The sequence below is a fragment of the Burkholderiales bacterium genome (genome assembly GCA_035560005.1).
Lineage (GTDB): Bacteria > Pseudomonadota > Gammaproteobacteria > Burkholderiales > Eutrophovitaceae > DASRFY01.
On record DATMAN010000077.1, the window covers coordinates 1 to 57,317 of the forward strand.

53 protein-coding genes and 1 tRNA gene (1 of these 54 running past the window's edge) are annotated in these 57,317 nt (G+C 67.1%); 20 read left to right on the forward strand and 34 right to left on the reverse strand.

Going from position 1 to position 57,317, the window contains the following annotated elements; genetic code table 11:
- The 14 genes from VNM24_11680 to VNM24_11745 form a co-directional block, all read right to left on the reverse strand.
- On the reverse strand, nt 1-519 hold a 519-nt coding region (locus VNM24_11680), incomplete at its 3' end, for a glycine betaine ABC transporter substrate-binding protein (GenBank protein ID HWQ39247.1).
- Nucleotides 520-577: 58 nt separating this feature from the next.
- Nucleotides 578-1,198, reverse strand: coding sequence for a glutathione S-transferase (locus VNM24_11685; protein HWQ39248.1), 621 nt, complete (start codon nt 1,196-1,198; stop codon nt 578-580).
- A gap of 44 nt (nt 1,199-1,242) precedes the next feature.
- Nucleotides 1,243-2,094: an NAD(+) diphosphatase gene (gene nudC / locus VNM24_11690; GenBank protein HWQ39249.1), complete on the reverse strand. Its 852-nt coding sequence runs from the start codon at nt 2,092-2,094 to the stop codon at nt 1,243-1,245.
- A gap of 24 nt (nt 2,095-2,118) precedes the next feature.
- Entirely contained in the window at nt 2,119-3,903 is a 1,785-nt protein-coding gene (gene lpdA, locus VNM24_11695) for a dihydrolipoyl dehydrogenase (protein HWQ39250.1), read from the reverse strand.
- Between the two features lie 19 nt (nt 3,904-3,922).
- Nucleotides 3,923-5,179 (reverse strand): glutamate-5-semialdehyde dehydrogenase, encoded by a 1,257-nt coding sequence (locus tag VNM24_11700; GenBank protein HWQ39251.1) that lies wholly within the window; start codon nt 5,177-5,179, stop codon nt 3,923-3,925.
- A gap of 17 nt (nt 5,180-5,196) precedes the next feature.
- On the reverse strand, nt 5,197-6,234 hold the full coding sequence (holA, locus tag VNM24_11705; GenBank protein ID HWQ39252.1) for a DNA polymerase III subunit delta: 1,038 nt from the start codon (nt 6,232-6,234) through the stop codon (nt 5,197-5,199).
- A gap of 167 nt (nt 6,235-6,401) precedes the next feature.
- Complete coding sequence (gene ptsP, locus VNM24_11710) at nt 6,402-8,123, reverse strand: phosphoenolpyruvate--protein phosphotransferase (GenBank protein ID HWQ39253.1); 1,722 nt, start codon at nt 8,121-8,123, stop codon at nt 6,402-6,404.
- A gap of 83 nt (nt 8,124-8,206) precedes the next feature.
- Entirely contained in the window at nt 8,207-8,476 is a 270-nt protein-coding gene (locus VNM24_11715) for an HPr family phosphocarrier protein (protein HWQ39254.1), read from the reverse strand.
- Nucleotides 8,448-8,927: a PTS fructose transporter subunit IIA gene (locus VNM24_11720; protein HWQ39255.1), complete on the reverse strand. Its 480-nt coding sequence runs from the start codon at nt 8,925-8,927 to the stop codon at nt 8,448-8,450. Before VNM24_11720 ends, VNM24_11715 begins: the two co-directional genes overlap by 29 nt.
- On the reverse strand, nt 8,917-9,879 hold the full coding sequence (gshB, locus tag VNM24_11725; protein HWQ39256.1) for a glutathione synthase: 963 nt from the start codon (nt 9,877-9,879) through the stop codon (nt 8,917-8,919). The genes VNM24_11720 and gshB overlap by 11 nt, the downstream gene beginning before the upstream one ends.
- A gap of 32 nt (nt 9,880-9,911) precedes the next feature.
- Nucleotides 9,912-11,240 (reverse strand): glutamate--cysteine ligase, encoded by a 1,329-nt coding sequence (gshA, locus tag VNM24_11730; protein HWQ39257.1) that lies wholly within the window; start codon nt 11,238-11,240, stop codon nt 9,912-9,914.
- Nucleotides 11,241-11,397: 157 nt separating this feature from the next.
- Nucleotides 11,398-12,867 carry an ammonium transporter gene (locus tag VNM24_11735; GenBank protein ID HWQ39258.1) on the reverse strand — a complete coding sequence of 490 codons (1,470 nt, stop codon included), beginning with the start codon at nt 12,865-12,867 and terminating at the stop codon, nt 11,398-11,400.
- Nucleotides 12,857-13,195, reverse strand: a complete 339-nt coding sequence (glnK, locus tag VNM24_11740; protein ID HWQ39259.1) for a P-II family nitrogen regulator — start codon at nt 13,193-13,195, stop codon at nt 12,857-12,859. Before glnK ends, VNM24_11735 begins: the two co-directional genes overlap by 11 nt.
- Nucleotides 13,196-13,262: 67 nt before the next feature.
- Nucleotides 13,263-14,042, reverse strand: a complete 780-nt coding sequence (locus tag VNM24_11745) for a TorF family putative porin (GenBank protein HWQ39260.1) — start codon at nt 14,040-14,042, stop codon at nt 13,263-13,265.
- Nucleotides 14,043-14,276: 234 nt separating this feature from the next.
- Here VNM24_11745 and VNM24_11750 point away from each other — a divergent pair, with 234 nt between their 5' ends.
- The 13 genes from VNM24_11750 to ald all read left to right on the forward strand — a co-directional run bounded on the left by VNM24_11750 (nt 14,277) and on the right by ald (nt 30,653).
- On the forward strand, nt 14,277-14,546 hold the full coding sequence (locus VNM24_11750) for an accessory factor UbiK family protein (protein ID HWQ39261.1): 270 nt from the start codon (nt 14,277-14,279) through the stop codon (nt 14,544-14,546).
- 163 nt (nt 14,547-14,709) lie between these two features.
- Complete coding sequence (locus tag VNM24_11755; GenBank protein HWQ39262.1) at nt 14,710-16,206, forward strand: YifB family Mg chelatase-like AAA ATPase; 1,497 nt, start codon at nt 14,710-14,712, stop codon at nt 16,204-16,206.
- A gap of 222 nt (nt 16,207-16,428) precedes the next feature.
- Entirely contained in the window at nt 16,429-17,463 is a 1,035-nt protein-coding gene (locus VNM24_11760) for a VIT1/CCC1 transporter family protein (protein HWQ39263.1), read from the forward strand.
- Nucleotides 17,464-17,671: 208 nt separating this feature from the next.
- On the forward strand, nt 17,672-21,376 hold the full coding sequence (metH, locus tag VNM24_11765) for a methionine synthase (GenBank protein HWQ39264.1): 3,705 nt from the start codon (nt 17,672-17,674) through the stop codon (nt 21,374-21,376).
- An 80-nt stretch (nt 21,377-21,456) separates the two neighbouring features.
- Complete coding sequence (locus VNM24_11770) at nt 21,457-22,935, forward strand: hypothetical protein (protein HWQ39265.1); 1,479 nt, start codon at nt 21,457-21,459, stop codon at nt 22,933-22,935.
- Nucleotides 22,925-23,377, forward strand: coding sequence for a DUF2214 family protein (locus tag VNM24_11775; protein ID HWQ39266.1), 453 nt, complete (start codon nt 22,925-22,927; stop codon nt 23,375-23,377). The genes VNM24_11770 and VNM24_11775 overlap by 11 nt, the downstream gene beginning before the upstream one ends.
- 117 nt (nt 23,378-23,494) lie before the next feature.
- Nucleotides 23,495-24,937, forward strand: a complete 1,443-nt coding sequence (locus VNM24_11780) for an amidase (protein ID HWQ39267.1) — start codon at nt 23,495-23,497, stop codon at nt 24,935-24,937.
- A gap of 4 nt (nt 24,938-24,941) precedes the next feature.
- The gene (locus tag VNM24_11785) at nt 24,942-25,727 is read left to right on the forward strand and encodes a hypothetical protein (protein ID HWQ39268.1); all 786 of its coding nucleotides are present in this window, start codon (nt 24,942-24,944) and stop codon (nt 25,725-25,727) included.
- 56 nt (nt 25,728-25,783) lie between these two features.
- Nucleotides 25,784-26,236, forward strand: coding sequence for a nuclear transport factor 2 family protein (locus VNM24_11790; protein HWQ39269.1), 453 nt, complete (start codon nt 25,784-25,786; stop codon nt 26,234-26,236).
- Nucleotides 26,237-26,338: 102 nt separating this feature from the next.
- Nucleotides 26,339-27,781 (forward strand): magnesium transporter, encoded by a 1,443-nt coding sequence (mgtE, locus tag VNM24_11795; protein HWQ39270.1) that lies wholly within the window; start codon nt 26,339-26,341, stop codon nt 27,779-27,781.
- 82 nt (nt 27,782-27,863) lie between these two features.
- The gene (gene msrP / locus VNM24_11800; protein ID HWQ39271.1) at nt 27,864-28,793 is read left to right on the forward strand and encodes a protein-methionine-sulfoxide reductase catalytic subunit MsrP; all 930 of its coding nucleotides are present in this window, start codon (nt 27,864-27,866) and stop codon (nt 28,791-28,793) included.
- 44 nt (nt 28,794-28,837) lie between these two features.
- Nucleotides 28,838-29,482 (forward strand): protein-methionine-sulfoxide reductase heme-binding subunit MsrQ, encoded by a 645-nt coding sequence (locus VNM24_11805; protein HWQ39272.1) that lies wholly within the window; start codon nt 28,838-28,840, stop codon nt 29,480-29,482.
- Between the two features lie 34 nt (nt 29,483-29,516).
- Nucleotides 29,517-30,653 (forward strand): alanine dehydrogenase, encoded by a 1,137-nt coding sequence (gene ald / locus VNM24_11810; protein ID HWQ39273.1) that lies wholly within the window; start codon nt 29,517-29,519, stop codon nt 30,651-30,653.
- Between the two features lie 121 nt (nt 30,654-30,774).
- On the opposite strand, the gene VNM24_11815 is transcribed toward ald, so the two are convergent.
- The 18 genes from VNM24_11815 to VNM24_11900 all read right to left on the reverse strand — a co-directional run bounded on the left by VNM24_11815 (nt 30,775) and on the right by VNM24_11900 (nt 49,604).
- Complete coding sequence (locus VNM24_11815; protein ID HWQ39274.1) at nt 30,775-31,668, reverse strand: DMT family transporter; 894 nt, start codon at nt 31,666-31,668, stop codon at nt 30,775-30,777.
- 36 nt (nt 31,669-31,704) lie between these two features.
- The gene (locus tag VNM24_11820) at nt 31,705-32,142 is read right to left on the reverse strand and encodes a DUF1178 family protein (GenBank protein HWQ39275.1); all 438 of its coding nucleotides are present in this window, start codon (nt 32,140-32,142) and stop codon (nt 31,705-31,707) included.
- A gap of 162 nt (nt 32,143-32,304) precedes the next feature.
- Complete coding sequence (locus tag VNM24_11825; protein HWQ39276.1) at nt 32,305-35,409, reverse strand: efflux RND transporter permease subunit; 3,105 nt, start codon at nt 35,407-35,409, stop codon at nt 32,305-32,307.
- 26 nt (nt 35,410-35,435) lie between these two features.
- Nucleotides 35,436-36,536 carry an efflux RND transporter periplasmic adaptor subunit gene (locus tag VNM24_11830; protein HWQ39277.1) on the reverse strand — a complete coding sequence of 367 codons (1,101 nt, stop codon included), beginning with the start codon at nt 36,534-36,536 and terminating at the stop codon, nt 35,436-35,438.
- A gap of 30 nt (nt 36,537-36,566) precedes the next feature.
- The gene (lysA, locus tag VNM24_11835) at nt 36,567-37,811 is read right to left on the reverse strand and encodes a diaminopimelate decarboxylase (protein HWQ39278.1); all 1,245 of its coding nucleotides are present in this window, start codon (nt 37,809-37,811) and stop codon (nt 36,567-36,569) included.
- Nucleotides 37,808-37,924 carry a lipoprotein gene (locus VNM24_11840; GenBank protein HWQ39279.1) on the reverse strand — a complete coding sequence of 39 codons (117 nt, stop codon included), beginning with the start codon at nt 37,922-37,924 and terminating at the stop codon, nt 37,808-37,810. The genes lysA and VNM24_11840 overlap by 4 nt, the downstream gene beginning before the upstream one ends.
- 54 nt (nt 37,925-37,978) lie before the next feature.
- Nucleotides 37,979-38,707, reverse strand: a complete 729-nt coding sequence (locus VNM24_11845; protein ID HWQ39280.1) for a lysophospholipid acyltransferase family protein — start codon at nt 38,705-38,707, stop codon at nt 37,979-37,981.
- The gene (gene gmhB / locus VNM24_11850) at nt 38,704-39,237 is read right to left on the reverse strand and encodes a D-glycero-beta-D-manno-heptose 1,7-bisphosphate 7-phosphatase (protein HWQ39281.1); all 534 of its coding nucleotides are present in this window, start codon (nt 39,235-39,237) and stop codon (nt 38,704-38,706) included. The genes VNM24_11845 and gmhB overlap by 4 nt, the downstream gene beginning before the upstream one ends.
- A 49-nt stretch (nt 39,238-39,286) precedes the next feature.
- A complete protein-coding gene (gene glyS / locus VNM24_11855; GenBank protein ID HWQ39282.1) occupies nt 39,287-41,377 on the reverse strand; it encodes a glycine--tRNA ligase subunit beta in 2,091 nt (696 codons plus the stop codon).
- Complete coding sequence (locus VNM24_11860; GenBank protein ID HWQ39283.1) at nt 41,374-42,342, reverse strand: glycine--tRNA ligase subunit alpha; 969 nt, start codon at nt 42,340-42,342, stop codon at nt 41,374-41,376. Before VNM24_11860 ends, glyS begins: the two co-directional genes overlap by 4 nt.
- A 236-nt stretch (nt 42,343-42,578) precedes the next feature.
- Nucleotides 42,579-43,589 (reverse strand): sulfurtransferase, encoded by a 1,011-nt coding sequence (locus tag VNM24_11865; GenBank protein HWQ39284.1) that lies wholly within the window; start codon nt 43,587-43,589, stop codon nt 42,579-42,581.
- 67 nt (nt 43,590-43,656) lie between these two features.
- Entirely contained in the window at nt 43,657-45,216 is a 1,560-nt protein-coding gene (gene lnt / locus VNM24_11870; GenBank protein HWQ39285.1) for an apolipoprotein N-acyltransferase, read from the reverse strand.
- 167 nt (nt 45,217-45,383) lie between these two features.
- Entirely contained in the window at nt 45,384-46,208 is an 825-nt protein-coding gene (locus VNM24_11875; protein HWQ39286.1) for a transporter associated domain-containing protein, read from the reverse strand.
- Between the two features lie 98 nt (nt 46,209-46,306).
- On the reverse strand, nt 46,307-46,810 hold the full coding sequence (ybeY, locus tag VNM24_11880; protein ID HWQ39287.1) for an rRNA maturation RNase YbeY: 504 nt from the start codon (nt 46,808-46,810) through the stop codon (nt 46,307-46,309).
- A 13-nt stretch (nt 46,811-46,823) separates the two neighbouring features.
- Nucleotides 46,824-47,780 (reverse strand): PhoH family protein, encoded by a 957-nt coding sequence (locus VNM24_11885; protein HWQ39288.1) that lies wholly within the window; start codon nt 47,778-47,780, stop codon nt 46,824-46,826.
- Entirely contained in the window at nt 47,777-49,114 is a 1,338-nt protein-coding gene (gene miaB / locus VNM24_11890) for a tRNA (N6-isopentenyl adenosine(37)-C2)-methylthiotransferase MiaB (GenBank protein HWQ39289.1), read from the reverse strand. The genes VNM24_11885 and miaB overlap by 4 nt, the downstream gene beginning before the upstream one ends.
- The gene (locus tag VNM24_11895) at nt 49,111-49,428 is read right to left on the reverse strand and encodes a hypothetical protein (protein ID HWQ39290.1); all 318 of its coding nucleotides are present in this window, start codon (nt 49,426-49,428) and stop codon (nt 49,111-49,113) included. Before VNM24_11895 ends, miaB begins: the two co-directional genes overlap by 4 nt.
- Before the next feature lie 100 nt (nt 49,429-49,528).
- Nucleotides 49,529-49,604, reverse strand: a tRNA-Met gene (locus tag VNM24_11900).
- Between the two features lie 106 nt (nt 49,605-49,710).
- Between VNM24_11900 and VNM24_11905 the strand changes: the two genes are divergently transcribed.
- From VNM24_11905 to VNM24_11915, 3 genes are read left to right on the forward strand one after another with little or no spacing between them, the layout of a single operon-like run.
- Nucleotides 49,711-50,883: an FAD-dependent monooxygenase gene (locus VNM24_11905; GenBank protein ID HWQ39291.1), complete on the forward strand. Its 1,173-nt coding sequence runs from the start codon at nt 49,711-49,713 to the stop codon at nt 50,881-50,883.
- Between the two features lie 29 nt (nt 50,884-50,912).
- Nucleotides 50,913-51,650: a DsbC family protein gene (locus VNM24_11910; protein HWQ39292.1), complete on the forward strand. Its 738-nt coding sequence runs from the start codon at nt 50,913-50,915 to the stop codon at nt 51,648-51,650.
- A 50-nt stretch (nt 51,651-51,700) separates the two neighbouring features.
- A complete protein-coding gene (locus VNM24_11915) occupies nt 51,701-52,369 on the forward strand; it encodes a TonB family protein (protein HWQ39293.1) in 669 nt (222 codons plus the stop codon).
- A 29-nt stretch (nt 52,370-52,398) separates the two neighbouring features.
- Here the strand turns inward: VNM24_11915 and VNM24_11920 are convergent, their stop codons facing one another.
- A complete protein-coding gene (locus VNM24_11920) occupies nt 52,399-53,598 on the reverse strand; it encodes a murein transglycosylase A (GenBank protein HWQ39294.1) in 1,200 nt (399 codons plus the stop codon).
- Here VNM24_11920 and VNM24_11925 point away from each other — a divergent pair.
- On the forward strand, nt 53,591-53,869 hold the full coding sequence (locus VNM24_11925) for a hypothetical protein (GenBank protein HWQ39295.1): 279 nt from the start codon (nt 53,591-53,593) through the stop codon (nt 53,867-53,869). The two genes, VNM24_11920 and VNM24_11925, sit on opposite strands and share 8 nt — an antisense overlap.
- Nucleotides 53,870-54,085: 216 nt before the next feature.
- Here VNM24_11925 and apaG read toward each other — a convergent pair whose 3' ends face one another.
- Nucleotides 54,086-54,469: a Co2+/Mg2+ efflux protein ApaG gene (gene apaG / locus VNM24_11930; protein ID HWQ39296.1), complete on the reverse strand. Its 384-nt coding sequence runs from the start codon at nt 54,467-54,469 to the stop codon at nt 54,086-54,088.
- Nucleotides 54,470-54,555: 86 nt separating this feature from the next.
- On the opposite strand from apaG, the gene rpe reads away from it, so the two are divergent.
- The 3 genes from rpe to trpE all read left to right on the forward strand — a co-directional run.
- Nucleotides 54,556-55,227 carry a ribulose-phosphate 3-epimerase gene (rpe, locus tag VNM24_11935; GenBank protein HWQ39297.1) on the forward strand — a complete coding sequence of 224 codons (672 nt, stop codon included), beginning with the start codon at nt 54,556-54,558 and terminating at the stop codon, nt 55,225-55,227.
- A 201-nt stretch (nt 55,228-55,428) separates the two neighbouring features.
- Nucleotides 55,429-56,121, forward strand: coding sequence for a phosphoglycolate phosphatase (locus VNM24_11940; protein HWQ39298.1), 693 nt, complete (start codon nt 55,429-55,431; stop codon nt 56,119-56,121).
- A 134-nt stretch (nt 56,122-56,255) separates the two neighbouring features.
- On the forward strand, nt 56,256-57,317 hold the 5' portion of the coding sequence (gene trpE, locus VNM24_11945) for an anthranilate synthase component I (protein HWQ39299.1). The gene runs 414 nt beyond the window's last position; the window shows 1,062 of its 1,476 coding nt (coding positions 1-1,062); its start codon is at nt 56,256-56,258; its stop codon lies beyond the right edge, outside the window.

Below are 57,317 nucleotides of genomic sequence, written 5' to 3' on the forward strand. Positions count from 1 at the left end.
CGGCACGAGCCGATAGCCGGCCGCGTCCAGACGGTATTCCTCGACGATTTTCTTCGACCCGATCATCAGCCCCGAATCGGCGCCGGGCCCGCGAATGGTCTTGTCCATCCTGGCGGCGACCTCGGGCTTGAGCAGATCGGCGACCGCCCGGACCTCGGAAGCCGGCACGTAGTCGGGTACCGCCCAGAACAGCTTCGCGTCGCCGTACAGACGCGTAATCTTCACCAGGTCGGCCTTGTACTCCTCCCAGTACCTCGCGTGGGCGTGCGGCAGCCAGGCGGCGACGAACAGGTCGATCTCTCCCGCACCCAGTTGCGGATAGATCTGGCTGTGCGTGCCTTTCTTCAGCGCCACGTTGTAGTTCAGCCGCTCCAGAACGAGCTGGATGAGCGCGGCGGTCACTTCGTAGAAGCTCAGATCGACGTGGCCGAGCGCGACATAACGCGCGTGCGCCGGACTCGCAGCCAGCAGCAGCGCGCCCAGCGCTGCGCAAAGCCACCGGCGGAGGTTTTCGATCATTCGGTTCTGCATGGGTGCTCGACTTCTTCGCTGTGTTGGCTTCGGTGTCGGGCGGCGATCAGGTGATCGGCCGCATCACCACTTTCTTGTAGGCGGGGCGTTGCGTGAGCGCGTCGAACCAGCGTCTGAGGTTGGGCTGATCCGGGTGCTCGATCGGCAGCGACATCCAGCGCCAGATGGCGCAGCCCATCGGGATGTCGCCCATGGTAAAAGCTTCGCCCGCGATGAACGCGCGGTTCCTCAGATGCGCGTCCAGATAGCCGAGGATCTCGCCGGTGCGCAGCCGCGACTCCTCCATCGCCTTCTCGTCGCGTTGGTCGACCGGCGTGCGCACCATGTTCCAGAACAACGGGCGGAAGGTCGGCCAGAAGGTCGTGGTCTGCCAGTCCATCCACTTGTCGGCTTCGGCGCGCACCTTCAAATCCTCGGGCCACAGCTTGCCCGCGCTGTGCTTGGCCGCGAGGTAGCGCACGATGGCGTTCGACTCCCACAGCACGAAGCCGTCGTCCTCGATGGTGGGAACCAGACCGTTGGGATTGAGATTACGGTACTGCGGCGTATTGACCACACCGAAGGTGCCGCCGGCGTCGATGCGCTCGTAGGGCAGCGCCATCTCCTCGCATACCCACAGGGCTTTCTGGACGTTCACCGAATTGTCACGGCCCCAGATTCGCAACATGGCTGCTCCCCCTTTCCTTGACGTCCTTGGTGCTGCTTGCGTGTCTAGCGCGCGTTTCTCAGCTCGGCCAGCGTGGCTTCGATCAGCCGCCGCGAGATGCTGATCGGGCTGGGCAGCACCTGCGGGAGCCGCTCGGCGCTGAACCAGTCCGCGGCCTCGATTTCCATCGGGTCCGGGTGCAGTTCGCCCCCGGCGTAGTCGCAGTGAAACGCGATCATCAGCGAATGCGGAAACGGCCACGGCTGGCTGGCGAAATAGCGCAGATTGGATACATGGATGCCGACCTCTTCCTCGACCTCGCGGGTCAGCGTCTGTTCCAGCGTCTCGCCCGGTTCCGAGAACCCGGCCAGCGCCGAGTACATGCCGGGCGGGAAGTGCGGCGAGCGGGCCAGCAGGAAGTCGCGACCCCTGCGCACCAGCGCCATCACCGCCGGCGCGATGCGCGGATAGTGAAGCTGCCCGCAGCGCGGGCATGCACGCGCGCGCTCGCCGGGCTTGAGCTGCGTCGGCGTGCCGCAACGGCCGCAGAACTGGTGCGAGCGGTCCCAGTCCATGATCTGGAAGGCGCGGCCGGCCAGCGCGAACACCGTGTCATCCAGCGCGCCGAACAGCGCGCGCAGTCCGGACCACTTCATGCCCGGCGGCGCCGGTGAGCTCTCTTCCACCTCGGCGGTGAAGCACGGAACGTTGCCGAGTGCGCCCAGATATTGCGAGCGTACCGACGCGAGGCCCAGATCGGCGAGCGAACGCGCCTGAGGTATGCGCACCCCCTGCGGCGCGGCTTGCACCAGAATCTGACTGCCCTGGAACACGAACCAGAGGACAGGCGAGTCCAGCCGCCGCGGCGGCACGCAGGATGCGACGAAGCGTTCCGGAGCGGAGAGGATCATCTGCATGTCGCACCTCCGCGAGGCATGCCGTTATTTCTTCTTGGGCATGTACAGGTCGGTGATCGACCCTTCGGCGATCTCGGCCGCGAAGAACACGGTCTCGGAAAGCGTTGGATGCGGGTGGATGGTAAGCCCGATGTCTTGCGCGTCGGCCCCCATTTCCAGCGCCAGCACCGTTTCGGAAATCAGCTCGCCGGCGTTGGGTCCGACGATGCCCGCGCCGAGCAGGCGCCGGCTGGCGGCATCGAAGATCAGCTTGGTCATGCCTTCGTCGCGCGCGGTGGCCAGCGCGCGCCCGCTCGCCGCCCACGGGAACACGGCCTTCTCGATGGCGATCCCCTGCGTCTTCGCCTGCGTCTCGGTCAGCCCCATCCACGCGACCTCGGGGTCCGTGTAGGCGACCGAGGGCACGGTACGCGCGTCGAACGCCGCCTTGTGGCCGGCGATCACCTCGGCCGCGACTTTGCCTTCGTGAGTGGCCTTGTGCGCGAGCATCGGCTCGCCGCAGACGTCGCCGATCGCGAAGACGTGCGGCACGTTGGTACGCATCTGCTTGTCGACCGGAATGTAACCGCGCTGGTCCACCGTCACGCCCGCCGCCTCGGCGCCGATCGCCTTGCCATTGGGCTGCCGGCCAACGGCGAGCAGGACACGGTCGAAGACCTGCGGCTGCGGCGCGCTCTGTCCTTCGAAGGTGGCTTTCAGTCCGTTGGAAACGGGCTCGAGCCGGACGACCTTGGTCTTGAGGTGGATTGCCTCGTAGCGCTTCTCGATGCGCTTTTGCAGCGGTTTGACCAGGTCGCGGTCGGCGCCCGGCATCAACCCGTCGAGCAGCTCGACCACGGTGATCTTGGAGCCCAGCGCGTCGTAGACGCAGGCCATTTCCAGTCCGATGATGCCGCCGCCGATGACCAGCAGCCGCGGAGGGATGTCGGACAGCTCCAGCGCGCTGGTGGAATCGAGCAGGCGCGGGTCGTCGTAGGGCAAGCCCGGAATGCGCGCGGACTGCGAGCCCGCCGCGATGATGGCGTAGTCGAACGACACTTTCTTGACGCCCTCCGCACCTGTCACTTCGATCATGTGCGGCGAGACGAACTTCCCCACGCCCTGCACGACGGTCACTTTGCGCTGCTTGGCGAGCGAGGACAGTCCCTTCGTCAGCCGGCCCACCACGTTTTCCTTCCAGCCACGCAGCTTGGGCAGCTCGATCGCCGGCTTTCCGAACACGACGCCGTAGTGGCTCATCTCCTCTGCTTCCGCCACAACCCGCGCGGCGTGCAGCAGCGCCTTGGAGGGAATGCAGCCGACGTTCAGGCACACGCCGCCCAGCGTGGGATAGCGCTCGATCAGCGCGACCTGCTTGCCGAGATCGGCGGCGCGGAACGCCGCCGTGTAGCCGCCCGGGCCCGACCCCAGCACCACCACGTCGGCGTGCAGATCGCCTTTGGCGGCGGGACTGTCCGATACGATCGCCGGCGCCGCGGGCGGTGGCGCCGCGGCGGGTCTGGCGGCTTCCGCCTCGGGCGCCTCGGCTTTGGCCGGCGCCGGTGCGGCCGGAGCCTTTGCCTGCGCGTCCACCGCTTCGAGCAGCAGGATGAGGCTGCCCTCGGAGACCTTGTCGCCGAGCTTGACCTTTATCTCCTTGACGACCCCTGCCGCGGGAGAGGGCACGTCCATGGTTGCCTTGTCGGACTCCAGCGTGACGAGCGCAGCCTCCTTCTCGATCCGCTCGCCCGGCTTGACCAGCACGTCGATCACCGGGACGTCCTTGAAGTCACCGATGTCCGGCACTTTCACTTCGATCGGTTGGCTCATCTGTGATTGATTCCGGCCGTCATGTACGCACGTGGCCGTCGCCGAGCACGATCCACTTGAGCGAGGTCAGCCCCTCCAGGCCGACCGGGCCGCGCGCGTGCAGCTTGTCCGTCGAGATGCCGACTTCCGCGCCCAGGCCGTACTCGAACCCGTCGGCGAACCGGGTCGAGGCGTTGACCATGACGGAAGAGGAATCGACCTCGCGCAGAAAACGCCGCGCCCGGGCCACGTCCTCGGTCACGATGGCGTCGGTGTGCTGCGAGCCGTACACGGCGATATGCTCGATCGCCTGATCGAGGTCTTCCACGACGCGCACCGCCAGCACCGGCGCCAGATACTCCGTGTACCAGTCCTGCTCGGTCGCGGGCAGCATCCGTGGAACGATCGCCCGCGCGCGCTCGTCGCCGCGCAGCTCGACGCCCTTCTCGAGGTAGATCCGGCACAGCGGCGGCAGCACCTGCGACGCAATACCCTGATGCACCAGCAGCGTCTCCATGGTGTTGCAGGTCCCGTAGCGCTGGGTCTTGGCGTTGTCGGCGATGCGGATCGCCTTGTCGAGGTCGGCGCGTTCGTCGATGTACACGTGGCACACGCCATCCAGGTGCTTGAGCACCGGGATGCGCGACTCGCTGGCGATGCGTTCGATCAAGCTCTTGCCGCCCCGCGGCACGATGATGTCGACGTAGTCCTTCATCGCGATCAGCTCGCCCACCGCGGCGCGATCGGTCGTCTCGACCACCTGCACCGCATCCTCGGGCAGCCCTGCCTTGCGCAGCCCTTCGTGCACGCAGCGCGCGATGGCCTGGTTGGAATGGATCGCTTCGGAACCGCCGCGCAGGATCGCGGCGTTCCCCGATTTCAGGCATAGTCCGGCCGCGTCGGCGGTCACATTGGGGCGCGACTCGTAGATGATGCCGATCACGCCGAGCGGCACGCGCATGCGGCCGACCTGGATGCCGCTCGGCCGGTAGCGCAGCTCGGTGATCTCCCCCACCGGATCGGGCAGTTGCGCGATCTGGCGCAAGCCCTCGGCCATCGCCGCAATGCTCTTCTCGCCGAGGGTCAGGCGCTCGATCATGGCGGATTCCAGCCCCTCGGCTTTCGCACTGGAGACATCCCGGGCATTGGCTTCGAGCAGACGCGAGGCGTCGCGCTCGATGGCTTCGGCCAGTGCGAGCAGCGCCGCGTCCTTGGCGCGCGTCTCGGCCTTGGCCAGGGCGCGAGCAGCGGCGCGCGCGGCGCGCCCGACGGCGTGCATGTAAGACTGGATATCCATGAGGATCCCGGTGGCGGCTACGCGGAAATTCTACCGCCAATCCCGTCGTTCGCCTCCGGCATCAGAGCAAGACCGAGCCGCAGCAGCGCATCCCACGCGTCGCCTTCGCTCAACCCCTTGATGATCCGGTCCACTTCAGCCGCCGCGGCCAGCGCTTCGAGCAGCGAGGCCTGGTCCAGCCGCTCCAGTGCTTTCGGCATCCATTGTTGGCGCGGTCCCCAGACCCTGGCCTCGCGCATCGCATGGGGCAGCGGCGCGCCGCGCGCCACCAGGCGCTTGATACGCGCCATGACGCGCGCTTCTTCGGCGATCGCCCACAGCACGAGCGGCGGGGCGACGCCCTCGGCGCGCAAGCCATCGAGCATGCGCACGAAGTGCGCGCGTTCGCCGCGCAGGATCGCCGGCCCCAGCTCGAAGACGTCGAAGCGGGCCACGTCGAGCACCGCGTTCTTCACGTCCTCGAATTGCAGTTCTCCGGGGGGAAAGAGCAGGGCAAGCTTCATCACTTCCTGATGCGCGGCCATGAGGTTGCCTTCCACACGCTGGGCGACGAAGTGCAGCGTTTCCTCGGAGGCGTGCTGATCCTGTGCCGCCAGCCTTTGCCCGATCCACTGCGGCAAGCGCTCGCGTGCGACCGCTGCCGCGTGCACGGCGACGCCCGCGCGCTCCAGTGCCTCGAACCAGGCGGATGCCAGCGCCTGACGATCCAGTTCGGGCAGGCCGATCAGGACGATCGTGTCTTCGGGAAGCGATCGTGCGAGCTGCGCCAGCGCCTCGGCGCCTTCCTTGCCGGGCTTGCCGGACGGGATGCGCAGATCGAGGAGTCGCTTGGACGCGAACAGCGACAGATTCGCGCCCGCGGCGAGCGCCTCGTTCCAGTCGAAGCCCGCTTCGGCGATGAGCACCTTGCGTTCTTCGTGACCTGCGGCCGCAGCCGCGGCGCGGATCCGGTCGGCCGCCTCCAGCGCGAGCAGCAGCTCCTCGCCGTAGACCACGTACAGCGGCGCCAGCCCGCGCTTCAGTTGCCGGGGGAGTTGTTCAGAATCGATCCGCATTTACGAACCGACCACGCAGACACGGGGGCGCGGAAGAAGAGCGACACTCGAACACAGGAAGGCACGGAGAAAGACCGGAACGTCTCGGGCGCGGGCACTCGCCTGGCAGGTCTCAACACCGTCTCGGTGCTTCTGTGTCTCCGGGGTCCTTGCGGTGCGCCGCATCATCAACGGTTCATGCGGGCGAGCAGGCTGCTCAGGCGGTCAGGCTCGTCGCTGCGCAGCATCTTCTGCGTGAGCACCAGGATTTCCGGCAGGTCGGTCTTCAACACCACCTGCTTGACAGCCAGCAGATACGCCGGATGCATCGAGAGCTGCCGCAGCCCCAGGCCCAGCAGCAGCCGCACGAGCTTTACATCGCCCGCCATCTCGCCGCAGATCGCAACCGGCTTGCCCGCCCGGTTCGCGCTGCGAATGATGTGCGACAGCAGGTTGAGCACGGCCGGGTGCAGCGGGTCGTAGAGGTGGGAGACCGAATCGTCGCTGCGATCGATCGCCAGCGTGTACTGGATGAGGTCGTTGGTGCCGATCGAGATGAAGTCGAGCCGGCGCATGAACATGTTGAGCGAGAGCGCCGCCGCCGGCACCTCGATCATGCCTCCCACCTGGACCTTGCGGTCGTAGGGGATGCCGTCGCGCTCGAGGCTGGCCTTGGCTTCCTGTACCAGATGCAGCGTCTGGTTCAGCTCGGCGATCGACGACAGCATCGGGATCAGCAACTTGACCTTGCCGTAGTGGGACGCGCGCAGGATGGCGCGCAACTGTCGATGGAACATGTGCGGCTCGGCGAGGCACAGCCGGATCGCGCGCAGTCCCAGCGCCGGGTTGGGCGTCACCCGGCCGCCTGCGTCGAGCTGCTTGTCGGCACCCAGATCGAAGGTGCGGATGGTGACCGGCATCCCGTCCATCTCGGTGACGACCCTGCGGTAGGCGTCGAACTGTTCGTCTTCGCTCGGCAGATCGCGCCGGTTCAGGAACAGGAACTCGGTTCTGAACAAGCCGATGCCTTCCGCGCCGTTCTCCTTGGCGTCCGCCACGTCTTCCGGCAACTCGATGTTGGCCTGCAGCTCGATCGGCGTGCCGTCGAGCGTCGTGGTGCGGGTGCGCTTGAGGCGCTTGAGCTTCTGGCGCTCGATCTCCCACTGTTCCTGGCGCAGCTTGTATTCCCCGAGCACCGTCTTGTCGGGGTTGACGATGACCACGCCGTTGCTGCCGTCCACGATCAACAGCTCGTTCTCGCGGATCAGGGTGCGCGCGTGGTGCAGCGCCACCACCGAGGGGATGTTGAGGCTGCGCGCGACGATCGCCGTATGCGAGGTCGCACCGCCCAGATCGGTGATGAAGCTCGCGAACTGGTGCTGCTTGAAGAGGATGACGTCGGCCGGCGACAGATCGTGGGCCACGAGGATCGCGTTGCCCCCGGGCAGCGCACGCACCGCGCGTCCGGGCTGGCCCATCAGCGCCTTCAACACCTGCTCGACTACCTGGATGATGTCGTTGCGGCGCTCGCGCAGGTAGCCGTCCTCGATGCTCGCGAACTGATCGAGCAGTTCCTCCATCTGCAGCTTCAGCGCCCACTCGGCGTTGCACGACTGGCTCTCGATCAGCGTCTTGGGCGCTTCCGACAGGGTCGGATCGTCGAGGATCATGCGGTGCAGATTGAGAAACGCCGCGAATTCCGGCGGGGCGCCGGCGGGCACATGCTGCGAGAGTGCGGCGAATTCACTGCGCACCTGAGTCACCGCCGCGTCGAATCGCGCCTTTTCTTGCGCCACCCGCGACTTCGGAATGTCGTAGTGGGCGACTTCGAGCTGGGCGTGAGACACGAGCTGCGCGCGCCCGATCGCGACGCCGCCCGAGATGCCGATGCCGTGGATGGTGAAGCTCATTGCCGCGGGACGGTGACCGCCGACCGTTAACGGGTGAGGTACCTGCAGGAGACCTGGCTCGTCACGCATCGCTCGTCACGCGCTCATTCTCCTTCGTCGAACTTGCTTTCGATCAGGCGCACCAGCGCGTCGATGGCCTCGTTTTCGTCGGGGCCGTCGGTTTCCAGGGTCACCGTCGCTCCTTTGGCGGCGGCGAGCATCATGACGCCCATGATGCTCTTGGCGTTCACCCGGCGGCCGTCGCGCGAGATCCACACTTCGCTGCGGTACTTGCCCGCGAGCTGCGTGAGCTTGGCCGAGGCGCGGGCGTGCAGCCCCAGCTTGTTAGCGATTTCGACTTGCCGCTGTTGCATTCTCGTACTGGGGCAAGGGCAGCCGCACGATGCCTTCCATGCCGCCGGAAACGGCTTTGCCGACGACCGTCGCCAGCGGTGCGTCGCGATAGGTCAGCGCTCTCACCAGCATCGGCAGGTTCACGCCGGCCACCCCCTCGACCTTGCCGGGCGCGAGCAGCGTGAGCGCGATGTTGCAGGGCGTGGCGCCGTAGATGTCGGAGAGCACCAGCACGCCCTGGCCCTGGTCCAGCGTCTTGATGAGCCGGATGGCCTGCGGCTGGATCTGCTGCGGATCGTCGTGCGGCGTGACGCCGATCTGCATCAGCAGCGGGGGACGACTGCCCATGACGTGGCTTGCGCAATGGATCAGGCTCTCGCCGAGCGTGCCGTGGGTGATCAGCAGGATTCCGACCATGGATACAAGTATGAAGGAGGAAGGAGGAAGGATGAAGGCGCCCTCATCCTTCATCTCCTTGCGCCTTCGTCCTCGCTCTTTCCAGCGCGTCGATCATCATGCCGGCGACGTTGAACCCGGTCTGATCCTCGATCTCGCGCATGCAGGTCGGGCTGGTGACGTTGACTTCGGTCAGCCAGCCGCCGATCACGTCCAGCCCCACCAGCATCAGGCCATGCTTGTTCAGTTCCGGCCCGAGTGCGAGCGCGATTTCCTTCTCGCGCGCAGTGAGCGGCTGCGCCACGCCGCGGCCACCCGCCGCGAGGTTGCCGCGGGTCTCGCCCGGCTTCGGGATTCGCGCCAGCGCGTACGGCACCGGCTCGCCGCCGATCACCAGCACGCGCCGGTCGCCTTCGCTGATCTCGGGGATGAAGCGCTGGGCCATGATCGTGCGCCGCCCATAGTGCGTGAGCGTTTCGATGACCACGCCGACGTTGTGGTCCTGGCGATGCAACCGGAAGACCGAGCTGCCCCCCATGCCGTCCAGCGGCTTGAGCACGATGTCGCCGTGCTCGGCGAGAAAGGCGCGGATCAGCGCTTCGTCGCGCGCGACCAGGGTCGGCACGGTGAACTGCGGGAATCGGGTGATGGCCAGCTTTTCGTTGAAGTCGCGCAGGGCGCGCGGGTCGTTCACCACGCGCGCCCCCTGCGCCTGCGCCAGCTCGAGCAGATAGGTGCTGTAGACGTATTCCATGTCGAAAGGAGGATCCTTTCGCATGAGCACGAAGTCGAACGACTCGGGCGCGGTTGCCGTCCGCTCCCCGGTGTCGTACCAGTGGTGCGCGTCGCCGGTAATGCGCAGCGCACGCGTGAAGGCCACGACCCGCCGATCCTTCCAGACCAGGTCCTCCTGGTGCAGGACTGCGAGCGAATGCCCGCGCCTGGCCGCCTCGCGCATCATCGCGTAGGAGGAGTCCTTGTAGGTCTTGATCGACTCGAGCGGGTCGAGAACGAACGCGAGCTTCATGGAGGCGGTGACGCCCGGTCGCTCGTCACTGTCTACGCGCGGGCGACGCGCGGGGCCGCAACGGCGGGGTCGTTCGGGATTTCCCGGGCCTGCTCCATGCGCTCCAGCTCGACCGCGGCAGCGAGCAGCGCCAGGCGGGCGATGACCCCGTAGGCATAGAAGCGGTTCGGCGGACAGTCCGGATTGGCGTCGATCTCCGGCTGCATGCAGCTGATGTCGAATGGCAGGGGCTCGAAGTGCATGCCTGGGGCGTTCAGGTTTTCATCGACGCCGCGTTGGGTGTGCACCCGGTAGAAGCCGCCGACCACGAAGTGATCGATCATGTAGATCACCGGTTCGGCCACGCCGCCGTTGATGGTCTCGAAGGTGTGCACGCCTTCCTGCACGATCACGTGGGTGACTTGCAGTCCTTCCTTGACCACCGCCATCTTGTTGCGCTGCCTGCGGTTCAGGCCCTGCACTTCCGAGGGGTCCTTCACGCTCATCACGCCCATCCCGTAGGTGCCGGCGTCGGCCTTGACGATGACGAAGGGCACATGGTCGATGCCGTACTCGCGGTACTTCTCGCGGGTCCTGGCCAGTATGTGATCGACCCAGCTCGCCAGGCATTCCTCGCCCACGCGCTCCTGGAAATCGATCTCGCCGCAGGTGGCGAAATAGGGCGTGATCAGCCAGGGGTCGATGCCGATGAGCTTTGCGAACTCGCCCGCGACTTCCTCATAGGCGGTGAAGTGGTTGGACTTGAGCCGCGTCGACCAGCCGGCGTACAGCGGCGGGATGACCGGCTGTTCCAGGTTCTTCAGGATCTCCGGAACTCCCGCCGAGAGGTCGTTGTTCAGCAGGATCGTGCAGGGGTCGAAATCGGCCAGCCCGAGCCGGTTGCCGCGGCGCACGAGCGGCTCGAGCGTGAGCTTGTCCCCGCTGGGCAGATCGAAGGTGGTCGGCGCGCTGATTTCGGGCAGCAGGGTGCCCACGCGCACCTTCAAACCCGCGAGCTGAAGGATGCCTTTGAGCGCCACGACATTGTGCAGGTAGTGGATATTGCGCGTGTGGTTCTCCGGAACGATCAGGAAGCCGCGCGCATCCGGGCACACTTTCTCGACCGCGCTCATCACGGCCTGAACGCACAGCGGAAGAAACGCCTTGTTCAGATTGTTGAATCCGCCGGGAAAGAGATTGGTATCCACCGGCGCGAGCTTGAATCCCGCGTTGCGCAGATCGGTGGAGGCATAGAACGGCGCGGCGTGGTCCTGCCACTGGCCGCGGAACCAGTGCTCGATCGCCGGCATGGCATCCAGAAACTGCTTCTCCAGCGACAGCAGCGGTCCCGTCAGCGTGGTGGACAGGGAAGGAAGGGTCATGGGGATTCCGGCAAGGGGGTCGAAGGATTGTATCAAAGCACCCTTCCCGGCCCCCGCACCTTCGCGCAGGCCGGCCGGTGCCAAAGCTCTGGAAACAAGACGGGCGCCCGAAGGCGCCCGTCGCTGTTGCCCGCGCTGCTCGCGCGCGAACGACGCGCTAGCTGTGGTAGGCCATTTCCCCGTGCTGGGTGGAGTCCAGGCCCTCGCGCTCCTGGTCTTCGGGCACGCGCAGCCCCACGATCAGGTCGGTCACCTTGAAGGCGATCGCGGCCACGACGCCGGACCAGATCAGCGAGGTGAGCACCGCCCAGCCCTGTGACGTGAGCTGTCCCGCGATCGAGAACTCGCCCGCGGCGTTGGCCACGTAGTCATACCACGAAGTGCCGCCGAGCGAGGGCGAAGCGAAGATGCCGGTCCCCAGGGCGCCGATGATCCCGCCCACGCCGTGCACGCCGAACACGTCGAGGGCGTCGTCGTAGCCGAGCTTGGCTTTCAGCCAGATCACCGCCCAGAGGCAGACCACGCCGGCGACGATGCCGAGCACCAGCGCGCCCATCGGCCCGACGAAGCCGCAGGCCGGCGTGATCGCCACCAGGCCGGCGATGGCGCCGGAAGCGATGCCGAGCATGGTGGGCTTGCCGCGCACCATCCACTCGACGAACATCCACGACAGGGCCGCCGCGGCGGTGGCGAGCAGCGTGTTGACCATCACCATCGCGGCCAGACCGGTCGCCTCGAGGTTCGAGCCCACGTTGAAACCGAACCAGCCCACCCACAGCAGCGAAGCGCCGGCCATGGTCAGTCCCAGGTTGTTGGGCGGCATGGCTTCCTTGCCATAGCCGATGCGCTTGCCGACCAACAGCGCACCGACCAGCCCGGCGATGCCGGCGTTGATATGCACCACGGTTCCGCCCGCGAAGTCCAGCGCGCCTTTCTGGAACAGGAAGCCCGCGGTCGCGCCTGCGGCCTCGGCCGCCGCCGCATCGGTGTAGGCGTCGGGGCCGGCCCAGTACCACACCATGTGCGCGATCGGCAGGTAGGAGAAGGTGAACCAGATCACCATGAACACGAGCACCGCCGAGAACTTCATGCGTTCGGCGAAGGCTCCCACGATCAGCGCGGGCGTGATCGCGGCGAAGGTGAGCTGGAACACGATGTAGACGTATTCGGGGATATACACGCCCTTGCTGAAGGTCGCCGCCAGCGACTCGCCGTTCACGCCCTTCAGGAACATCTTGCTCAAGCCCCCGAAGAAGGCGTTGCCCTCCGTGAAGGCCACGCTGTATCCGTAGATCGCCCACAGCACCGCGATCAGGCAGAAGATCGTGAACACTTGCATCAACACCGAGAGCATGTTCTTGGCGCGCACCAGCCCGCCGTAGAACAGCGCCAGTCCCGGAATCGTCATCAGGATGACCAGCACGGTGGCGACCAGCATCCAGGACGTGTCGCCCTTGTTGACCGTCGGGGCGGGCGCGGCAGCCGCCGGGGCTTGCGCCGCCGCCTGGGCGGCGGGTGAGGGCGCCGCGTCCTGCGCAAGGACCGGTGCCGTCGCGCCGCACAAGGCGGCACACAGCGCCAGCAGCGTCAGAATTCTCTTGATCATGTTGGTCTCCCTATAGGGCATCGGCGCCGGTTTCGCCGGTGCGGATGCGAACGACCTGCTCAAGGTCGAAGACGAAGATCTTTCCATCGCCGATCTTGCCGGTGCTGGCCGATTTCTCGATCGCTTCGATCACTTGCTCGAGCATGTCGTCCTTGATCGCGGCCTCGATCTTGACCTTGGGCAGGAAATCGACGACGTACTCGGCGCCACGGTAGAGCTCGGTATGCCCCTTCTGCCTGCCGAAACCCTTGACTTCGGTCACTGTGATCCCCTGCACGCCGACGGCGGACAAGGCCTCACGCACCTCGTCAAGCTTGAACGGCTTGATGATCGCGGTTACCAGTTTCATGCTGCCTCCCTGGTCTTGTGTGAAGAAAAAGGGCCCGGCTGGCCCCGGGCCCGGTTGCGTGAATCCATCAGAAAGTCCGGGTCACCGACAGGATGACGGTGCCATCGCCGAGAAACACCTGCTCGCCGTTGGCCTTCGTCACCGTGTAGTTCGCTTCCTCGGCGTCGGTGTCCTTGTAGGCGAGCCCGAAGTTGAAGCCCTCCCACAGGTAGTTGGCGCCGATCCTGTAGTCGGTGTAGTCCAGATCGATAATGCTTCCCTCCACGGTCTGCTTGCCCACGTGAGCCGTGACCGAGAACGCATCCGTCACCGGATAGGTGGCCGACAGGTCGAAATAGATGGAGCCTTTGCTGTCGTCGTTGAATGCCGAAGGGCAGCTGGTGGCGTTGCAGCCGAAGAAGTCGGTCACGGCGTAGTACACCCTGGCGCTCAGCCACTTCCAGGAACCGCCGAGCACGAGTTCCAGCGTGTCGTAGGACTCGCCGGTCCCGGTGATCTCGGCGCCGGGATAGTAGTAGTACACGGCGCCGCCGTTGATGCCGAAATCGCCGAAGGCCTTGCTCCAGCCGCCGTAGAAATCCCACTCCAGCGAGCCGTCCGCGAACTGGATTCCGCTGATGTTCGAGCCCCAAGTGCCGAGGTACAGCCCGCTCGAATGCACGTAGTCGAACCCGCCCTGGACTGCGGGTTCCTCCATCGTCTGCGTCAGCCCGCGAAACGAATAGTCGGAAAAGAATCCGATGTTCGCGGTGAGGGTGTGAGGCGAAGCCGCGTCCTGCGCGAGCGACATTCCCGGCAGAGCGAACACCGCGGCCACGGCCGTCGCGATGAGTTTCTTCTTGAACATGATCCTGGTTCCTTGTGCAGTAAGACGACGCGAAAACAAGCGGGCTGTGCTGTCTGCATACCGCGTGCCAGTCCTGTTCTTCATGGAACTCAATCGCTTATCGTGCATGCCTGGGTGTGGCCAGACTCCGGTGCACCAATCAGAAGCGCCGCGGCCGTCACGGGCACCCCGATGGTGCGAACGCTTTCGGCCGCAGCGGTTTGCTACACTGGGGCCGGCGAGGAGGCTTTTTGCGTGGATCGCAGGTTCATCGATGAGATCAGTCGCCGTGCCGCGGAGGTGATCGCCAGTACTCCGGTCGGCGATATGCAGAAGAACCTGCGCGCGCTGTTCACCGCATGGCTGGAGCGGCTCGACCTGGTGACGCGCGAAGAACTCGACGCGCAGATGCAGGTCCTGCGGCGCACGCGCGAAAAGCTGGAACAGCTGGAGGCGCGGGTGGCGCAACTGGAAGCGAGGGGCAAGGCCGAGGGCATGAAGCGAGAGACGAGAGACGCGCAATGACGGTGCCGGCCTGAAAGACCTCACCGCCCCCAAAGGACACCGAGAAATCGAAAACGGGGAGGTCGTGTCAGCGGTCCCGCGCAGCGCGCGGCGCCGCAGCACGCGCGCCGCATGCGCTTCTGCGCCGCATCCTTGATCTTTCCGCCTGCATCCCGGTCTTTCCATGTCCCTCGCGGTCCTCTTTAGTCGCGCGCTGGCCGGAATGGACGCGCCGGAGGTCACGGTCGAAGTGCACCTGGCCAACGGACTTCCCAGCTTCACCATCGTGGGCTTGCCGGAAATCGAGGTGAAGGAGGCGCGCGACCGGGTCCGCTCGGCGCTCGTCAACTGCCGCTTCGAGTTTCCAGCGAGGCGCATCACCGTCAATCTCGCGCCTGCCGATCTTCCCAAGGAAAGCGGCCGTTTCGACCTGCCCATCGCGCTCGGCATCCTCGCCGCTTCGGGCCAGTTGCCGCGCGAGGCGCTGTCGCGCTACGAGTTCGCCGGCGAACTGGCCCTGACCGGAGCGTTGCGCCCGATCCGCGGCGCGCTGGCCATGACCTATCGCGCGCATCGCTCCGGACGCTGTTTCGTATTGCCGGAAGCGAGCGCCGAAGAGGCCGCGCTGGTCCCGCAGGCGACCGTACTGCCCGCCGGTTCGCTGCTGGAGGTCTTCGCCCATTTGTGCGGCAAGCAGGTGCTCCAGCCCCGCCCACCGGCGGCGGTCGCGGCCCCGCCGGATGGTCCGGATATGGCGGAGGTGAAGGGCCAGTTGCAGGCCAAGCGCGCGCTGGAGATTGCGGCGGCCGGCGGACACAGCGTGCTCATGGTGGGGCCGCCCGGTACCGGCAAGACCATGTTGGCCGAACGGCTGGCCGGAATCCTTCCGCCGATGAGCGACGAGGAGGCGCTGGAATCGGCCGCCATCCAGTCGCTCGGCTCCCAGGGCTTCAACGTGCGCGACTGGAAACGGCGGCCTTACCGCGCGCCTCACCACACGGCCTCGGCGGTCGCGCTGGTGGGCGGCGGCAGTCATCCGCGCCCCGGAGAGATCTCGCTCGCCATGAACGGCGTGCTGTTTCTGGACGAACTGCCCGAATTCGGCCGCGAGGTGCTGGAAGTGCTGCGCGAGCCCCTGGAGTCCGGCCGCATCGTCGTTTCGCGCGCCGCACAGCAGGCCCAGTTCCCGGCCCGCTTCCAGCTCGTGGCCGCGATGAATCCCTGCCCGTGCGGCTATCTCGGGCACTACAGCGGGCGCTGCCGCTGCACCCCGGAGCAGGTGGCGCGCTACCGCAACCGCATTTCCGGGCCGCTGATGGATCGCATCGATCTGCACATCGAGGTGCCCGCCGTGCCCGAGTCCGACCTCGCGTCGCGGCAGAGCGGTGAATCGAGCGCACAGATTCGCGAGCGCGTCGCCGCCGCGCGCGAGCGCCAGATGCGGCGCCAGGACAAGCCGAACGCGCTGCTGGGCGTCAAGCAGATCGAAGCGCTGTGCGCGCCGGACGCCGAAGGCGAAAGACTCGCGCGCTCCGCGCTCACCCGCCTCGGGCTGTCGGCCCGCGCGTATCATCGGGTGCTCAAGGTCGCGCGCACGATCGCCGACCTCGCCGGCGCTGAAGGCGTGAGGGCTGCGCACGTCGCCGAGGCGATCCAGTACCGCCGCTTCGAACGCTCCTGAGTCGAAACCGAAGCTCTCACCGCGCAGGACGCTGCGGACGCGGATGAATCCGAGAAAAAGAGCGAGCTACGAAGACACGAAGATACACAAGGAAGAACTGGATGTGCTGTCCTCGTGCTCCTTTGTGTCTTTGTGCCTTGGTGGTGTGCTTTGCAGGGTTCCGTCTTCCGTTTGCCTCGCGCCCTCCGCGGTGAGAGTCTGGTTTCTTTCTCTTGCACGCCCATGCATGCACTGGATAGTTGGATAGAGGAAAAGCGCTCGGCGTATCTGTACCGCGTGGTCGCGGAGTGCGAGCGCGGCACCGCGCGCGAGGCGCTGTTCCGGGAGCTGGCCGCCGAGGCGGACAAGCAGGCGCAGATCTGGGCCGGGGAGATCCGGCGCCAGGGCGGCGCAGTCCCGCAGGACTACGAGCCCGATCTGCGCACGCGGATCGTCGCGCGGCTCACCCGCTCGCTCGGGCCGCGGGCCACGCGTGGCGTGCTCGCGGCGATGAAGGTGCGCGGCATGTCGCTGTACGCCACGGTGGACCCGCGCCACTACGTTCCCGGCGCCGCTTCCGGTGCCGAGGGGCGGCATCGCGGGCTCGCCGGCGGAGGCAACCTGCGCGCCGCGGTCTTCGGCGTCAACGACGGGCTGGTGTCCAACGCGAGCCTCATCCTGGGCGTGGCGGGCGCGACCTCGCACAACGAAGTGATCCTGCTGTCTGGAGTCGCCGGGCTGCTGGCGGGCGCCTTTTCCATGGCGGCGGGCGAGTACGTCTCGGTGCGCTCGCAGCGCGAGATGTTCGAATACCAGATCGGCCTCGAGGCCGAAGAGCTCAAACAGTACCCGAAGGAAGAGGCCGGCGAGCTGGCGCTGATCTACGAAGCCCGCGGAGTGCCGCGCGCGCACGCGCAGCGCATGGCGGACGACATCGTCGCCGATCCCGGCAAGGCGCTCGATGCGCTCGCGCGCGAAGAGCTGGGACTCAATCCGGATGCTCTGGGTTCGCCCTGGGGCGCGGCCGGTTTCTCGTTCGCTTCGTTCGCGGCGGGCGCGCTGATCCCCTTGCTGCCTTTCCTGTTCTCCGCCGGAGGCGGCGCGCTCGCGGTGTCGATCGCCTTGACCGCGGCCGCATTGTTCGCGGTCGGCAGTGCGCTCAGCCTGTTCACCGGCCGCCAGGCTTTCGCCGGCGGACTGAGGATGCTCGCGATCGGCGGCGCAGCCGGGGCACTGACTTTCCTGATCGGCAAATGGCTGGGGGTGACGCTCGGGTGAAAACTGCGAGCCCGTGAGGTGACCGGCTGGTCACGGTTGGCTTGATCGGTCGATCACCGGCCCGCTCACGTTGACAGCCCAGCGCCAAACGGCTACCTTTCGCCCATCCGCGCCGATTTGAGCCGCAGCTTGCGGGCGCGTAACAAATGCCGCTAAAGCGTGGGACCGGAAGAACCCGACCGCGCCTGCGGCCGGGTTTTTTGTTTTCATGGCGGACAAACGACATCAACTGCTCGCGCAACTGTGCGAAGAGCGCATCCTGATCCTGGACGGCGCCATGGGCACCATGATCCAGGGGCACAAGCTCGGGCGCGATCACTATCACGGCGATCGCTTCCACCACCATCACTGCGATCAGACCGGCAACAACGACCTGCTCACGCTCACCCAGCCGGCGGTGATTCGCGGCATCCATGAGGCGTACCTGGAAGCGGGCGCCGACATCGTGGAGACCAACACCTTCAATTCCAACTCGGTTTCGATGACCGACTACGGCCTGCAGCACCTGGTCTACGAGCTGAACAGCGCGGGCGCCCGGATCGCCTCCGAGGCCGCACAGGCCTGGAGCCGGCGCACGCCCGGGCGCCCGCGCTTCGTGGCTGGAGTGCTCGGCCCCACCAACCGCACCGCCTCGATCTCCCCCGACGTCAACGATCCGGGCCGGCGCAACGTCAGCTTCGACGAGCTGGTCGCAGCCTATACCGAGTGCGTGCGCGGCCTGACCGACGGCGGTGTGGACCTGCTGCTGGTGGAGACGGTGTTCGACACCCTGAACTGCAAGGCGGCGCTGTTCGCGATCGAAGCCTTTTTCGACAAGCGCGGCATGCGCCTGCCGGTCATGATTTCGGCCACCATCACCGACGCGAGCGGGCGCACGCTCTCGGGCCAGACGCCCGAGGCGTTCTGGAACTCGGTGGCGCATGCGCGGCCGTTCTCGATCGGACTGAACTGCGCGCTGGGTGCCAAGGACCTGCGCCCCCACATCGAAGAGCTGTCGCGCGTGGCCGACGTGCGCACGAGCCTGCACCCGAATGCGGGACTGCCCAACGCCTTCGGCGAATACGACGAGACGCCGGAGTACACCGCCTCCTTCCTGCGCGAGTTCGCCCGGGCGGGGTTTCTGAACATCGCCGGCGGGTGCTGCGGCACGACGCCGGCCCACATCCGCGCGATCGCTCAGGCGCTGCAGGGTGTGCCCCCGCGGCGCGTCCCGGCGATCGAGAAGAAGCTGCGGCTCTCCGGGCTCGAGCCGCTGAACATCGGCGACGACTCGCTGTTCGTGAACGTCGGCGAGCGCACCAACGTCACCGGCTCGCGCGCCTTCGCCCGCATGATCCTCGCCGGGGACTTCGCCCAGGCCCTGTCGGTCGCCCGCCAGCAGGTGGACAACGGCGCGCAGATCATCGACGTCAACATGGACGAGGCGATGCTCGACTCCAAAGCGGCGATGACGCGCTTCCTGAACCTGATCGGCTCCGAGCCGGACATCGCGCGCGTGCCGATCATGATCGACTCCTCGAAGTGGGAGGTGATCGAGGCGGGGCTGAAGTGCATCCAGGGCAAGGGCATCGTCAATTCCATCAGCCTGAAGGAGGGCGAGGCGCAGTTCCTCAGGCACGCGAGGCTCGTGCGCCGCTACGGTGCGGCGGCGGTGGTGATGGCGTTCGACGAGCAGGGCCAGGCCGACACCCTGGCGCGCCGCATCGAGATCTGCACGCGCGCCTATCACCTGCTGGTGAAGGAGGCGGGTTTCCCGCCCGAGGACATCATCTTCGATCCGAACATCTTCGCGGTGGCGACCGGGATCGAGGAACACGCCACCTACGCCATCGACTACATCGAGGCCGTGCGCGCGATCCGCAAGGCGCTGCCCCACGCCAAGGTCTCCGGCGGGGTGTCGAACATCTCGTTCTCCTTCCGCGGCAACGATCCGGTGCGCGAAGCCATCCACACGGCATTCCTGTACCACGCGATCAGGGCCGGCATGACCATGGGCATCGTCAACGCCGGGCAGCTCGGCGTCTACGAGGAGATCCAGAAGGACCTCCTGGAGCGCGTGGAAGACGTGCTGTTCAACCGCAGGCCGGATGCTACCGAGCGCCTGGTGGAATTCGCGGAAGGCTACAAGGCGCAGACCAAGACCGCGGTCGAGGACCTGCAGTGGCGCAAGGGCAGCGTCGCGCAGCGGCTCACCCACGCGCTGGTCAAAGGCATCGACGCCTATATCGTCGAGGATACCGAAGAGGCGCGCCGGCAGTTCGAGCATCCGATCCAGGTGATCGAAGGCCCGTTGATGGACGGCATGAACGTGGTGGGCGATCTGTTCGGCGCGGGCAAGATGTTCCTGCCGCAGGTCGTGAAGTCGGCGCGCGTGATGAAGGAAGCGGTTGCCTACCTCCTGCCGTTCATCGAAGCGCAGAAGGAGAAAACCGGCTCCAAGCCCAAGGGCAGGATCGTGATCGCCACGGTCAAGGGCGACGTGCACGACATCGGCAAGAACATCGTCGGCGTGGTGCTCCAGTGCAACAATTTCGAGGTCGTCAACCTGGGCGTGATGGTGCCGGCGGACAGGATCCTGAAGACGGCGCGCGAGCACAACGCTGACATCATCGGGCTGTCGGGGCTGATCACGCCCTCGCTGGAGGAAATGGCCCATGTCGCCAGGGAGATGGAACGCGAGGGCTTTCGCATTCCCCTGCTGATCGGCGGGGCCACGACTTCGCGGGTGCACACCGCGGTGAAGATCGAGCCGAATTATTCCGGCCCGACGGTCTGGGTCCCGGACGCCTCGCGCTCGGTGGGCGTGTGCACCAGCCTGCTCTCCGAAGAACTGCGCGCAGACTACGTGCGCAAGGTCAAGGAGGAGGCGGCGAAGACCCGCAGCCAGCACTTGGGCAAGAAGGGCCAGGGCCCGCACCACCCGATCGCGGAAGCGCGCCGCCACGGTTTCCGGACCGACTGGCGGCAGTACACCCCGCCGGTGGCGCGGCACCCGGGAATACACGTGTTCCGCGACTATCCGCTCGCCGAGATCGCCAAGGTCATCGACTGGACGCCGTTCTTCCTGACCTGGGAGCTGTCCGGCCGCTATCCCCAGATCCTGCAGGACGAGATCGTGGGCGAGGCGGCGCGCAACCTGTTCGACGACGCACAGAAGATGCTCGCGCGCATCATCGAAGAGAAGTGGCTCACCGCCAACGCGGTGGTCGGGCTTTTCCCGGCCAACAGCGTGGGCGACGACATCGAGGTGTACGCGGACGAGTCGCGCCGGGAGCCGCTGACGACTTTCCATTTCCTGCGCCAGCAGATGGTCAAGCCCGCCGACCGCTTCAACCACTGCCTCGCCGACTATGTGGCGCCCAGGGACAGCGGCGTGCGCGATTATCTCGGCGCTTTTGCGGTGACCAGCGGCATCGGCATCGACGAGCGCGTGGCCGACTACGAAGCGCGCCACGACGACTACAACGCCATCATGCTCAAGGCCCTGGCCGATCGCCTGGCCGAAGGATTCGCGGAGCTGATGCATCTGCGCGTGCGGCGCGAGCTGTGGGCCTACGCCCCGGAGGAGGACCTCACGCTCGAGGAACTGATCGCGGAGAAGTACCGCGGCATCCGTCCCGCGCCGGGGTATCCGGCCTGTCCGGACCACACGGAAAAGGGACCGCTGTTCTCGCTGCTGGACGCGCCCGCAAACGCGGCCATCGTGCTCACCGAGTCCTATGCCATGCTGCCGGCCGCCGCGGTCAGCGGCTTCTATTTCTCGCATCCCGACTCGCATTATTTCGCGGTGGCCCGGATCGACCGCGATCAGGTGGAGGACTACGCGCGCCGCAAGAATCTGCCGCTGGAAGCGGTGGAGAAGTGGCTCGCGCCCAACCTCTCGTACGAACCGGCCGCGGCGCAGGTAGCCTGAGGCACGCGCCGGCCCCCGAGCGGCGCGGATGCGGTAGCATCCCGCGCTGCGGGCGCGCGTGGCGCGCGCCCTCGCTCGCCATGCCGCGCCTTTCCGTCCGTCTGGCTTGTCTTGCAATCAGCCTGCTTCTTGCCGCGCCGGCCTGGGCGCAGGCCCCGCGGCTGCACCGCTTCGCGGTGTCGATCGACACCGAACTCACGGTCATCTCGGTGCGAGCCTGTTTCGCCGGCCCGCCGCCCGAAGCGCTGGTCGCGGAATCGCTCGATGCGCCGCTCGCGCTGATCGAGGCGCGAGTGGAGGGCTCCGGCAAGCCGCTCGTGCCGAGCGGGGCGCTGTCGCTGAAGAGCGTGCCCGACGGGGGCTGCGTGCTCTATCGCGTGGACGTTTCGCGCCCGATCAAGCGCCACGACCGCACGGGCGGCAAGGTGGCCCGGGTGGGGCGCGACCTGCTGACTTCGGTCGGGCTTTGGCTGTGGCGGCCGCAGCAGCTCTCCTCCGACGAGGACGTCGAGATCCGTTTCGTGCTGCCGGAGGGGATTGCGGTGTCCGCGCCCTGGCGGGCGGTGTCCGCCGCGCAGCCGCCCGCCTTCGTGCTCGACCGCGCGCCCTTCGACTGGCCCGCGAGTGTGGCCTTCGGCCGGTTTCGCGAACGCGAGATCGCGGTGGGCGATGCGCAACTGCGGCTCGCGGTGCTCGACGGCCATCCGCAGGTGGATACGGATTCGATGCAGGCTTGGCTTACCGACGCCGCGCGGATGGTGGCCGGAGTGTACGGGTGCTTCCCGGTGCCGCGCCTGCAGTTGCTCGTCGTGCCCAACGCGCGCGGCAACGAACCGGTTCCGGGCGCGTACGTCGCGCGCGGCGGCGGCCCTTCGGTGCACTTTTTCATCAATCAGCGCCGCCCGATCGAGGAGTTCTTCGCGGACTGGACGGCGACGCACGAGCTCGCGCACCTGCTGCTGCCCCTGGTGGAGGACCGCGACGCCTGGCTGTCCGAGGGCCTCGCCACCTATTATCAGAACGTCCTGCGCGCGCGCGCCGGCAGGATCAGCGAACAGGAAGCCTGGTCGATGCTGCACGCCGGCTTCGTGCGCGGACGCAACAACGCTGCGGACCTGACCCTGGCGCAGGCCACGCAAGCCATGTATCGGGGCAATACCCACCTGCGCGTGTACTGGGGAGGCGCGGCGCTGATCCTGCTCGCCGACGTGGGCCTGCGCCAGCAGACCGGCGGCAGGCAGTCGATGGACCGCGCGCTGGAGGCGCTGCACGCGTGCTGCCTCGAAGCCGGCAAGATCTGGAGCGCGGCCGAGCTGCTGGCCAAGCTCGACGAACTGACCGGTACCTCGATCTTCAGCGCCTTGTACTCGGCGCACGTGGCTTCGCGCGAGTTTCCCGATCTTTCCGCGGTGTACCGGCAGCTCGGCTTGCGGGCGAACGGTTCGAGCGTGCAACTGCTCGACGATGGGCCGCAGCGGCAGTTGCGCGCCAGCATCATGAGGCGCGAGGCCCCCGGGGAGATCGCGGCGGAACAGGTGTCGTGCCGGCATGGTGGCTGAACTGGCGGTCGCTTATCTGCACTTCGCCGGAATCGTGACGTTCGGCGCATTGCTGTTCGCCGAATGGCTGCTGCTCGCCCGGGTCGATGCGCGCGAGCTCGCGAGGATCGCGCTGCTCGACCTCGGGTATCTCGGCGCCGCCATCGTCGTGCTGGCTTCGGGACTCGCGCGGGTGATCTGGTTCGGCAAGCCGTTGGCCTTCTATCTGCACAACCCGGTGTTCTGGATCAAGCTCGCCCTGTTCGTGGCGGTCGGCCTGATCTCCATTCCGCCCACCCGCTGCTTTTTGCGCTGGCGCCGCGGCGCCGGGAGGGGATCGTTCGTCGCGCCCGCGCACGAAGCCGCGTACGCGCGGCGTTATGTCGCCATCGAACTCGTCCTGCTTGCCCTGATTGCGCTCGCCGCGGTGCTCATGGCGCGCGGCGTAGGTCTGCAGAACTGAGTTTTCCGGCGGGCCCGCAGGCTGCCTTGCGGCGCTTGCGTCGCGGCGGCCCTTGCGGTTCTGCGGGCCTCGGCGCCGGCGCGGTGGAGCGGACAACTTCGGTTACCATGCCGGCGCATGTCATCGGCCGATCTTTGTTTCCTTCCCGCCGTCGAGCTGGCGCGTCTGATCCGCGAGCGCGAAGTCTGCGCCGTGGAAGTGATGCAGGCACATCTGGAAACGATCGAGCGCGTCAATCCCCGGGTCAACGCCATCGTCACCTTGCTGCCTGAACGCGCGCTCGCCGGCGCGCGCGAGATCGACGCACGCCTGGCCCGCGGCGAGGTGATCGGGCCGCTGGCCGGGTTGCCGGTGGCGCACAAGGACCTGGTCCCGACCAAAGGCATCCGCACCACCTTCGGCTCGCCGATCTACCGCGCTTTCGTCCCCGATGTGGACGCGATCATCGTCGAGCGGCTGCGCGCGGCCGGCGCGGTGACGATCGGCAAGACCAACACGCCGGAGTTTGGCGCCGGGTCGCAGACCTTCAACCCGGTCTTCGGCGCCACCCGCAATCCCTACGACCTGGAGCGCACCTGCGGGGGCTCCAGCGGCGGGGCCGCGGTGGCGCTCGCCTGCGGCATGATGCCGATCGCCGACGGCTCCGATCTGGGCGGATCGCTGCGCAATCCGGCGAGCTTCTGCAATGTCTTCGGCCTGCGGCCCAGCGCCGGGCGCGTGCCGCACTGGCCGGCACTCTCGGCCTGGTTCCCGCTGTCGGTGCTCGGCCCGATGGCGCGCACGGCGCAGGATGCGGCGCTCATGCTCAGCGCGATCGCCGGACCCGATCCGCGCTCGCCCATCTGTATCGAGGAGCCCGGCGAGCGGTTCGCGGCCGCGCTGGAACGCGATTTCCGGGGCGTGCGCATCGCCTGGTGCCGCGACTTCGGCGGGTTGCCGTTCGAACCCGAGGTGTTGCGCGTGACCGAATCGGGGCTCGGTGTCCTCGAGAGCCTGGGCTGCGTGGTGGAAGAAGCCACGCCGGATTTTCGCGACGCCGACGAGATCTTCCGGGTGATGCGCGCCTGGCATTTCGAGCTCTGTTATGGCGAGCTGCTCGACACCGGGCGCGCGCTGATGAAGGACACCGTGGTCTGGAACATCGAACAGGGCCGCAAGCTGAGCGGCGCGCAGGTGGCGGCGGCCGAGCGCGCCCGCACCCAGCTTTTCCATCGCATGCGCCGATTCATGGACAATTGCGCCTTCCTGGTGGCGCCGGTGTCGCAAGTGCTGCCGTTCGACCTGTCCCTGCCCTACGTCTCGCAAATCGGCGGGGTGAGGCTCGAAACTTATATCGACTGGATGAAGTCCTGCTACTGGGTGAGCGTCACGGGACAGCCCGCGGCTTCCGTGCCGTGCGGGTTCAGCGCGGGAGGATTGCCGGTCGGCATCCAGATCGTGGGCCGCTACCGCGACGATTTCGGCGTGCTGCAGCTCGCGCACGCCTTCGAGCAGGCCACCGGATTCTGGAAACAAAAGCCGCCGCTGGCGGCCGGGTCAACGCCAACTTCACGGGTCTGAAAAAGTGCGGAAAACGATCGGATTGTGGTCTCTGCTGGCGGCGAGTGTGCTCGTGCCGCCGCCCTCGGCGGCACAGGCGCAGCGCGAGCGTGCCGACCGCCTCTATGTGCGCGAGCTGGAAGGCATCTGGATACACCGAAAATATCTCGAGACGCTGGCCAGGAGCCGGATGCCGCATGAGACCGCGCGCAAAGTCCAGCCGGTGGTGATCGGCATTCAGCGTCAGGGACGCTCTTATCCGATCGTAGTGACCAACTTCGACAAGGCCTCGGTACAGGCGGTGCTGGATGTCGAACCGGGCGGCAAGCCCGGGCTCTACCGGCTGGTGCTCGGCCCCGAGGACCGGCCGATCTCCGCCAGCGAGGTGCGGTATCTCTGGCTGCGCGGGAGCCGCAATTCCGAGGGCAGGTTCGATCGACTGGAGATGGCCGAACTGACCTTCATGAAAGGCCAGTGGGCCGAGTATGTCTTCTCGGGCAAGGAGCTGGCCTCGCGCGTGAACCGCCTCGTGCTGGCCGGCAAGTACCGGGACGAGAAGGGTCGCAACTGGGAGTTTTCGGAAGGCGGCGAGGCCTACTGGCCGGACAAGACTTTCGCCTATGAACTCTCCCTCAACGATCCGAAGGCGGGATGCGAGTATCTGGAAGCGGAGGACCTGAAGGCGCCGGACGGCAAGCAGCGCTACGGATTCGCCTGGCGCCAGGGCAGGCTCCAGCTCTACCCGGCACGTCTGGTCAACAAGAAGGTGCGCTGCGAGCCCAGGCCATTCGCCGTGCTGACCCCGCAATAACGAGCTGCCGGCGCTCGCCGGCTTCCACAACCAGGCAAAAAGGAGGAGGAACGAAAATGACAGCCGGACGGATCATCGCGGCCGCGCTCGGGCTCTGCGCCTTTGCGACGGCGGCGCTCGCGGCCGATTGCAGGCCGATCGACGAAACCGAGGTGGTGCAGGCCGAGCTGCAGCGCTACGAGGCGCAGACCGGGGATGACTTCATCGCGATGGAACGCATCATCGGCGACGACCTGGTGTATATCCATTCCAGCTCGGCGGTGGACGACAAGCGGGCCTACATCGGATCGATGCGCGACGGCACGGTGAAGTACCGCACCATGCGGATGCTCGACTACAAGGTCCGGATCTACGATTGCATCGCCCTCATGACCGGCACGGCGCGCTTCGAGGTCACGGTCAAGGGTTCGGACCTGACGGTCGACCTGCGCTTCACCGAGGCGTGGGCCCGGCGCGGCGACGCGCTGCAGTTCATTTCCTGGCAGGCCACCCGCATTGCGCAGCCGTAGGCGGCAGGCGCGCAGGAACGGCGCCCATGTGGCGCCGTTTTTTTATTGTTAGACGGCCGCGAAGCGCGGCTTCTACAATGGCGCCGCATCGCGAATCCCGACATGACCGAAACTCAGACCCGGCGCCGGCTGGACAGCGTCAACGAAATCGTGGCGCAGATCCGTGCCCTCCTGCACAAGCACAAGCTCGTCGAGGAGCTGGTGCACAAGCAGGAGATGCCGCGCCACGAGCTGGTCGAGTCGCTGGTGCACAAGCAGAACCTGGCCGAGCTGCAGAACAAGCTCGACCGACTGCACGCCGCCGACATCGCCGCGATTCTCGAGCAGTTGCCGCTCGACGAACGCTTGGTGGTATGGAATCTGGTCAAGGGCGAGCGCGACGGGGAGATCCTCCTGGAAGTCTCGGACGCGGTGCGCGAGACCCTGATCGCCGACATGGACAAGGCCGAGCTGGTCGCGGCGACCGAGCAGCTCGACACCGACGAGATCGCCGACCTCGCCCCCGACCTTCCCCAGGAGGTCATCGCCGACGTCTTCCGCTCGCTGTCGGTCGAGGAACGCGAGCAGTTGCGCGCCGCGCTGTCTTTCCCGGAAGGGACGGTGGGCGCGATCATGGATTTCGAGATGGTCACGGTGCGCGAGGACGTGACCCTGGAAGTCGTGCTGCGCTACCTGCGGCGCATGGACGAGCTGCCCGACCACACCGACCAGCTCTTCGTGGTGGACCGTCAGGAGGTGTTTCGCGGCGTGCTGCCGATCAACCGGCTGATCGTGACCGACCCCGACAAGCTGGTGGCCGACGTCATGACCGCGCCGGTGGCGACCTTCGCTCCGGAGGACAAGGCGCATGCCGCCGCGCAGGCCTTCGAACGCTACGACCTGGTTTCGGCACCGGTGCTCGACGCGCGCAACCGCGTGGTCGGCCGCGTCACGGTGGCCGCGGTGGTGGACTTCATCCGCGAGGAATCGGAGAGCGAGCTGCTGGGCAAGGCCGGCCTGCTGGAGGAAGAGGACATCTTTTCCTCGGTTTGGAAGAGCGCGCAGAACCGCTGGCTGTGGCTGGCGGTGAACTTGTGCACCGCGTTCTTCGCCTCGCGCGTGATCGGGCTGTTCGAAGGCACGATCGAGAAACTGGTGGCGCTCGCCACGCTCATGCCCATCGTGGCCGGCATCGCCGGCAACTCGGGCAACCAGACCACGACGCTGATCGTGCGCACGCTGGCCCTCGGCCAGCAAAACGCCATCAACATCAAGCGCCTGGTCCTCAAGGAGCTCGCGATCAGCGTGCTCAACGGCCTGGTGTGGGGCGGGGTCGCCGGACTGTTCGCCTGGTGGCTCTACGACAGCGTGCCGCTCGGCGTGGTCATGACCGGTGCGATGCTGCTGAACCTGCTGGTGGGGGCGGCGGTCGGAATGTTCATTCCGTTGACGCTGCAGAAGCTGGGGCGCGACCCGGCCATCGGGTCGAGCGTGCTGCTCACCTTCACCACCGACAGCATGGGTTTTTTCATCTTTCTGGGCCTGGCCACCGTCTTCCTGCTGTAGCGCAACCGGCGCCCGGCGCGGGCCGTACAAATGCTGTAATTTCCACGCTTGCGCGCCGACCAAGAACTGCAGGAGAGCCGCCATGCTGATTCGCAAGCCCGCCGACGTGCTGCCTTCGGAGATCACGCCACGCTCGGTCTATGCCCGGCGCCGTGAATTCATGAAGTCCGCCGTCGCACTCGGACTCGCGGCGCTCGCGCCCGCCGTGCCGGCCGCGGCCAGGCTCGCGCCGCTCAAGCCCAGCCCGTTCTCGACGACGGAGAAGCTCACGCCGTACGAGGCGGTGACCACCTACAACAACTTCTACGAATTCGGTACCGACAAGGACGATCCGTCGCGCCATGCCGGCAGCCTCAGAACCCGCCCGTGGACCGTGCTGGTGCAAGGCGAGGTCAAGCGGGCGCGGGCCTTCGATATCGAGGAGCTGCTCAAGCTCGCGCCGCTCGAAGAGCGCATCTACCGCATGCGCTGCGTGGAGGGCTGGTCGATGGTCATTCCCTGGGTCGGCTACCCGTTCTCGGAACTCATCAAACGCGTCGAGCCGACCGCCAACGCCAAGTTCGTCGAGTTCACCACTTTGCTCGATCCGGGGCAGATGCCCGGACAGAAGGTGCCGGTGCTCGACTGGCCTTATGTGGAAGGCCTGCGGCTGGACGAGGCCATGCATCCGCTCACCTTGCTCACGGTGGGCCTTTACGGCGAGGTCTTGCCCAACCAGAACGGCGCCCCGGTGCGCGTGGTGGTGCCGTGGAAGTACGGATTCAAGAGCGCCAAGTCGATCGTGCGCATCCGCTTCACTGCCGAGATGCCCAGGACCTCGTGGATGATCGCCGTACCGCGCGAGTACGGCTTCTATTCCAACGTCAATCCGCAGGTCGATCATCCGCGCTGGAGCCAGGCGAAGGAGCGGCGCATCGGAGAGCTGCTCAAGCGCGAAACGCTGATGTTCAACGGCTACGGCGAGCAGGTCGCGGGCCTGTATGCCGGCATGGACTTGAAGAAGTTCTTCTGACGCTTCCTGACCAGCGAGGCATGGGGCACAGACGAAGTATTGCAATGCCCGGATACCAGCCGAAACCGGAACAGATCCGGTGGATCAAGGCCGCGGCGTTCGCGCTGTGCCTGCTTCCCTTCCTGCGGCTCGCCTGGCGCGCGTTCGCCGGCACGCTGGGCGTCAATCCGATCGAAACGATCACCCACTCGACCGGGTGGTGGGCGCTGGCGTTCCTGCTGATCACCCTGGCGGTGACCCCGCTGCGCCGGCTGCTGCAGTGGCCTTGGCTGCTGCGGCTGCGGCGCATGTTCGGGCTGTTCGCGTTCTTCTACGCCTGCGTGCATTTCAGCATCTGGCTGGTATTCGATCATTTCTTCGACTGGCCCGCGATCCTGGCCGATATCGTGAAGCGGCCCTACATCACCGTCGGATTCACCGCCTTCGTGCTCATGATCCCGCTCGCGGCCACTTCCACCAATGCCATGGTTCGCCGGCTCGGCGCCACGCAGTGGCAGCGGCTGCATCGCTTCGTCTATCCGATCGCGCTGCTCGGCGTGCTGCACTTTCTGTGGCTGGTGAAGAAGGACATCCGCGAGCCGATGGTCTTCGTCGCGATTCTCGCCACCTTGCTGGGCGCGCGCGTGGCGCACAGGCTGTGGCAGAAGCGCGCCGCCCCGGCGGCCACAGCCCGTTCCCCGGCCGCATAGGGCGATCCTGTTGCTTCCGGCTTCGGCGCCGGTTATGTTGCGCCGCATGCGGGTCGGCGTGCCCAGGGAAATCAAGGATCACGAATACCGCGTCGGCCTCACGCCGGCCGGCGTTCACGCGCTGGCCGAGCGCGGTCACGAGGTGCTGGTACAGTGCGGGGCCGGCGCGCGGGTGGGATTCGACGACGCCCAGTACGCCGCGGCCGGCGCGCGTATCGTGCCCGGTGCGGCCGAGGCGTTCTCCGCCGAGCTGGTCGTCAAAGTCAAGGAGCTGCAGCCCTCCGAGCGCAAGCTGGTGCGCCGCGGCCAGATCCTGTTCGCCTATCTGCACCTCGCCCCCGATCCGGAATTGCTCGACGCGCTGCTCACCGCAGGCGTCACCGGAATCGCCTACGAGACCGTGGCCGATCGCGCAGGCCGGTTACCGCTGCTCGCGCCGATGTCGCGCATCGCCGGCCGGCTGGCGATCCAGTTCGGCGCCTGGGCGCTCACCATGGCGAACGGCGGCTCCGGCGTGCTGCTCGGCGGCGTGCCCGGCGTGCTGCCCGGCCGGGTCGTGGTGATCGGCGCCGGGGAAGCCGGATCGAACGCGGTGCAGATGGCGCTCGGCGCGGGCGCCGAGGTGACCGTGATGGACGTGAACATCGACCGCCTCGCGCAGCTCGACCACACCTATTGCGGGCGCGTGAAGACCGCATTCTCCGAACCGCTGGCGATCGCCGAGCAGGTCGCTCAGGCCGACCTGGTGGTGGGTGCGTTGCTCATTCCCGGCAAGCTCGCGCCCAAGCTCATCTCGCGGGCGCTGCTGCGGCGCATGCGGCGCGGCTCGGTGCTGGTCGATATTTCGATCGACCAGGGCGGCATCGCGGAAACCTCGCGTCCCACTTCGCACTCGCAACCGCTCTTCGTCGAAGAGGGCGTGGTGCATTACTGCGTGCCGAACATGCCTTCGGCGGTCGCGCGGACCGCCACGCTGGCGCTCACGCAGGCCACCTATCCGTACGTGCTGCGGCTGGCGGAACGCGGTCTCGACGCGCTGCTCGACGACCCGGGCTTCGGCCAGGGGCTGCAGATTCACGCCGGGCAGGTGACCCATCGCGGGCTGGCGGACGACACCGGGCGGCCGTTTCGCGCCTACGGCGATCTCGCGCGCGAGTTCAAGCGGATCTGAGGTGCTTCGTGCGGGGCGAGGCGGCCGCGCTCCGGAGGCGATCGAACCGGTCGCTTCCTGCGCAAAGCGGGGCGGTCGATCATTCGCGCGGGCCGCCGCGCAGCCGGCGCCCGGCTCGTGCTCAGACAGGCTTTTCGCCGCGCGCGGCGACGAAGATCCCGCACAGCAGGAGCACGAACCCCGCGAGCTGCAGCGCGGCGAAGCGTTCATCCAGGAGCATCCAGGCGAGCAGGGCCGAGCCCACCGGCTCGCCGAGAATCGCGACCGCGACAAAGGTCGCGGACAGCCTGCGCAGCGCCCAGTTGAACGCGGTATGGCCGAGCAGTTGCGGGCCGAGCGCCAGCGCCGCGATGAACCACCAGGCTGCGGCGCTCGCCGGCGCCCCCGGGCCCTCGCGCACGAGCAGCGCCACCCACAGCGCGACCGCTGCCGCGGCATAGGCGAGCCACACGTAGCTCGTCAGGCTGACCGTCGCCCTCAGCGATCGTCCGATCAAGAGATACCCGGAAGCGGCGATGGCGCCCAGGAGCGCGAGGCTGTTGCCGAGCACCGGCGCGGCTCCGGCGCGGGCATCGCCCGTGTCCGAGGCGAAGATCGCCGCGCTTCCCGCGACCGTCAGCGCGATTCCCGCCAGCGTCGCCATCGTCGGCCGCTCGCGCAGCAGCCAGGCCGAGGCGAGCGCCACCCACAACGGATTGGTCGTCACCAGCACCGTGCTGCTCGCCACCGACGTGTATTCGAGCGAGGCGATCCAGGTCCAGAAGTGTGCCGCGAGAAACAGGCCGGATGCCGCACACAGCGAAAACGAGCGCAGGCTCAATGCAGGCCATTCGCGCAGGAGTTTCGGCAGCGCGAAGGGCGCGAGCACGGCAGCGGCGATGCCCAGGCGCCCGGCCGCGATCGCCAGTGAGGAAGCGCCCTCGGCCTGCGCGTAGCGGATGAGGATGGACGCGGTGCAGACGACGGCCACGGCGCCGCCGAGCACCAGGAAAGTCGGTGCGGCTCCGCGCGCCACGTCGGACCTCCGACTCCCGGCGGCCGCGGCCGGAGTCTAATGGAGCTGGTCGGGAGGAACCGGCACGCCGGGGATCAGGTGCACGTCGATCCCTTCGTCGCGCAGATCCTGCACCTCGCTGCGCGAAGCCTGACCGCGAATCGAGCGCAGCGGCGCTTCCCGGTAGTGAATGCGACGCGCTTCGTCGGGGAAGCGCTCTCCGACGTCCTCGGTGTGCTCGAAGATGTACTGGAGATATTTTCTGCGCACGATCTCGAGCGCTTCCGCAGCGGTGGGTGCGCTCGGATTCCGATCCTCTCCGGCCGACGCCCGCCCGTTCAGGTAAGGTGCAGAAGGCCGGCGTGCGATGTCGGCCGAGCGGCACACCGGACAGGAGATTTTCCCCTCTTGCAGCTGCCGATCGAAGTCCTCCGCCGAGGAGAACCAGCCCTCGAAGCGGTGGGCGTTATCACAGGCCAGGTTGTAGACGATCATCTGATCCAGCCGCTATCGATCCTACGAAACAGGGCGGAGTTTAACGGATTTCGGCGCGCGGGCAGCTTCGCCGGCATCGCGCGCCGGACCGCTCGGCTCACGTCCACGAGGGCGCAAACTTCGTGCCGAGCGGCAGCGGAAGGCCGCGGCCTGCCGCGCGGCTCAGCGGCCGGCTCCGGTCAGCCCGCGGTCGGCTCGGGCGCGCCCGGCGAACCAGGTCTTGAACGCCTCCAGATAGACGTAGATCACCGGCGTGATGTAGAGCGTGAGAATCTGCGAGACGAGCAGGCCGCCGACCACCGCGAGCCCGAGCGGACGCCGCGCGTCCGCGCCCGCTCCCCATCCCAGTGCGATCGGCAGCGTGCCCATGAGCGCCGCCATGGTGGTCATCATGATCGGGCGGAAACGCACCAGCGCGGCCTCGAAGATCGCTTGCGCCGGCGGTGGTCTGGCCGCGCCGCGCTGCGCCTCGATCGCGAAGTCGATCATCATGATCGCGTTCTTCTTGACGATGCCGATCAGCATGATCAGCCCCACGAAGCCGTACATGTTCAGCTCGCCGTGGAACGCCTGCAGCGTGACCAGTGCGCCCAGGCCGGCCGTGGGCAGACCGGAAAGGATCGTGATGGGGTGCACGAAGCTCTCGTACAGAATCCCGAGGATCAGGTAGATGACGAACACGGCCATCACGAGCAGCAGGCCCATGTTGGCGAGCGAGGCCTGGAATGCCTGCGCGGTGCCCTGGAAGGCCGTGTTCAACGTGGCCGGCGGCTTGAGTTCTTCGATCGCCCGGTTCACCTGTTCCACGGCCTGGGAGAGCGCCATGCCCGGCCGCAGGTTGAACGAGATGTTGACCGCGGGGAGCTGTCCCAGATGGTTCACCGTCAGCGGGCCGACCGAGCTGGTGATCTCGGCGACCGATCCCAGTGGCACCAGCGCGCCGGTGGCGCTGCGAATGTGCAGCGCCGAGAGCGCTGAAGGATCCTGCTGGTATTGCGGATCCAGCTCCAGGATCACCCAGTATTCGTTGGTCGGGGTGAAGATGGTCGAGACCTGCTTGGAGCCGAAGGCACTGTAGAGCGCGCTCTGGATCTGCTCCGGCGTCACGTTGAGCGCCGAAGCCTTGTCGCGATCGATGTCGACGTTGACCTGCGGATTGCGGATCTGCAGGTCGGAAGTCACGTCCCGGAAGCCGGGAATCCGGCGCAGGCGTTCCTCCACCACGGGCGCCCAGCGATACAGCTCGTCCAGATCGGCATCCGTGAGCGTGAACTGGAACTGGCTCTTGGTGATGACACCGCCCAGGCGGATGGTGGGCAGGTTCTGCAGGAACACTTTCATTCCGGGCAGGCTCGCGAGGGTGGGCCGCAGCTCCTGCATCACCTGCTCGGCGTGCGGACGCTGCGATCGCGGCGTCAGGCGGATGAACACCCGCCCGACGTTCATCTGCTGGCTCGAGCCTCCCACGCCGATGAACGACATCGTCGCGGCCACGTGCGGGTTGGCGCGGATCAGGCGCACCGCCTCCTGCTGCATGTGATACATGCTTTCGAAAGACACGTCCTGGGAAGCCTCGGTGAAACCGAACAGAGAACCCACGTCCTCGCTGGGCAGAAACCCCTTCGGCATGATCACGAACAGATAGACGGTCGCGCCGGTGACCGCGGCGAACAGCAGCATCGTGGTGCGCGGAAACGCCATGGTCAGGCGCAGCGAGCGCTCGTAAGCGTCGCGCATGCGGTTGAACGCCCGCTCGGTGGTGCGGTACAGCCGGCCGTGGCGGCGCTCGCGCTCGGGCCGCAGCCAGCGCCCGCACAGCATCGGAGTGAGCGACAGGCTGACGAAGCCGGACACCAGGATGGCGCTGATGATGGTGATCGCGAACTCGTGCAGCAGCCTGCCCAGCACCCCGCCCATGAAGAGCACCGGGATGAAGACGCAGGCGAGCGACAGCGTCATCGACACGATGGTGAAGGCGATTTCCCGCGAGCCGTCCAGGGTGGCGCGCAGCGGGCTCTTGCCCATCTCCAGGTGGCGCGAGATGTTCTCCAGCATCACGATGGCATCGTCGACCACGAAGCCCACGCACAGGGTCAGCGCCATCAGCGACAGGTTGTCCAGGCTGAAGCCCATCAGATACATCACCGAGAAGGTGCCGACGATGGACAGCGGGAGCGCGGCGGCAGGAATCACCGTCGCCGACAGATTGCGCAGGAACAGGAAGATCACCATCACGACCAGGGACAGCGCGAGCAGCAGATGCCACTGGACGTCTTCGACCGACTCGAGGATCGACTCGGAGCGGTCGTAGAGCACGTCGATGGCGATTCCGGCCGGGACCTGCTGCCGGAACTGCGGCAGCAGCTCGCGTATCTTCCGGACCACCTCGACCGTATTGGTGCCGGGCTGGCGCTGGATCGCGAGCAGCACCGATCGCTGGTCGTTGTACCACGCCGCCACCTTGTTGTTCTGCACGCCGTCGATCGCCCGTCCGATGTCGCGGATGCGCACCGCAGCGCCGTTGCGGTACGCCACCACGATCTCGTTGAAGGCGGCGGCATCGCTCAACTGGCCGTTCGACATCACCGCCAGCGCGCGGCTGGGGCCGGAAAGCGTCCCGGTGGGCAGGTTGACGTTGTTGGTGGCGAGCGCCCGTTCCACCTCGTCGATGCCGATGCCGCGCGCGGCCAGGGCCTTGGGATCGACCTGCACGCGCACCGCGTACTGCTGCGCGCCGTACACCAGCACCTGCGCCACGCCGGAAATGGTCGACAGGCGCTGTGCGATCAGCGTTTCGGCGTACTCGTTGACCGTCGACAACGGCAGCGTTTCGGAGGTGAGCGCCAGGTAGAAAACCGGCTGATCCGCCGGATTGACCTTGCGGTAGGTCGGCGGCACCGGCATGTCGGGCAACTGCCGCCGCGCCAGCGTGATCGCCGTCTGCACGTCCTGCGCCGCGGCGTCGATGTCGCGCTCCAGGACGAACTGCAGGGTGATCTGCGTGTTGCCCTGGCTGCTCGACGAGGTCATCTGCTCCAGGCCGGCGATGGTCGAGAACTGTTTCTCCAGCGGTGTGGCGACCGCGGAGGCCATCGTCTCCGGGCTGGCCCCCGGCAGCGAGGCGGTGACCTGGATCGTGGGGAAATCGACGTTCGGCAGCTGCGCCACCGGCAGCAGCCGGTAGGAAATGATCCCGAAGATCAGAATGCCCAGCATGACCAGCACGGTCATGACCGGGCGCCGGACGAAGACCTCGGAGAGGTTCATCGATGGTCTGGGTTCGCCTCGCCGCTTCAGCCGGTTCGCGGCGCGACCCTGGCGCCGGGCGACACGCGCAACTGGCCGCTCACGATCACCGTTTCGCCCTCCTGCAATCCCGCTGTGACCACGGTGTCCCGGCCCTCGGTGCGATCGATCTGCACGTCGCGTACCTCGGCGGTCATGTCGGGTTTGACGACGAACACGTATTGGCCGCGCGGGCCGTTCTGTACCGCCTCGGGCGGGACCACCAGCGCGTTTTCCTGTTGCTCCAGCGTGAGCGCCACCGTCACGAACTGGCCCGGCCAGAGTTCATGCCTCGTGTTGTCGAAGGTCGCGCGCAGCTTGATCGTGCCGGTCTGGGGATCGACCGCGTTGTCGATGAACGAGAGCCGGCCGGTCGCGATCAGGTCGGGTTCGCCCTGCGGCGCGGCGCGCACGTCCAGTTTTCCCTTGCCGTAGTAGCCGCGAATCTCGGCCAGGTGCCGTTCGGGCACGGCGAAGCTCACGTAGATCGGCGCCAGCTGATTGATCACCACCAGGGTGGTGTCGTTGGCCTTGACCGTGTTGCCCGCCGGCAGCATGACTCTGCCGGCGCGACCCGAGATCGGCGCGCGAATCCTGGTGTAGCCGAGCTGGATGCGGGCGCTGTCCGCCGCGGCGCGATCGGCTTGCACCGTGGCCTGCGCGGCATCACGATTCGCCTTGGCCTGGGTGTAGGCTTCCTGCGAGATGAAGCCCTGCGCCAGCAGTTCGGCGTAGCGCTTCTCGGTCGACTGCGCGTTGGCGAGCAGCGCCTGGTTCCTGGCGAGCGTCGCTTCGAGTTGCCGCAGTTGCGCCGACAGGTAGCGCGAATCGAGTTCGAACAGCAGCTCGCCCTTGCGCACATCCTGCCCGTCGCGCACGTGCACGCCCACGATCTCCCCGTCGACGCGCGACTTGATGGCGACGCTGTCGATCGGCTCCACGTTGCCGATCGCGCGCACCGTGAGCGGGACGGTCTTGCGCTGCGCGACCGCGACCACCACCGGAGCCGGCGGCGGGGTGGCCGCGACTCCGCCCTGCGCGCTGTCGCCCTTGCCGCAGCCCGCCAGCGTGCCGATCGCGAGGGTGAGCGTCAGCGCGGTTCGCAGCATGGTCGGGACGCAATCGGTGAGCGCGCCGGGTCAGGGAACGAGCCGCTCTGCGGCGTAGAGATCGTCCACGCGCTCCCGGGCGCGGATCAGGTGCGCGGCCGTCCGGTCCACCATCACCTCCGCGCACCGCGGCCTGGAGTTGTAGTTCGAACTCATGCTCATCCCGTACGCGCCGGCGGACATGATCGCAAGCAGATCGCCCTCCCTGACCGCCAGCCGCCGCCCGCGCGCCAGAAAGTCCCCGGTCTCGCATACCGGCCCGACGACATCGTACTCCTCCGGGGTCCCGGTTCCGCGCCGAACGGGAAGAATCTCGTGATAGGCGTCGTAGAGCGCCGGGCGCATCAGGTCGTTCATCGCGGCGTCCACGACGGCGAAATGTTTGACTTCGCCGCGCTTCAGGAATTCGACGCGGGTCAGCAGCAATCCGGCCGGCCCGGCCACCGAGCGGCCGGGCTCGATCAGCAGCGCCTGCGGACGCGAGCCGACCGCCTGGAGCAGCGCCTGCACCCACTCATCCGGCGGCGGGGGCGATTCCTCGCGGTAGCGAATGCCCAGTCCGCCGCCGAAGTCCAGGTGCTCGATGCGGATTCCCTCGCCGGCAAGCCGGTCCGCCAGATCGAGCAGCTTGCGCGCCGCATCGATCATCGGGCCGGTGTCGGTCAACTGCGAGCCGATGTGGCAGTCGATTCCCACGACCTGAAGGTTCGGTGATTTCGCGGCCCGCCGGTACAGGCGCAGCGCGTCCCCGTAGGCCACGCCGAACTTGTTCTGCTTCAGCCCGGTGGAGATGTAGGGATGGGTGCGCGCGTCGACGTCCGGATTGACGCGCAGGCTCACCGGTGCGCGGCGCCCGAGGGCGGCGGCAACGCGCTCCAGGCGCGCCAGTTCGGATTCGGATTCGACGTTGAAGCAGAGCACGCCCGCTTGCAGCGCCTCGTGCATCTCGGTCTCGCTCTTGCCGATGCCCGAGAACACGGTCTTGCGCGCTTCGCCGCCCGCCGCCAGCACGCGCCTGAGTTCGCCGCCCGAGACGATATCGAACCCGCTGCCGAGCCGCGCCAGGACGTTCAGGATCGCGAGATTGGAATTGGCCTTGACCGAGTAACAGATCAGGTGGGCGCGCGTGCCGAACGCCTTGTCGTAGGCGAGGAAGGCGTCGGTCAGCGCGGCGCGCGAATAGACGTAGCAGGGCGTGCCGAAGCGCTGGGCGACGTCGGCCAGCGCGACGCCTTCGGCGAACAGCGTGTCGCCGGCGTAGTGAAACGGATTCACGGGCGAACCCGGTCCTTCTTCGGCTGCTCCTGATCGGGCAGGTACAGCGGTCCCTTCTGCCCGCAGGCGGACAGCACCAGGGCGAGAAGCAACAACAGGCAGAATTTGCGCATGGCCGCGAGCTGGGCGAGTCTAGCACGCGTGACGCCCTCGGAGATCGGCGCCGCTCAGCCCCGCGCGCTGCCCAGCCGGGCGACTTCCCCTTCGATCCAGCGTTCGACTCGGCTGTTGAGTTCCTCGGGCTCCAGCCCCTTGGGGTCGATTGCAGGGCCGACGCTCACCGTGATCTCGCCCGGGTACTTCACGAAACGATTGCGGCCCCACACGGTACCGGCGTTGTGAGCCACGGGGACGACCTTGGCTCCGGTCTGACAGGCAAGCCAGGCGCCACCCACGTGGTAGCGTCCGCGCGCACCGGGCGCGGTGCGCGTACCTTCCGGGAAGATCACGATCCACCACCCGTCGGCCAGACGCTGGCGTCCCTGCTCCAGCGTCTGCTTCAACGCGCGCGCGCCCGATCCGCGATCGATGGCGATCGGATTCATCATCGCCAGTCCCCAGCCGAAGAAGGGCACGCGCAGCAGGCTGCGCTTGAGCACCCAGACCTGCGGGGGGAACAGCACCTGGTAGGCGAGCGTCTCCCACGCCGACTGGTGCTTGGAGAGGATGATCGAGGGCGATGCGGGCAGATTCTCCAGGCCGACGACCCGATAGCGGATGCCGCAGACCGCGCTGGCCAGGCCGATGATGAGGCGCGACCAGGTGGTGATGATGCGGTAGCGCACCAGGGGCGGGAACGGAAAGGTCAGCAGCGCGATCAGCGCAAAGATCACGGTGAGCACGGCGCGCGCCAGCTCGAAGATCACGGAGCGAAGCGCGGCCGCGACGCCGTTCATCGCACGATATGACGCACCGCTTCGGCGAGATCGGCGAACACGCGGGTGCGCGGCGGCAGGCCGCCCGCGGCCTGCGTCTTGCGGCCCTTGCCCGTGAGCACGAGCACGGGCTGCGCGCCAGCCGCCGCCGCGGCCTGCAGGTCGCGCAGCGAATCGCCGATCGCGGGCACCTCCCCCAGATCCGCGTTGAAACGCTGTCCGATCTCGAGCAGCATGCCGGGCTTGGGTTTTCTGCAGCCGCAGTTGTCGTCGGCCGCGTGCGGACAATAGAACACCGCGTCGATCCGGCCGCCGACGTTGGCGAGCGCGCGGTGCATCTTGTCGTTGATCGCATTCAGCGTCCCCATGTCGAAGAGCCCGCGCCCGATTCCCGACTGGTTGGAGGCTATGACCACACGATAGCCGGCGTGATTGAGGCTGGCGATGGCTTCCAGGCTGCCGGGAATGGGCTTCCACTCCTCGGGGCTCTTGATGAACTGCTCGCTGTCGAAGTTGATTACCCCGTCGCGATCGAGAATGACGAGCTTCATCGGCGGCAGGCTGGGAGCGCGGGGGCGCAGGACGGATCGCGCACGTCGTTCAGGCCGCGAGCTTGGAGATGTCCGCCACGCGGTTCATGAGCTGTTCGAGCTGGGCGAGCAGGGCCAGGCGGTTGTCGCGAATCAGCGGTTCGTCGGTCATGACCATCACTTCGTCGAAGAAGGTGTCCACTTCGCCGCGCACGCCGGCGAGCAGCCTGAGCGCCTCGGCGTAATCCTCGTTCTGCACCAGAGACTCGACCTTGGGCAGCAGCCGCGAAACGGCGCCGAACAGATTCTTCTCGGCGTCTTCCTGCAGCAGCGCGACGTCCAGCGTGGCGCGCGCGCCCGGCGCCTTCTTCAGGATGTTGCGAATCCGCTTGTTGGCCGCGGCCAGGCTTTCGGCTTCCGGCAGCTTGCGGAAGCTGCGCACGGCTTCGAGCCGCGGGAGGACCAGGTCGATGCGCGTGGGCGACTGGCTGATCACCGCTTCGATCTCGTCGGGGGCGAAGCCGCGTTCCCGCAGATAGCCGCGCAGGCGATCGAGCATGAAGGCATGCACGTCCGCCGCGACGCTGTCGGCCAGGACTTCGCGCGGATAGTAGCTGCGCGCGACCTGCAGCAGGTGCAGCAGGTCGAGCGCAAGCTGTTTCTCGGCCAGGATGCGCAGCACGCCCAGCGCCTGGCGGCGCAGTCCGAAGGGATCCTTTTCCCCGGTGGGGACTTGTCCGATGCCGAAGAAACCCACCAGCGTGTCGAGCTTGTCGGCCAGCGCCACGGCGGCACCCACGTTATCCTCGGGCAGGGCGTCGTTGGCGAAACGCGGCCGGTAATGCTGTTCGATCGCGTCGGCCACCAGCCGGGGTTCTCCGTCGTGCAGCGCGTAGTGGCGGCCCATGATGCCTTGCAGCTCGGGGAACTCGCCCACCATGCCGCTCGCCAGATCGGCCTTGCACAGCCAGGCGGCACGTTCCGCCGCCGCGACGTCGGTGCGCAACTGCTGCGCGATGTGACCGGCCAGCTTGCGGATCCGCTGCACCCGTTCGAGCTGGCTGCCGAGCCTGTTGTGGAACACCACCTCCGCCAGCCGCGCCACTCTGGCTTCCAGCCGCTGCTTGCGATCCTGCTCGAAGAAGAACCGCGCATCGGCGAGCCGCGGCCGGACCACCCGTTGATTGCCTTCGATGATGTGGCTCGGATCCGCAACCTCCATGTTGCTCACCACCAGGAAGCGCTCGGTGAGTTTTCCGCGGGCATCGAACAGGGGGAAGTACCTCTGATTGGTGCGCATGGTGAGGATCAGGCATTCCTGCGGCACCGAAAGGAACTCCCGCTCGAAACCGGCGGCATAGACCACGGGCCACTCCACCAGCGCGGTCACCTCGTCGAGCAGATCCTCGTAGTCGCCCAGCGAAGCGCCGAGCGAGGCGGCCTTCGCTTTGAGTTGCGCGTCGACCGTCGCGCGCCGCTCGTCGAAGCCGGCGATGACCTTGCCCTCGCCGAGCAGGCGCGCTTCGTATTCGTCGGCATGGCGCAGCGCGATGTCTCTCGCTCCGAGGAAGCGATGGCCGTGCGTGGTCGACCCGGCGTTCAGGCCGAGCGCCGTGACGGCGACCACGCGGGCTCCGTGCAACGCGACCAGGCCGTGGGCCGGCCGCACGAACCTCACCGTGGTCAGGCCGTCGGGCTGATAACTCATCAGCTTCGGGATCGGCAGCCGCTCGATCGTCTCGTCGAGCGCCGCCTGCAGCCCGGCTTGCAGCGACTGCCCGCTGGCCACCCGCGAGAGGTACAGCATCTCGATCTTGCCGTCGGCTACCTTGCGCACCGCGCCTGCGGCCGACGGGTCCAGGCCGAGCGCCGAGAGCTTCCTGAGCAGCGCCGCGGTGGGTTTGCCTGCGGCGTCGAGCCCCACGCCGGCCGGAAGCAGCTTTTCCTCGAATGGCTTGTCCGGCGAACGGCTGCGCACCTGCGTGATCTTCGCGGCGAGCCTTCGCGGGGTGGCGAACCAGGCGAGACGGCTGCGCGATTCGAGGAATTCGCGCTGCGCAAGCGCCTCGCGCAGCGTTCCGCCGAAGGCCTCGCCCAGCCGCCGCAGGGCCTTCGGCGGCAGCTCTTCGGTGAACAGTTCGACGAGCAGGGTCGCGCTCATTGCGGCGCCGGCCGGGCGCTGCCGCCGCGGCGACTCGCGCGAATCGCCAGCACCTCTTCCAGCTCGTCGGCGGACAGGAAGGCCTTAACCGCCGCGTCTTCGGCGCGCTCGAAGCCGCGCGCCTTGCGCGCATCGTAGTACGTCTGCGCCGCCAGGCGGGCCAGCGCGCGCACCCGGCCGATGTAGCTGGCGCGCTCGGCCACCGAGATGGCGCCGCGCGCGTCGAGCAGATTGAAGGTGTGGGAGCACTTCATGACCATCTCGTAGCCGGGCAGCGCAAGCCTGGCCTCGAACAGACGCTTGGCTTCCGCTTCGAACTGGACGAAATGCTGGAACAGTACTTCGGTGTTGGCGAGTTCGAAGTTGTAGGCGGATTGCTCCACTTCGTTCTGATGGTAGACGTCGCCGTAGGTGGTCCCCGGCGTCCAGGTGAGGTCGAACACGCTTTCGCGGCGCTGCAGGTACATCGCCAGACGCTCCAGGCCGTAGGTGATCTCGCCCATGACCGGCTTGCAGGCGATGCCGCCCACCTCCTGGAAGTAGGTGAACTGCGTAATTTCCATTCCGTTCAGCCACACCTCCCAGCCCAGTCCCCAGGCGCCGAGGGTCGGCGACTCCCAGTCGTCTTCCACGAAACGGACATCGTGCTGCGCGGGATCGATGCCGATGGCCGCAAGCGAGTCCAGGTACAGATCCAGGATGTCGCGCGGCGAGGGCTTGAGGACCACCTGGAACTGGTAGTAATGCTGCAGGCGGTTCGGGTTCTCGCCGTAGCGCCCGTCCTTGGGCCGGCGCGATGGCTGCACATACGCCGCGCGCCACGGCTCGGGCCCCAGCGCACGCAGGAAGGTGGCGGTGTGAAAGGTGCCGGCGCCGACTTCCATGTCATACGGCTGCAGGATGGCGCAGCCGCGATCACCCCAGTAGCGCTGCAGCGCGAGGATGAGGTCCTGGAATGTCTGCATCCGGGAAAAACGCCGAAGAATCAGGGCTTGCGAGAGCCCCGCATTCTACCGGGTTTTGCTGCTGGCGCGCTCGACCGAAGTCACGCCCGACAGCGGAATAGCGAAACGCGAACACACGACCCGTCCAGCCGCCAAAGCGGCGTTACTGGAAAAGTCTTGTTTTCTCTTCGCGTCTTCGTGTTTCGCTCTGTCTTCTTGCCTTTCTGGGTGTCTTGGTGCCTGGGTGGTTCACGTGATCAGGGCTTCTTTTCCCGGGAGGCCTTGAGCTGCTCGAGTTCGGCCTCCAGCTCTTCCACGCGCGCCTGCAGCGCATTGAGCTGGTTGGTGACGCGCGCCACGTTGAAATAGGTGACGTTCTCCGCCGGCGCGTCGAAAGCGTTGCCGTAGCCCAGCCAGGAAGCGTCGTACACCCGCACGTTGCGGAAGCCGAGGTCTGCGAGGATCGTGGCGGTTTGCGCGGCGCGAACCCCGCTCTGGCAATAGACGATGGTCTCCTTTTCGGGATCCAGCGCGCCGTAGAGCCGGACCAGCTCCTGCCGCGGTTTGAGGCTCATCCCGTCCTTGGTGGTGACCAGCCGGCGCGCCAGCTTGCGCGGGGTATCCGGATCGACCCAGTTGAACTCGTAGGGGATGTTGCGCGCCCCGGGCACGTGCCCGCCGCGCAGCGCGCGAATGTCTTCGCCCTTGTACTCGCGCGGGCTGCGCACGTCGATGATCTGCACGTTCGGATCCCCCAGCTTCGCCAGCAGCTCGCGCGTGGACACCAGCAGCGCGGGATTGATCTTGGCCTTGAAGGCGACCGGCGGCAGCCGGACCGCGTCCGTGGACAACGCCTTGCCGGCGGCTTTCCAGTCGTCGATGCCGCCGTGATACACGTGCGCATTTTCGGCGCCCAGCCAGCGCAGGGTGACATGGGCGAAATACGGACCGGTGTGCGCCTTGGCACCGTAGAGGACGATCTCGCGCGCCGGATCGATGCCCGCTTCGCCCAGAAGGCGCTCGATCTCTTCCAGCGCGATGTAGTCCTCGGTGGCGGGCTCGCGCAGCACCGCCTGCACGTCGTCGATGTTCACCGCGCCGGGAAGATGGCCGCGGCGATATTCGTCCTGACTGCGCACGTCCCACAGGATGGCGCCGCGGTCGAGCGCCGCGGCGACGAAATCGGTGTCGACCAGGGCGGGGCCGGCGGCGCTGCCCGGTCCGGGAATCAGCAGCAATGCAAAGAACAGTCCGATCAGTCGTGTCATGAAGCGTCCTCCTTGCGCACCGCTCGTGGAGCCTATCGCCTGCGCGCCGCCTTTGGTCTGATCTGGATCAAACCGCCTTGCGCCGCCAGCGCAGCGCCGCGGCGGCCAAGGCCAGCGCGCCGGCCGGCAGCAGCGCGAGCGCGTTGCCCCAGCGCACGTAGGGGGTGGCTCCGGTGTAGCCGCGCACTTCGCCTTCGAGCACCGCCACCTCGAATTCCGGTGCGGCCTTCACGATCCGGCCGCGAGGGTCGATGATCGCGGTGACTCCGGTGTTGGTCGCCCGCACCATGAAGCGCCCCGTTTCCGCGGAACGCATCTGCGCGATCTGCAGGTGCTGCTTCGAGCCCAGCGAACGGCCCCACCAGGCATCGTTGGTGAAGTTGGCGAGCAGCGTGGCCTGCGGCAACTGGCGGATGATCTCTTCTCCGAACACGTCTTCGTAGCAGATGTTCGCCGCCACCTTTTGCCCGCCCACTGCCAGCGGCGCCTGATCCGGCGAGCCGCGCGAGAAGTCCGACATCGGGATCTGCAGCAGGTTCATGAACCAGCCGAACAGCCCGGTGAGCGGGAAATAATCGCCGAACGGCACCAGATGCACCTTGCGGTAGGTCTGCGCGGGCGAGATTCCGACGCTGATCACGCTGTTGTAGTAGCGGCCGGGGCCGGCATACTCGGCGATGCCCGTGAGCAGGTCCCCGCCCTGGCCGCGCGCGTGGGCCGCGAGCCGCTCGAGATAGCCCGGCGGCAGATCGACGTTGAACATCGGCAGCGCCGTTTCCGGCAGCAGGATGAGTCTGGCGCGCGAGGCGAGCGCGAGTTCGCGATAAAGATCCAGGGTCTGGCGCGCGCGATCGGGGCGCCACTTCAGTTCCTGCGGCACGTTGCCCTGCACCAGGGCGACCGACGTGGGTTCGCCCTGCGGCCGGGTCCAGGCGCGCGTCTGCAGCGCCAGCCCGGCGGCGAGCACGGCCACGCCCAACCAGATTGCGCGCTCGGTCAGAATCGCCCGCGGCCATTCCCTGAGCGGCAGATGCTGCTCCCGGACGCAATGAACCGCGAGGGCGGTGATGCCGGCCAGCAGCGCCGTGGCGAGCGATACGCCGTATCCGCCGAGCAGCGGCGCATAACCAGCCAGCGGACTGAGCGGAACTTGCGAATAACCGATCGCGAGCCAGGGAAATCCGGTAAGGATCCATCCCCGCAGCCACTCGGCGAGCGTCCAGGTCGCCGGCAGCAGCAGGAGCAGCGCGGGCGCCGCCGGGAGCCGGCTCCAGCGCAGGCACGCCGCGGCAGCCGCGGGGTAGAGCGCGAGATACGCACAGAACGCGGCCGTGCATCCTGCGGCCACGAGCGCGGGCATGCCCCCGAAATCGTGCAGGCTTACATAGACCCAGCTGACTCCGGCGCCGAACAACCCGAGGCCGAAGCTCAGTCCCAGAAGCCCGGCCGTGCGCGGCCGCGGCGCTTGCAGCCAGAGCAGCGCCGCCGCGGCCAGCGCCAGCACCGGAACCGGATAGAGGTGGAAGGGCGCGTAGCCCAGAACCGATAGCGCCCCGAGCAGGAACGAGGCGACTGCCGGCTTGAGGGTCGCCGCTCTGCCCGCCGGGGAGCTCGAGCCGGCAGTCACGGAGGACACGGAGGAAAGGAAAAGGTGAAACGCTCTCGCGTGCAAGAACCCGGCACCGGCGCCTGTTTCAGCACACTGAGCCTCTGTGGATTCCCATATCGCCTTTTCCCGCTCCCGGGTTTCCTGCGTCTCCTCGGTTGTTCAAAACGCAGGATCTACGCGTCGCTTCATTCCTTGACCTTCTCGATCAGGAGCGAATGCAGACGCCGGCTGTCGGCGCGCAGCACCTTGACGCTGAGGTTGCCGATGCGGAACTGCTCGCCGCGCTTGGGCAGCCGTCCCAGGTGGGCGAGCACCAGCCCGCCGACGGTGTCGAAATCCTCGTCGCTGAACTCGGTGCCGAACGCGGCATTGAAGTCCGCGATCTCGGTCTGGGCCTTGACGCGGTACTGTCCCTGGCGGTCGCGGATGATGTTGGCTTCGGTCTCGTCGAAATCGTATTCGTCCTCGATGTCGCCGACGATCTGCTCCAGCACGTCTTCGATCGTGACCAGCCCGGCGACGCCTCCATACTCGTCCACGACGATCGCGATGTGGTTGCGGTTGCTGCGAAAGTCCTTCAGCAGCACGTTCAGGCGCTTGGACTCCGGAATGAACACCGCTGGACGCAGCATCTCGCGCAGGTCGAAATCCTTGTCGGTGTAATAGCGCAGCAGATCCTTGGCGAGCAGGATGCCGATCACGTCGTCCTTGTTCTCGTCGATGACCGGGAAGCGGGAGTGCGCGGTTTCGATTGCCTGCGCGATGATCTTCTCGATCGGCTCGTTCACGTCGATCACGTCCATCTGCGCGCGTGGAACCATGATGTCGCGCGCCTGCATCTCCGAAACCTGCATCACGCCTTCGATCATGGCCAGCGCGTCGGCATCCAGAAGGTTGCGCTCGTAGGAGCGCTGCAACAGCTCGACGAGCTGCTCGCGGTCCTCGGGTTCGCGCATCAGCAACGCGCCCAGTCGTTCCAGCCACGAAGGTTTACCGTGAGGTTCGTCCATGTCTGTCCGGTGGACGGTCGGTGAGGGGCTCCGGAAAGGTTCGATCGATCGAAGAACCGGGAGATCGGGTGGAAAGCGGGCTCGCAGGTAACCGGGTGTTACCTCGTCCCCCGATTGCCCGATCGCCGAGTCGCCCCGCCGCTGAGGTTCGCCGACTGCCGTTGACCACCGTAGGGATCAGCATACCCCAGCTTGCCGAGGATTTCCGTCTCGATGCCTTCCATCAGTTCCGCATCCAGCGCCCGCTCGTGATCGAAGCCCTGCAGGTGAAGAACGCCGTGGACCACGAGGTGCGCAAGATGCGCGTCCAGGCTCTTGCGCTGCTGCGCGGCTTCGCGCGCCGCGACGGGAATGCAGATCGCGATGTCGCCGGTGAGCGGAGTCGTGTCCGGATAGGCGAATGTGAGCACGTTGGTGGCGTAGTCACGGTCGCGGTACCGGCGATTGAGCGCCCGGCCCTCCGGCTCGTCGAGCAGCCGCAGCGTCACGCGCAGGTCTTCCAGTGCTGCGGCGCCGGCCCACTTCCGGAACTGCCGCTCGTCCGGCAGACCCGCGCCGCCGCACGCGTACTGCACCACGAGATTCATTTTGGGGCGCGCCATCGTCCGGCGCCGGTCAGTCGCCGCCGCGGGACTGGTGTTGCTCGTAGGCGTGCACGATGCGCTGCACTAGCGGATGCCGCACCACGTCCTCTCCGAGGAACTGAGTGAACGCGATGCCGCGCACCTCGGCGAGCACGGTGCGCGCCTCGATCAGGCCGCTCTTCTGTCCCTTCGGCAGATCGATCTGCGTCACGTCGCCGGTCACCACCGCGCGGCTGCCGAAGCCGATCCGGGTGAGAAACATCTTCATCTGTTCGGGCGTGGTGTTCTGCGCCTCGTCCAGGATGATGAACGAATGGTTCAGCGTGCGCCCGCGCATGTACGCGAGCGGCGCGATTTCGATCGCGCCGCGCTCGAACAGCTTGCCGACCTTCTCGAACCCCATGAGATCGTAGAGCGCGTCGTACAGCGGTCGCAGATAGGGATCGACCTTCTGGGCGAGGTCGCCGGGCAGGAAGCCGAGTCGCTCTCCCGCTTCCACCGCCGGGCGCACCAGCACGATGCGCTTGACGGCATCGCGCTCGAACGCGTCCACCGCGCAGGCCACCGCGAGATAGGTCTTCCCGGTGCCCGCCGGGCCGATTCCGAACGTCACGTCATAGGCCTGAATCTGCTGAATGTACTGAACCTGACGCGGCGTGCGCCCGTGCAGGTCGCGCCGGCGCGTGTGCAAAACGGGAGCGTCCTGCGGCGCTGCTTCCAGGCTGCTGCCGCGCGCCACCTCGATCAGGCCGAGCTGGATGTCTTCGAGGCTCAGGTGTTGTGTGGCCTGATGGTAGAAGCGGTTGAGCGCCTCGGCCGCGAGCCGGGTCTGCTCGGCACCGCCGCCCACCGTGAAGTTCGCGCCGCGGCGGGAGATCGACACGTCGAACGCGCTTTCGATCTGCTTGAGGTTTTCGTCGAGCGCGCCGCAGAGGTTCGCCAGGCGCTCGTTGTCGACCGGAAGGAAGGAAATCTCGACGGGTTTCAACTGACCGTTTCGCGAACCACGACCTCGCCGCGCAGGCTGTGGGGCAAGGCTTCGACAATGCGCACGTCGACCATGCGGCCGATCAGCCGCGAGGCGCCCGGGAAATTCACCACCCGGTTGTTCTCCGTGCGTCCGGCGAGTTCGCCGGGATTCTTCCTGGACGGTCCTTCGACCAGAATCCGCTGCACGCTGCCGACCATCGCCCGGCTGATGGCCTGTGCGTGAGCTTCCAGGCGCGCTTGCAGCCGCGCCAGACGCGACTGCTTGACCGGCAGGGGAATCTGATCGGGCGCTGCGGCGGCCGGCGTTCCGGGACGCGGGCTGTACATGAAGCTGAAGCTCGTGTCGAAGCCGATGTCGTCCACCAGCTTCAGCGTCTGTTCGAAGTCGGCCTCGGTTTCGCCCGGAAAGCCGACGATGAAGTCCGAGGCGATCGAAATCCCGGGGCGGGCGGCGCGCAGGCGGCGCACGATCGACTTGTATTCGATGGCGGTATAGCCGCGCTTCATCGCTGCGAGCACGCGGTCCGAGCCCGACTGCACCGGCAGGTGTACGTGGCCGGCGAGCTGCGCAATCGTGGCGTGAGCGTCGATCAACCGCGCGGTGAATTCCTTCGGATGAGAAGTGGTGTAACGGATGCGTTCGATGCCCGGAACTTCGGCCAGGTACTCCAGCAGCAGCGCGAAATCGGCGGGTTCGCCGTCCGGCATCGCCCCGCGGTAGGCGTTCACGTTCTGCCCGAGCAGGGTGACTTCCTTGACCCCCCGGTCCGCAAGATCGGCCACCTCGGTGAGCACGTCCTCGAAGGGACGCGACACCTCCTCGCCGCGCGTGTAAGGCACCACGCAGAAGCTGCAGTACTTGCTGCAACCTTCCATGACGGACACGAACGCGGTCGGACCTTCCACGCGCGGTGGCGGCAGGTGGTCGAACTTCTCGATCTCCGGAAACGAGATGTCGACCTGGGGCCGGCCGGTTTCGCGCCGCTGCCGGATCAACTGCGGCAGGCGATGCAGGGTCTGCGGGCCGAACACCACGTCGACGTAAGGCGCGCGTTCCACGATCGCCGCGCCTTCCTGGCTCGCCACGCAGCCGCCCACGCCGATGACCAGATCGGGCTTGCGCCGCTTGAGCGCGCGCACGCGCCCCAGGTCGCTGAACACCTTTTCCTGCGCCTTTTCGCGCACCGAGCAGGTATTGAACAGGATCACGTCCGCCTGCTCGGGGTCTTCCGTCCTGACGTATTCCTCGGTGCAGCCGAGCACGTCGGCCATTCTGGCCGAGTCGTACTCGTTCATCTGACAGCCGAAGGTGCGGATGTAGAGCTTCTTCACGTGTTCGCGCCGGCGCCCGGCTTCGACCGCCGGTACTTCGCCGCCTCGGCCGGCGTCAGCAGCCAGATGGCGGCGAGTTCGCCGTTGGCGTCGAGCAGGTACATGACTTGCAGCTTTTGGGTCTGCACCGCGGCCGGCATGACGATCATGTTGTGCTCGTTGTAGATCTTGCCCCCCACCGCCAGCCTGCGGACCTGCTTGTCGATGGTGTAGTAGGGATAGCGGTGCGCGCTGATCTCCCCGCGCTGGGCCTTGGCCGGGAAGTTGCGATCGGCGCCCGCTTCCAGCGCGGTCAGAACGGCCGCCGCGAGCAAGGCGCTCGCCCACGCCAGGATCCGGCTTGCACGGTGCGTGCGCCGGAACTGCCCGAGGGGGCGGACGTCAAACCTTGCGCAGCCAGACACGATAGGGAACTGGTGGCGAATCAGGGATTTGAACCCCGGACCAACGGATTATGATTCCGCTGCTCTAACCGCTGAGCTAATTCGCCACATGCCGTTTTCGACAGGGAGGCGAAGGTTACCGATGCCGGGGTTCCCTTGTCAAGGCAAAATGCTCGCGGAAACAGCAGCTTCGATCACTCTTCGCCCGCTCGGATGAACGCTGAAATCGCCATCGTCGGCGGCGGCTTGGTGGGCGCCAGCCTGGCCGCCGCGCTGGCCGGTTGCGGCGTCTCCGTCGTCGTGATCGACCCGCGCGGCCCCACCGCGGTTCCCGCGAACGGCTTCGATCCGCGCGTCTACGCGCTGCGCCCGGCGAGCGTGTCCTTTCTCGAGCGCTGTGCGATCTGGGGCCGTGTCGACTCGACGCGCGTATGCTCGGTGCTGGAAATGCGGGTCAGCGGCGACGATGGCCGATCGGTGTTGACGTTCGACGCCTATCGCGCCGGCCTTGCGTACCTGGCCGTGATCGCCGAAGACGCGAACCTGCAGCGCGCCGCTCGCGCCACACTGGATGCCCTGCCGCTCGTCTCCGTCATTACGGGCCGCAGCGTGGTCGCTGCACAGTGGGCGCAGGACCGGGTGTCTCTGACGCTCGACGATGGAGTGACGCTGAGCGCGGCGCTGGCGGTTGCCGCCGACGGAGCCGATTCCAGGCTGCGCGCTCTGGCCGGGATTGAAGTCGACGCGCACGATTATGGCCAGCGCGCCGTGGTGGCCAACTTCCGCGCGGCCAGAGCGCACCGCCAGACCGCCTTCCAGTGGTTCCGCAACGATGGCGTGCTCGCGCTGCTGCCGCTGCCCGACGACCAGGTGTCCCTGGTCTGGTCCACGCCGCAGCCCAATGCCGAACGGCTGACGGCGCTGGCTCCGGCGGAACTCGCGCGCGCGGTGGCCGCCGCGGCCTTCGGTGCGCTGGGCGACCTGGAACTGTGTTCGGGCGTGACCAGCTTTCCGCTGCGCCTGATGCGCGCGCGACGCGTGGTCGCGCCACGCCTTGTGATGGTCGGTGATGCTGCCCATAATGTGCACCCGCTCGCCGGGCAGGGTCTCAATCTCGGCCTGGCGGATTGCGAGACGCTTGCGCGACTGATCGCCGCGAGGCTGCCCGTGCAATCGGTCGCTTCGCCGAGTCTGCTGGCGCGCTATCGCCGCAGCAGGGCCGAGGAGGTCTTCGCCGTGCAGGCGCTCACCGATGGGCTGCAGCGCCTGTTCGAGGCCAGGGTGCCCGGAGTGAAGTGGCTGCGCAACACGGGGCTGCGGCTGGTCGACCGCCTTGCTCCGATCAAGCGCGAACTGGTCAAGCGCGCCGCAGGCGCAGCGTTCTGAAACCGTCCAACACCTGCAAAGGATTCCAAATGCCAATCCGATTCCGTGCCCTGGTCGCGTGCGTCCTGCTGTTCGGGGCGAGCGTGGCCGGCGCCGATGAAGCGCGCATCCGCGCAGCGGTCGAGGCGAAGTTTCCCAATGCCAAGCTCCAGACCGTCAGGCTCGTTCCGGGACTCGGGCTCTACGAGCTGGTGATCGACGGCGAGATCTTCTATTCCGACGCACAGTTCGAATTCCTCATCGACGGGAACGTGATCGACGTGAAAACGATGACCAGCCTGACGGCCAACCGCAAGCGCGAGGTCGAAGAGGAGCAGATGCGCAAGCTCGCGTTCCCGTTCAAGGAGCTTCCCTTCGATTACGCGTTCAAGAAGATCAACGGCAACGGCGCGCGAAAGGTCGCTTACTTCGCGGACCCGAACTGCGGTTTCTGCCGCAAGTTCGAGACCGAGACCTTGCCGAAGGTCAAGGACGTGACGGTCTACGTGTTCATGTACCCGGTCATCCGCGCCGAGTCCGTGCCGCTGTCCAGATCCATCTGGTGCTCGGCCGACCGTTCGAAGGCATGGGACGACTACGTGCTGCGCGGGGTGTCGCCGAAGAATGCGCAGGCCTGCAACGACCCGGTGGACAAACTGCTCGAGTTCGGCCGACAGAAGCAGATCCGCGGCACGCCCACGCTGTTTTTTGCCGACGGCACCCGTGTGCCCGGCGCGATCAGGCCCGAACAGATGGAAGAGCTGCTGGCGCGCGCAGAGCGCAAGTAGCCTCGGGCTCCGGCGACTGGTAGGACATCCGGCCCGGCCTCGAGCGGCCGATGCAAAGAGTGGCCCGACGCGAAGAGGCATGGGCGCGCGCGGCGGGCCGCATCGCTCTGGCCTTGCTGCTGTCCGCAGCGCTGCATCTGGCGCTGGTCGCCCGGCTGGAGATCTCCGTCGGCCGGCAACCGGCGGCCGCCCCATCGCTGCAGGCGCGCCTCGAACCGCAACCCGCCCCGGTTTCCCCGCCCAAGCAACCGGTCAGACCGCCGGCTCGGCCACCCAGCGAGCCAGCGCCCTCCATGGCACCGATGCCGATGGCAGCGGCCCCGCCGCAGGCGGCGCAACAGGTTGCCGAACCCTTGCTGGCCGAGCAAGGCCGCGCTGCGGAACAGACGGTTCTCGAGCCGGCACCGGCGATCGAGGTCCCGATCGACCCGGTCTACTACGCGGTGCACGAGCTGGACATCTACCCGATGCCGCTGTCCGCAGTGCGCCTCGAGTCGACGGCCGTGCCGGGCGGGAACGTGAGGGTGCTGGTGCTGATCGACGAGACCGGCTGGGTGACGCGTGCCGAAATCTTCGAAGCGCAGCCGCCCGGCGTTCTCGACGAAGCCGCGCTCCAGGCGCTGCGCGCGGCGCGCTTCTCTCCGGCCCGCAAGGATGGGCGCGCGGTCCGCAGCCGCGTCCTGATCGAGCTGGCTTTCGACGCGCCCGAACGCGATTGAGCCAAGGAGGATACACAGTCCTCCGCGGTTCAATTCTTCGCGGGCGGATTCATCCCCTTGGGCAGCAGCACCCACAGGCGGCCGTTCTGCCGCATGCGTCCGGCCAGAGCCGCCGCCTCGGCGCCGAACCCCCAGAAGAAGTCGGCGCGCACGCCCCCCTTGATCGCGGTGCCGGTGTCCTGCGCGAGCGTCAGCCGATTGAGCGGCTCCGCGCTGTTGGGCCAGGTCGTCGCGAGATACACCGGAGCGCCCAAGGGAACGCTGGCCGGATCCACTGCGATGCTGCGGCGCGCGCTCAGCGCGACCCCGAGCGAGCCGACAGGGCCTGGCAGCCCGTCGGGCAGTTCGCGAAAGAAGACGTAGGCCGGATTTTCGGCCAGCAGCTTCGGCAGTTTCTCCGGGTGCAGTCTGGCCCACGCTTGAATGCCCTGCATCGAGGCCTTGTCCGGCGGCAGTTCGCCGCGTTCGACCAGCACCCGGCCGATCGAACGATAGGGGTGACCGTTGTGATCGGCGTAACCGACTCGCACGGTCTCTCCGGACTCCAGGCGGATCCGCCCCGAGCCCTGCACGTGCAGGAAGAACAGCTCCACGGGGTCGTCCACCCACAGCAGTTCCCGGCCCTGCAACGGCGCCTGACCGGACTCGATCTGCGCGCGCGTGTAGTAGGGCACGACGCGCCGGCCTTCGAGCCGGCCCCGCACGCGCTGTCCCTTGAGCCCGGGGAACAACTCGGCGATCTCCACCGTGACCAGGTCGTCGGGTACTCCGTAGACCGGATAGCGGTACTTCGCGCTGCGCGTCCGGCTGCCATCGAGCAGCGGTTCGTAGTAGCCCGTCACCAGCCCCTGGTCGGATCCGTCGGCATTGCGCACCGACCACGGGAGGAAATGGGTCTCGAAAAACAGTCTCAGCGTCGGGGTGTCGTGCGAGGAGACCTCGGCCGCCGCCCTGCACGCGGGCTGCCAATCGGGCCGGCTCTTGAGCGCCATGCACGAGGCGACGAAGGCCGGCCAGGCTTCGCGCAGATTGTCGGCGTGCCAGCCGGGCAGTGCTTCCCAGCGGGCGGCGACCAGATTGGGAAGGGCGCCCGCTGCCGGCTCGACGCGCGGCGGCTCGATCGCCGGCTGCGCGGGTGCCGGCGAGGAAGGCGGCGGCGCCGGTGGGGCCGAGACCGGCGGCGTGGCCGGCGCTTTCTCGGGTCGCTCCGATGGTGAAGGAATGGCCACACACCCCGCCGTCAGCGCAGCCAGCAACCAAGCGGGCGCCGCTGCCCAGCGCGGCAGGCGGGTGTTTGCCAGATGTCCGGCAGGCGACAAGAATTGCCAGTGGCTTCCGCGACTGTCCGGATGCCTTTCCAACCCGTTGCCGAAGGATCCCATGCGCGACTACGCGATGTTCTGGGTGCTGCTCGAGGTCGTTCTCGGGCTGGCGCTCTTCGTGTTCATCATCTGGTGGACCCTGCCGAAGAAGGACGACCGCGACGACAGAAAAAACTGAAGCGCTCGCCGCGCAAGACGCGAAGCACGCAGAGCAAGGACGAAAGAAAACGGTCCAGGCATCGAAAGCTCCGTTGGATGGACGATGCGTCGTCGTGATTGTCGGAGCCCGGGCTGCCGGAAGACGCCATTCCGGCCGTTGCCATGACATCCCATTCTCATGCTTGGTGCTGCGCGTCCGCTGCGTGCTCTGTGCCGAGCGCCTGGATTCTGGGCTTCAGTGCAGCACGCGGGGCACGCTCAACGCAAATGCCGGGACGGGCGCCTCGAAGCGCACGCCGTCCTCCGCGACCATCTGATAGCTGCCGCGCATGGTGCCGACCGGGGTGGCGATGCGCGCGGCGCTGGTGTACTCGAAGCTTTCCTGCGGGCGCAGCAGCGGCTGCTGCCCCACGACGCCGGCCCCGCGCACTTCCTGCACGCGGTTCTCCGCGTCGGTGATGATCCAGTGGCGGGTCAGGAGCTGCGCGGCCACGGTCCCGGTGTTCGTGATCCGGATCGTGTAGGCGAACACGTAGTGGCCGCTGCGCTCGTCGGACTCGTGCGGCAGGAAGGTCGCGCGGGCGCTGACGCGGATTTCGTAGCGGTGATCGGCTGCCATGCCGGCATTGAAGACGAAACCCGCCGTCGCGGCAAGCCGCCCCTTCTCCGCTACAATGCCCCGCCTTCCAGCTTGGGTGTATCGAGATGACGACCTATCGGATAGCGCCGAGCATCCTGTCCGCCGACTTCGCCCGCCTGGGCGAAGAGGTACGCAGCGTAGTGGAAGCGGGGGCGGACATCGTGCATTTCGATGTCATGGACAACCATTACGTGCCGAACCTGACGGTGGGCCCGCTGGTGTGCCAGGCGATCCGCCCGCTGACCCGTGCATTGATCGACGTGCACCTGATGGTCAAACCGGTCGACCGCATCGTGCCCGACTTCGCCCAGGCGGGTGCCGACATCATCAGCTTCCACCCCGAGGCCTCCGAACACGTCGACCGGACCATTCAGCTCATCAAGGACTGCGGCTGCCGCGCCGGCCTGGTGCTCAACCCGGCAACGCCGCTGTCCTGCCTGGACTGGACGCTCCCCAGGCTCGACCTCGTGCTGATCATGTCGGTCAATCCCGGCTTCGGCGGGCAGAAGTTCATCGCCTCGGCGCTCGAGAAGCTGGGCGAGGTGCGCAAACGGATCGATCGCCTCGGACGGGAGATCTGGCTCGAGGTCGATGGCGGCGTGAAGGTGGACAACATCGCCGAGATCGCACGCGCCGGGGCCGACACCTTCGTCGCCGGGTCGGCGATCTTCGGCACTGCGGACTACAAGGCCACCATCGCCTCGATGCGCTCCGAACTCCTGAAAGTCAAGCTCTGAAAATCAAGCACTCACCGCGGAGGACGCAGGGGACGCAGAGGAAAGCGAGAGAAAAAAGATTCTGGAGTTCAGCCCGTTTGGTCGGCGGATCGTCACCGCGCGAAAATTCGTAGCCGGGCGACATGAACAATGATCCGGCCTTTAGCCCAACTTGCCTTTCCTCTTTTTCGCTTTCCCCCGCGTCCTCCGCGGTGAGAGCTTATGAAGTTGAACTTCCCAATTGAAGTATCGGCGGTGGCGTTCGATCTGGACGGCACCCTGGTGGACACGCTTCCCGACCTGCATGAGGCCGCGAACCGCACCCTGGCGGATCTGGGGCGCCCGGCGGTGGCGGTCGAGCAGGTGCGCGACTTCGTCGGCGACGGCGTGGACCGGCTGGTCCAGCGCATTCTGACCGGCGCCGCCGAAGGGCAAGCGGATGCGCCGCTCTTCGAGCGTGCGCGCGACCGTTTTCGCGAGCACTATCGTCAGGTACTGACCCGGGCATCCCGGCCGTTTCCCGGTGTCATCGACGGGCTGGACGCGCTGCGCGCCTTGGGAGTGAAGCTCGCCTGTGTGACCAACAAGCCGCAAGCCTTTACCCTGCCGCTGCTCGACGCGCTGGCTCTGCGCCCGCGTCTGGACCTGGTGGTGGCCGGCGATACCCTGGCGCGCAAGAAGCCCGATCCCCTGCCGCTTGCCCACTGTGCGCAGCGCTTCGGCATACAGACGCGGTTGCTGCTGATGATCGGGGATTCGAACAACGACACGCGGGCGGCCCGCGCCGCCGGTTGTCCGGTGTTCTGCGTCCCCTATGGCTATCGCGGCGGGGCACGGGTGCAGGACCTGGACTGCGATGCTATAGTAGCCAGCGTTCCCGATTCCCTGAAGTTGATCCGACCCGCCCGGTCATGAGCTCCGAAGCTCGTCGAACCTTGAGGCTTGCTGCGTGGCGTAGCTGGCGCCCCTGGCGCCCGTCCGCTCTCCGGCGTCGCGTCTGACGCACGCAAGCAGGCTTCACCGTTTGTTCGCAGTCTTCGGAGTTCGTCATGACTGAACAGGAGTTCACGCAGCTCGCCGCGCAGGGCTTCAACCGCGTGCCGGTGGTGCTGGAGACCTTCGCGGATCTCGACACCCCGCTGTCGGTTTACCTCAAGCTCGCCAACAAGCCCTATTCGTATCTGCTCGAATCGGTGCAGGGCGGGGAGCGCTTCGGGCGCTATTCCTTCATCGGCCTGCCCGCCGACACCCGGTTCGAGGTGCACGGCAGACGCTGCCGCGAGATCCACGCCGGCAGGATCGTGTCGGAGTCGCAGGAGGATGATCCGCTCGCCTGGCTCGCGGCCATCAACCGGCGCTACCGCGCGGCTCCGCGGCCCGGGCTGCCCCGCTTCCTCGGAGGCCTGGTCGGTTGCTTCGGCTACGACACCGTGCGCTACATCGAGCGCAAACTGTCGGCGAGCGGGAAACCCGACGTTCTGGGCACGCCTGACATTCTGCTCCTGCTCTCGGAGCAACTGGTCGTGGTGGACAACCTGTCGGGCAAGCTTTTCCTGGTCGTGTACGCCGATCCCGCGCAATCCGGCGCGTGGCAGCGCGCCCAGCGGCGGCTCGAGGAGCTGCTGTGGATGCTGCGCCAGCCGGTGGTCGTGCCGCCCGAAGCGCCGGTCTGCGCCCCGCCCGCCACCTCGGAGTTCACCGAGGAGCGCTTCGTCGCGGCGGTCGAGCGCGCCAAGCGCTACATCTTCGACGGCGACATCATGCAGGTGGTGCTCTCGCAGCGCATGAGCGCGCCGTTCTCGGCTTCCCCGCTCGCCCTGTATCGCGCGCTGCGGGCGCTCAACCCTTCGCCGTACATGTTCTATTTCGACTTCGCCGCCTTCCACGTGGTCGGCGCCTCGCCGGAGATCCTGGTGCGGCTCGAAAGCGGGACGGTGACGCTCAGACCGATCGCCGGCACGCGCCCGCGCGGGGCCACGCGCGAGCAGGATCTCGCCCTGGAGCAGGAGCTGCTCGCGGACCCGAAAGAGCGCGCCGAGCACGTCATGCTCATGGATCTCGGCCGCAACGATGTCGGGCGCGTGGCGCAGATCGGCACGGTCAGGGTGACC

Coding starts and splice junctions, on each gene's coding strand:
- gmhB (HWQ39281.1), bottom strand. CDS start 39,237: ATGAAGCTCGTCATTCTCGATCGCGACGGGGTAATCAACTTCGACAGC.
- VNM24_11825 (HWQ39276.1), bottom strand. CDS start 35,409: ATGAACCTCTCCGAGGTCTTCGTCCGGCGCCCGGTCATGACCGTGCTG.
- VNM24_11780 (HWQ39267.1), top strand. CDS start 23,495: ATGTCATCGGCCGATCTTTGTTTCCTTCCCGCCGTCGAGCTGGCGCGT.
- VNM24_11685 (HWQ39248.1), bottom strand. CDS start 1,198: ATGTTGCGAATCTGGGGCCGTGACAATTCGGTGAACGTCCAGAAAGCC.
- VNM24_11940 (HWQ39298.1), top strand. CDS start 55,429: ATGAAGTTGAACTTCCCAATTGAAGTATCGGCGGTGGCGTTCGATCTG.
- VNM24_11770 (HWQ39265.1), top strand. CDS start 21,457: ATGCCGCGCCTTTCCGTCCGTCTGGCTTGTCTTGCAATCAGCCTGCTT.
- VNM24_11840 (HWQ39279.1), bottom strand. CDS start 37,924: ATGCGCAAATTCTGCCTGTTGTTGCTTCTCGCCCTGGTGCTGTCCGCC.
- gshB (HWQ39256.1), bottom strand. CDS start 9,879: ATGAAGCTCGCGTTCGTTCTCGACCCGCTCGAGTCGATCAAGACCTAC.
- VNM24_11875 (HWQ39286.1), bottom strand. CDS start 46,208: ATGGACGAACCTCACGGTAAACCTTCGTGGCTGGAACGACTGGGCGCG.
- VNM24_11865 (HWQ39284.1), bottom strand. CDS start 43,589: ATGACACGACTGATCGGACTGTTCTTTGCATTGCTGCTGATTCCCGGA.
- VNM24_11760 (HWQ39263.1), top strand. CDS start 16,429: ATGCATGCACTGGATAGTTGGATAGAGGAAAAGCGCTCGGCGTATCTG.
- VNM24_11720 (HWQ39255.1), bottom strand. CDS start 8,927: ATGAAGGATGAGGGCGCCTTCATCCTTCCTCCTTCCTCCTTCATACTT.
- metH (HWQ39264.1), top strand. CDS start 17,672: ATGGCGGACAAACGACATCAACTGCTCGCGCAACTGTGCGAAGAGCGC.
- ptsP (HWQ39253.1), bottom strand. CDS start 8,123: ATGAGCTTCACCATCCACGGCATCGGCATCTCGGGCGGCGTCGCGATC.
- VNM24_11805 (HWQ39272.1), top strand. CDS start 28,838: ATGCCCGGATACCAGCCGAAACCGGAACAGATCCGGTGGATCAAGGCC.
- ybeY (HWQ39287.1), bottom strand. CDS start 46,810: ATGGCGCGCCCCAAAATGAATCTCGTGGTGCAGTACGCGTGCGGCGGC.
- gshA (HWQ39257.1), bottom strand. CDS start 11,240: ATGACCCTTCCTTCCCTGTCCACCACGCTGACGGGACCGCTGCTGTCG.
- lpdA (HWQ39250.1), bottom strand. CDS start 3,903: ATGAGCCAACCGATCGAAGTGAAAGTGCCGGACATCGGTGACTTCAAG.
- nudC (HWQ39249.1), bottom strand. CDS start 2,094: ATGCAGATGATCCTCTCCGCTCCGGAACGCTTCGTCGCATCCTGCGTG.
- ald (HWQ39273.1), top strand. CDS start 29,517: ATGTTGCGCCGCATGCGGGTCGGCGTGCCCAGGGAAATCAAGGATCAC.
- mgtE (HWQ39270.1), top strand. CDS start 26,339: ATGACCGAAACTCAGACCCGGCGCCGGCTGGACAGCGTCAACGAAATC.
- VNM24_11755 (HWQ39262.1), top strand. CDS start 14,710: ATGTCCCTCGCGGTCCTCTTTAGTCGCGCGCTGGCCGGAATGGACGCG.
- msrP (HWQ39271.1), top strand. CDS start 27,864: ATGCTGATTCGCAAGCCCGCCGACGTGCTGCCTTCGGAGATCACGCCA.
- VNM24_11735 (HWQ39258.1), bottom strand. CDS start 12,867: ATGCCCTATAGGGAGACCAACATGATCAAGAGAATTCTGACGCTGCTG.
- VNM24_11860 (HWQ39283.1), bottom strand. CDS start 42,342: ATGCAGACATTCCAGGACCTCATCCTCGCGCTGCAGCGCTACTGGGGT.
- VNM24_11925 (HWQ39295.1), top strand. CDS start 53,591: ATGGCCACACACCCCGCCGTCAGCGCAGCCAGCAACCAAGCGGGCGCC.
- VNM24_11715 (HWQ39254.1), bottom strand. CDS start 8,476: ATGCAACAGCGGCAAGTCGAAATCGCTAACAAGCTGGGGCTGCACGCC.
- VNM24_11745 (HWQ39260.1), bottom strand. CDS start 14,042: ATGTTCAAGAAGAAACTCATCGCGACGGCCGTGGCCGCGGTGTTCGCT.
- glnK (HWQ39259.1), bottom strand. CDS start 13,195: ATGAAACTGGTAACCGCGATCATCAAGCCGTTCAAGCTTGACGAGGTG.
- VNM24_11905 (HWQ39291.1), top strand. CDS start 49,711: ATGAACGCTGAAATCGCCATCGTCGGCGGCGGCTTGGTGGGCGCCAGC.
- holA (HWQ39252.1), bottom strand. CDS start 6,234: ATGCGGATCGATTCTGAACAACTCCCCCGGCAACTGAAGCGCGGGCTG.
- VNM24_11845 (HWQ39280.1), bottom strand. CDS start 38,707: ATGAACGGCGTCGCGGCCGCGCTTCGCTCCGTGATCTTCGAGCTGGCG.
- VNM24_11775 (HWQ39266.1), top strand. CDS start 22,925: ATGGTGGCTGAACTGGCGGTCGCTTATCTGCACTTCGCCGGAATCGTG.
- VNM24_11910 (HWQ39292.1), top strand. CDS start 50,913: ATGCCAATCCGATTCCGTGCCCTGGTCGCGTGCGTCCTGCTGTTCGGG.
- apaG (HWQ39296.1), bottom strand. CDS start 54,469: ATGGCAGCCGATCACCGCTACGAAATCCGCGTCAGCGCCCGCGCGACC.
- VNM24_11820 (HWQ39275.1), bottom strand. CDS start 32,142: ATGATCGTCTACAACCTGGCCTGTGATAACGCCCACCGCTTCGAGGGC.
- VNM24_11790 (HWQ39269.1), top strand. CDS start 25,784: ATGACAGCCGGACGGATCATCGCGGCCGCGCTCGGGCTCTGCGCCTTT.
- rpe (HWQ39297.1), top strand. CDS start 54,556: ATGACGACCTATCGGATAGCGCCGAGCATCCTGTCCGCCGACTTCGCC.
- glyS (HWQ39282.1), bottom strand. CDS start 41,377: ATGAGCGCGACCCTGCTCGTCGAACTGTTCACCGAAGAGCTGCCGCCG.
- VNM24_11830 (HWQ39277.1), bottom strand. CDS start 36,536: ATGCTGCGAACCGCGCTGACGCTCACCCTCGCGATCGGCACGCTGGCG.
- VNM24_11700 (HWQ39251.1), bottom strand. CDS start 5,179: ATGGATATCCAGTCTTACATGCACGCCGTCGGGCGCGCCGCGCGCGCC.
- VNM24_11915 (HWQ39293.1), top strand. CDS start 51,701: ATGCAAAGAGTGGCCCGACGCGAAGAGGCATGGGCGCGCGCGGCGGGC.